Below are 57671 nucleotides of genomic sequence, written 5' to 3'. Positions count from 1 at the left end.
TCGAGTTCGGCCCCGACCTTGAACACCCCGACCACGTTCAAACGCTGCATGCGCGGGGTGATGCCGCCCGGCGCAGAGCTGATTTCCGGCACGATCAGGGTCAGCTTGTCGCCGACATTCAGGCGGAAGCGGCGTGCCGTGATCTCACCGATCACCACCCCGAACTCGCCCGGTTTCAAGGCATCCAGACGGCCCTGCACGATGTGCTGGGCAACGATGGAGACCTTGCCTTCCTGGGCCGGGTCGATGCCGCTGATCTGAATCGGCTGCATCGAGCCCTTGTAGGAGAGCATGCCCTCCATCTCGGTGAACGGCACCGCGGCCGTCACCTCGGGATTTTTCATCGCCGCGGCGGCCACCGGCTGCCAGTCGTCGATCGGCTTGACGCCGACGATGGTGGCGTGGGGCACCATGCCGAGGATGCGCGAGCTCATTTCGCGCTGGAAACCGTTCATCACCGACAACACCACGATCATCGCCAGCACGCCCAGGGCGAGGCCGATCATCGAGGTCATGGAGATGAAGGAAACAAAGCGATTGCGGCGCTTGGCGCGGGTATAGCGCGTGCCGATAAAGATCGATAACGGTCTGAACATTCGCTGGGGCACCGTATGGAAATTAAAGACCCGGCGCCTGTTTCAGGCGCCGGGTTGCAGCCAGTCAGATGGGTGTCAGGAAACCTTCCTGCAGGTGCAGGACGCGATCCATCTGGCGAGCCAGGTTCATGTCGTGGGTCACCACCAGGAACGCGGTACGCATCGAGGTACTGAGTTCCAGCATCAAATCCTGAATGCCTTGCGCGGTGTGGGAATCGAGGTTGCCGGTCGGCTCGTCGAGCATCACCAGCCCTGGCTTGTTGACCAGGGCGCGAGCGATGGCCACACGCTGGCGTTCGCCACCGGACAGCTCGGCCGGCTTGTGCTCCAGGCGATGGGCCAGCCCGACCCGCTCCAGCAAGGCCGTGGCCCGCTGACGGGCTTCCGGGATCGCGGTCTTGCCGATCAGCAGCGGCATGCAGACGTTTTCCAGGGCGGTGAATTCCGGCAGCAAATGGTGGAACTGGTAGACGAAACCGAGGGAGCGGTTGCGCAACAGGCCGCGGCCCTTCTCGCTCAGTGCCGAAAGCTCTTCACCGTCGAGCCAGACGCTGCCCTTGGTTGGCGTGTCGAGGCCGCCCAGCAGGTTGAGCAAGGTACTTTTGCCCGAACCGGAGGTACCGACGATCGCCACCCGTTCGCCCGGGTGCAACTCCAGTTGCAGGCCGGACAACACCACCACCGACTCCGGACCTTCCTCGTAGGACTTGCCCAGGTCGCGGCAGCTCAGAATTGCTTTTTCACTCATGCCCAACTCACTCATAACGTAGCGCCTCCGCAGGCTGGGTGCGCGCGGCACGCCAGGCTGGATACAGGGTGGCGAGGAAACTCAGGACCAGTGCCGCACCGCAGACCATCAACACGTCTTCGGCCATCAGTTGCGATGGCAGGTAGTCGATGAAGTACACGTCGGCATTGAGGAATTTGTGCCCGATCAGGCCTTCGAGGGCCGAGATCGCCGCGCTGACGTTCAACGCCGCGAACATCCCGACCACGGCGCCGATCAAAGTACCGATCACACCGATCACCGTGCCCTGGACCATGAAGGTCGCCATGATGCTGGCCGGCGTCGCCCCCAGGGTGCGCAGGATCGCGATATCGCCCTTCTTGTCGTTCACTACCATCACCAGGGTGGAAATGATGTTGAAGGCGGCAACAGCGACGATCAGCAGCAACAGCAGGCCGATCATGGCTTTTTCCATGCGGATGGCCTGGTACAGGTTGCCGTGGGTACGGGTCCAGTCACGGGCGTAGTACTGGTTCTCGCCCAGATGCTCGGCAATTTCCCAGGCGGTGCGTGGCGCCTGGAACAGGTCGTCGAACTTCAGGCGCAGGCCCTGGACCTGATCCGGCTTCCAGCGGTGCAGGCGGCCCAGGTCGTCGAGGTTGGTCAGGCCCAGATAGCCGTCCAGCTCACCGGCGCCAACATGGAAGATGCCGACCACGGTAAAACGCTTCATGCGCGGGAACATCCCGGCCGGGGTCACCGTGACCTCGGGCGCGACGAAGGTCAGTTTGTCGCCCAGGCCAACCCCCAGCTTGGTCGCCGCCTTGTCGCCGATCACGATGCCGAATCTGCCGGGCGCCAGGTCGTCCAGCTTGCCCTGCTTCATGAAGTTATCGATGATCGAAACCTGGCGTTCCTTGGCCGGATCGATGGCGTTGAGCAGGACTTTCTGCACCTGGCCGTTATTGGTCAGCAACCCCTGCATCTGGGTGAAGGGCGCAACCGCCAGCACCTTGGGGTTCTGCTTGACCTTGTCGGCCAGGCCTTGCCAGTCGCTGATCGGCTCACCGGACTCAATGGTCGCGTGGGGCACCATGCCCAGCACGCGGGTGCGCATCTCATGGTCGAAGCCATTCATCACCGACAGCACGACGATCATCACGACCACGCCCAGGGCGAGTCCGATCATCGAGGTCAGGGAAATGAATGACACGAAATGATTGCGACGCTTTGCACGGGTATAACGCGTGCCAATAAATACGAAGAGAGGTCTGAACATGTCGGGGCTTGTTCGGAGGAAAAGAAGACGTCCTTGTGGCGGGTCCAGGTAAGCAGCTTTACACTCAGACCACCGCCGCTACCATGGGTTCGCCATGTCGACATTAGATGAAGAAGATCGCCGCGAATACTACCGTATCGAGGACACGATCGCACTGGAAATTAGCCCCTTGTCCGCCCACGAAGCGGCGAGCAAGGAAGTGTTGCAGGATGCGTCGCCGCTGTTCAACCTGCTCAGCGAGTTGCATCTGAGCGAATTCGAATCGCAGCACCTGCTGCGCCAGGTCAGCGAGCGCGACCGGACCCTGGCCAACTACCTCAAGACCATGAACAAGCGCATCGACCTGCTCAGCCAGGTGGTGGCGCAGACCGTGCTCGGCAAGTTCGGCGAACCGCAGCGGGTGATTCTCTCCGAAGGCGGCATCGAGTTCGAACATCACCTGTCCTACCCGGCCGGCACCCACCTGGCGGTCAAGCTGCTGCTGATGCCCCAGGCCTTGGGCCTGTTGTTGCGGGCCAAGGTCACCCACTGTGAAACCCGCAGTTTCGGCACGTTCGAAATCGGTACCGAGTTCGAATCATTGACCGACGCCCAACGCCAGTTGCTGGCGCGCTATATCCTGCAGAAGCAAGCCCAGGAACGTCGCCAGGCCCGAGAGCAGAACGACCCGGCCGCCGACTGACCTGTGGCCCCATCGCGCAGCACTGACCATCTAATGGAAAAATTTCCGTGAAGGAGCAATCGTGACCCTGATTTATGGCCACCGCGGCGCTAAAGGCGAAGCACCGGAAAACACCCTGACCAGCTTCCAGCAGTGCCTCAAGCATGGCGTACGCCGTTGCGAACTGGACCTGCACCTGTCCATGGACGGCGAGCTGATGGTGATCCACGACCCCACCCTCAAGCGCACCACCGACCGCCGCGGCAAGGTGGTCGAACACAGCGCCGAAGAACTGGTGACCTACGACGCCCGCAAGGGTGGCCCGGGCTGGGTCACGCCCTGCCCGATCCCGCGCCTGGAAGAACTGTTCGAAAAGTGCGACTTCGAGCACTGGCAGCTGGAGGTCAAGAGCGCCTCGCGCACCCGTGCCGCCACCACGGTGTTGGCGATTCGCGAAATGGCCCAGCGTTTCGGCCTGCTGGACAAGGTCACCGTCACCTCCAGTTCACGGGAAGTGCTCAAGGCGGCTGTCGAATTGACCCCGGATCTGTCGCGCGGGCTGGTCGCCGAATACGCCTGGCTCGACCCGTTGAAGGTCGCGCAAAGCTACGGCTGCGAGATGCTGGCGTTGAACTGGACACTCTGCACCCCGGAGCGGCTGCAACGGGCGCAGCGTCAGGGTTTGCATGTGTCGGTGTGGACAGTCAACGAGCCTGCACTGATGCGCAGGCTCGCCGACTTCGGCGTAGACAGCCTGATTACAGACTTTCCCGGTTTGGCCAGCGCCACGCTCGAGAGTTACTGAAATCGGTCTCCCCGGCCGGCTCAGGCCACCGGCCGGAGTCGCTCAAAAAAGCCGGTTGAGGCCGTCGTAAGCTGCGACCCGATAGGCTTCGGCCATGGTCGGGTAGTTGAACGTGGTGTTGACGAAGTACTTCAGGGTATTGAGCTCGCCCGGCTGGTTCATGATCGCCTGGCCGATGTGCACGATCTCCGAAGCCTGGTAGCCGAAGCAGTGCACGCCCAGGACTTCCAGGGTTTCGCGGTGGAACAGGATCTTCAGCATGCCTTGCGGCTCACCGGCGATCTGCGCGCGGGCCATGCTCTTGAAGAAGGCCTTGCCCACTTCGTACGGCACCTTGGCCTGGGTCAGTTCCTGCTCGTTCTTGCCGATCGAGCTGATCTCCGGAATGGTGTAGATCCCGGTCGGTACATCGTTGACGAAGCGCCAGCTGCCGTTGTCGACGATGCTGCCGGCGGCCGAACGACCCTGGTCATGGGCGGCACTGGCCAGGCTCGGCCAGCCGATCACGTCACCGGCGCCGTAGATGTTCGGCACGCAGGTGCGGTAGTTCTCGTCCACTTCGATCTGGCCACGGCTGTTGACCTTGACCCCGATGTTTTCCATGCCCAGCCGGTCGGTGTTGCCGGTCCGGCCATTGCACCAGAGCAAGGCGTCGGCCTTGATCTTCTTACCCGACTTGAGGTGCAGGATCACGCCGTTGTCGAGGCCTTCGACGCGGTCGTATTCCTCGTTGTGGCGCACGGTGATGTTGTTGTTGCTGAAGTGGTAGCTCAGCGCCTGGGAGATCTCGGAGTCCAGGAAGCTCAGCAACTGGCCGCGGTTGTCCACCAGCTCGACCAGTACCCCCAGGCCACTGAAGATCGACGCATATTCACAACCGATCACACCGGCGCCGTAAACGATGAGTTTGCGCGGGGTGTGGCCGAGGCTGAGGATGGTGTCGCTATCGTAGATACGCGGGTGGTGGAAATCGATATCGGCCGGGCGATACGGGCGCGAGCCGGTGGCGATGATGATGTGCTTGGCCACCAGCTTCTCGACCACACCGTTGGCGCAGACCACTTCGATGGTCTGCTCGTCGGCGAAGCTGCCGGTGCCGAAGAACACGTCGACCCGGTTACGCGCGTAGTAGCCGGTGCGCGAGGCGACCTGCTTGGAGATGACCTTCTCGGCGCTTTTCAGTACGTCGGGGAACGAGAACCAGCGCGGCTCGCCAATGGCCCGGAACATCGGGTTGGTGTTGAACTGCATGATCTGCCGGACCGAGTGACGCAAGGCCTTGGACGGGATGGTGCCCAGGTGGGTGCAGTTACCGCCGACCTGGCGACGGCTATCGACCATCGCTACCTTGCGTCCTGCTTTCGCGGCGTTCATTGCCGCACCTTCTCCAGCGGGGCCTGAACCCAGCACCACTACGTCGTAGTTGTAGACAGCCATGCGTACTCCTCAGAACAGGCCGCGGCACCCGATGTGGCGCCTGCGGCTAAATCATGTCGCGGCCAGCGGCATGAAGGATCAATTTGGCTCGGTTACGAACCCGGGCACAGTCTATAGAAGCGTCAACGCCGCGCACATTAACCCTTGGTCGCGTCGCCGGCTACTTTTGCCTGCGACATCGCGCCGCGGCGCTGCGCAAGATTACTGCTTTTGTCCGGCAAACAGGCGATCAAACGCGCGGTTGCTGCGTGTGACGAAGCCTGTATCGGCGCGAATCACAAAAAATGCGGCGATATCGTGTTTTTCTGCGTAATCCCAGCCGCGCTCGGGACCGAGGATCAGCAACAGGGTCGATAACCCATCGGCCATCACGGCCGCGGGATGGATCACCGTGACCGAGGCCAGCCCATGCTCGACAGGTCTGCCGGTGCGGGCGTCGAAGGTGTGGGAGTAACGCTGCCCGTCGCGCTGGAAATAATTGCGGTAGTCGCCGGAAGTCGAAACCCCATAACCATCGACGGCTATGACCCGCTCGGCCACCTGTCGATCGTCCCGAGGTTCCTCCAAAGCAATGCGCCACGCCGAACCGTCGGGTTTCCTGCCGACCGCCTTGAGTTCGCCCGTGGCTTCGACCAGGTAACTGTCGATGCCCATTTCCGCGAGCCTGGCGGCAATCCGGTCCACCGCATAACCGGCGGCGATGCTGTTGAAATCCACCTCGACCGCGGCGTCCTTGCACAGCCGGTCGCCCTCGATACGCAGATGGGTATAGCCGACCCGCTGCCGCGCTTGCGCCAGCGCCTCATCACTGGGCACCGCCTCTCCGCGCCCCTGCGGGCCGAAGCCCCAGAGGTTGAGCAACGGCTCGACCGTCAGATCGAAGGAGCCCTGGCTGTCCCGCGATAACTGCTGGCCCACCTCGACCAAGCGCAGGACCGCCGCCGGCATCGCCTGGCAGCTGTTGGCCGGCAGATCGTTGAAGCGTTCGATGTCCGAGTCGCTGCGATAGGTCGACATCTGCCGGTCGACCTGCGCGAGTATCTGCTCGACCTGGGCCTGCACCTCATTCGGCGCGGCCAGGCCTGCCCGCCTCACGTACTTGATCGAGTAGGTACTGCCCATGGTCGGGCCGCCGAAGCTTTCCAGCGAATCGCCCCGATCACATCCAGCCAGGGCCATGACCAAAACGACAGGAAGCCATCCTCGCACCCAAGATCCAACCAACAAGACTTCGCCTCCCGACACTCGATTTCCCTCTCGGCAGTCGCCGATCAGGGCGGGCCATTATGCGGCAGCCAGCGCGGATTTGATCCAGGCCGAACCCAGCTCATCGCAAGCTCGCTCCTGCGGGTTTATTCAGCGAGTTGGCTGGCAATAAATCCCAAGCCTTCCATCTACTTAGCAAGCAAGCTAAGAGTTTTTGTTGCCTCGGCAGACTCATACACATATTGTTACAAACTGTCTGGCCTGCGGCTTAGCCGCCCCAGACCGTGCAACCAGGACGGGTAACGACCAGGGATCGCTAACAAAATAGCCAAAGTGAGTGAATAAAATGTCCACGACCACGGGCAAAGGCAAGGCGATCTTTCGCGTTGTCAGCGGCAACTTTCTGGAGATGTTCGACTTCATGGTCTACGGCTTCTACGCCACGGCCATCGCCAAGACCTTCTTCCCTGCCGACAGTGCTTTCGCGTCACTGATGCTGTCGCTGGCGACCTTCGGCGCCGGCTTCCTGATGCGCCCGCTGGGCGCGATCTTTCTCGGTGCCTATATCGACCGCCATGGCCGCCGCCGGGGCCTGATCATCACCCTGCTGCTCATGGCCGCGGGCACAGTACTGATCGCCTGCGTCCCGGGTTATGCCACCCTCGGCGTCGCTGCGCCGTTGCTGGTGCTGCTCGGCCGCTTGCTGCAGGGTTTCTCTGCCGGGGTGGAGCTGGGTGGCGTCTCGGTTTACCTGGCGGAAATCTCCACCCCGGGTCGCAAGGGCTTCTTCGTCAGCTGGCAATCGGCGAGCCAACAGGCCGCCGTGGTATTCGCCGGCCTGCTGGGTGTGGGCCTGAATCACTGGCTGAGCCCGGAGCAAATGGGCGACTGGGGCTGGCGCGTACCGTTCCTGGTGGGCTGCATGATAGTGCCGGCGATCTTCATGATCCGTCGCTCGCTGGAAGAAACCCCGGAGTTCCAGGCACGCAAGCACCGCCCTACCCTGCAGGAAATCATCCGCTCCATTGGCCAGAACTTCGGCATCGTCCTGGCCGGCATGGCGCTGGTGGTGATGACCACCGTGTCCTTCTACCTAATCACCGCCTACACCCCGACCTTCGGCAAGGCCGAGCTGCAGCTGTCGGACCTGGACGCGCTGCTGGTCACCGTGTGCATCGGCCTGTCGAACTTCTTCTGGCTGCCGGTGATGGGCGCCGTCTCGGACAAGGTCGGGCGCAAGCCGCTGCTGCTGGCGGCGACCGTCCTGGCAATCCTGACGGCGTACCCGGCACTGTCCTGGCTGGTGGCCAACCCGAGTTTCAGCCACCTGCTGATCGTCGAGTTGTGGCTGTCCTTCCTCTATGGCTCGTACAACGGCGCCATGGTGGTAGCCCTCACCGAGATCATGCCGGTTGAAGTACGCACCACCGGCTTCTCCCTGGCCTACAGCCTGGCGACCGCCACCTTTGGCGGCTTCACGCCGGCAGCCTGCACCTACCTGATCCATGTGCTGGACAACAAGGCGGCGCCGGGTATCTGGCTCAGCGGCGCAGCGGTGCTGGGCCTGATCGCGACCCTGGTGCTGTTCCGCGGCAATCGCCACGAACTGCGCAGCGCACAGGCAGCGATAGCCGATGGCGCCTGACAGGACGTTATCGCGAGCGCGCCCAACGCTTCTGTAGGAGCGAGGCTTGCCCGCGATAACGCCCGAGCAGATACAAGCGCATCGCAAGCAAACGCCACAAACAAAAACGCCCCGACAAGTCGGGGCGTTTTCATGTGCGGCTAAGGTTTAGCGCGGGAACGCAGGCGGGTTCACACCAGCCATGTCTTCCATCACACGAACCACCTGGCAGCTGTAGCCGAATTCGTTGTCGTACCAGACGTACAGCACAACGCGGTTGTCCTGGGTGATGGTCGCTTCAGCGTCCACCACACCGGCGTGGCGCGAGCCAACGAAGTCGGTGGAAACCACTTCCTGGGAATTGACGAAGTCGATTTGCTTGTGCAGATCGGAGTGCAGCGCCATGTAGCGCAGGTACTCGTTCATCTCTTCACGGGTAGCGGCTTTCTCGAGGTTCAGGTTGAGAATGGCCATCGACACGTTTGGCGTCGGAACGCGGATCGCGTTACCGGTCAGCTTGCCGGCCAGCTCAGGCAGGGCCTTGGCAGCAGCGGTGGCAGCACCGGTCTCGGTGATCACCATGTTCAACGCGGCGCTACGGCCACGACGATCGCCCTTGTGGAAGTTGTCGATCAGGTTCTGGTCGTTGGTGTACGAGTGAACGGTTTCGACGTGCCCGTTGACGATGCCGAACTTGTCGTTCACGGCCTTGAGCACCGGCACGATGGCGTTGGTGGTGCAGGAAGCGGCGGAAACAATCTTGTCGTCAGCGGTGATGTCGGTGTGGTTGATACCGTGAACGATGTTCTTCAGCTTGCCTTTGCCAGGCGCGGTCAGAACGACGCGGTCGATACCCGGGCAGGCCAGGTGCTGGCCCAGGCCATCGGCGTCACGCCATACACCGGTGTTGTCCACCAGCAGCGCGTCTTTGATGCCGTACTGGGTGTAGTCCACCTCGGTCGGGTTCTTCGCGTAGATAACCTGGATCAGGTTGCCGTTGGCGGTGATGGTGTTGTTGGCTTCGTCGATGGTGATGGTGCCGTTGAACGAACCGTGTACCGAGTCGCGACGCAGCAGGCTGGCGCGCTTGGTCAGGTCGTTTTCGGCGCCTTTGCGCACCACGATGGCGCGCAGGCGCAGGCCGTCGCCACCACCGGTTTTCTCGATCAGGATGCGCGCCAGCAGACGGCCGATACGACCGAAGCCGTACAGGACCACGTCGGTGCCTTTGCGGGGCGAAGCGTTTTGCTGGCCAACCACGTCAGCCAGCTCTTCGCGAACGAATTGCTCGGCGGTGCGGCCATTGCCTTCGTTGCGGAATTTGAACGCCAACTTGCCCAGGTCCACCGAGGCAGCGCCGAGCTTGAGCTCGCTCATGGCCTTGAGCAGTGGGAATGTTTCGTGGACGGAGAGTTCGCTATCGTCGGAAGAACGATGGCGAGCAAAGCGGTGAGCTTTGAGAATCGCGATGACAGACTGGTTGATCAGGCTGCGGCCATAGATCGAACTCACCACATTGTTATTGCGGTAGAGCTGACCGATAAGCGGAATCATCGCTTCTGCGAGCGCTTCACGGTCGATCCATTCACCAAGACACTGGTCGGGCTTCTGAGTCACGGGAACCTTCCACATGTAGGGGCTGAAAAAAGGGGCTACATTATGCAGCCGAGTCCCCTGCGTAGCAATGCGCGCCTGTCGCGCAGAACGTAACAAAACCTCATCCGGAAAAATCACGCCCCGCTCCAGCCCAGTAAATACGCGGGTTTCAGAAAGGCCTCATTTTGCGCGGTAACCCAGCGTTGTCTGTAACCCTCCGTAACACCGCCCCAATTCGGCACTACATTTCCTGCCAAAAAACGCGTTTTTTTGTCATAACCACTACATTTTCCGCAACCGCGTAATAGACACATCAGCAACTGACAGCCGGTATGCCGGACCGCTACAATTACCGACTTTGTCGCAACGCTGGAGCTCAACCTTCCGTGCCCGTTCTGCGTCTACCGCAACTCCCTGCCGCCGCCGGCAAACAGCACTGGGGCAATCTGCCCGGTGCCGCCCTCAGCCTGGCCATTGCCGAGGCTGCCAGCGCCGCCAAGCGCTTCACCCTGCTGCTGACCGCCGATAGCCAAAGTGCCGAACGGCTGGAGCAGGAGCTGAGTTTCTTCGCCCCGGATTTGCCCGTGCTGCATTTCCCGGACTGGGAAACCCTGCCCTACGACCTGTTCTCGCCGCACCAGGACATCATCTCCCAGCGAATCGCCAGCCTGTACCGGCTACCGGAGCTGGAGCACGGTGTGCTGGTGGTGCCGATCACCACGGCCTTGCATCGCCTGGCGCCGACCAAGTTCCTGCTCGGCAGCAGCCTGGTGCTGGACATCGGCCAGAAGCTGGATGTCGAACAGATGCGTACCCGCCTGGAAGCCAGCGGCTATCGCTGTGTCGATACGGTGTACGAGCACGGCGAGTTCGCGGTGCGCGGCGCCTTGATCGACCTGTTCCCGATGGGCAGCAAACTGCCTTATCGCATCGACCTGTTCGACGATGAAATCGAGACCCTGCGCACCTTCGATCCGGAAAACCAGCGCTCCATCGACAAGGTCGATTCGGTACGCCTGCTGCCGGCGAAGGAATTCCCGCTGCAGAAAGAAGCCGTCACCCGCTTCAAGGCCCGTTTCCGCGAGCGCTTCGACGTCGACTTCCGCCGCTGCCCGATCTTCCAGGACCTGAGCAGCGGAATCACCCCGGCCGGCATCGAGTATTACCTGCCACTGTTCTTCGAAGACACCTCGACCCTGTTCGACTACCTGCCCCAGGACACCCAGGTGTTCTCCCTGCCAGGCATCGAACAGGCGGCCGAGAACTTCTGGAACGACGTGCGCAACCGTTACGAAGAACGCCGCGTCGATCCGTCCCGTCCTTTATTGCCGCCCGCCGAATTGTTCCTACCGGTGGAAGACTGCTTCGCCCGCCTGAAAAGCTGGCCGCGGGTAGTCGCCAGCCAGCAGGACATCGAGGCCGGTGGCGGCCGCGAGCGCTTCCCGGCGCAGACCCTGCCCAACCTCGCCATCGAAGCCAAGGCCAACCAGCCGCTGGCGGCCCTGGCGAACTTCCTCGACGAGTTCTCCGGACGCGTGCTGTTCACCGCCGAATCCGCCGGGCGCCGCGAGGTACTGCTGGAGTTGCTGGAGCGCCTGAAGCTGCGGCCAAAGACCGTCGACAGCTGGCCGGACTTCGTTGCCGGCAAGGACCGCCTGGCGATCACCATCGCGCCGCTGGACGAAGGCTTGCTGCTGGACGATCCAGCCCTGGCGCTGGTGGCCGAAAGCCCGCTGTTCGGCCAGCGCGTGATGCAGCGCCGGCGCCGGGAAAAACGCGCCGATGCCAACAACGATGCAGTGATCAAGAACCTCACCGAGCTGCGCGAAGGCGCGCCGGTGGTGCATATCGATCATGGCGTGGGCCGCTACCTGGGCCTGGCCACCCTGGAAATCGACAACCAGGCCGCCGAATTCCTCACCCTGGAATACGCCGAGGGCGCCAAGCTCTATGTGCCGGTGGCCAACCTGCACCTGATCGCCCGCTACACCGGTAGCGATGACGCCCTGGCGCCGCTGCACCGCCTGGGTTCGGAAACCTGGCAGAAGGCCAAGCGCAAGGCCGCCGAGCAGGTGCGCGATGTCGCCGCCGAGCTGCTGGACATCTACGCTCGCCGCGCGGCCCGCGAAGGTTATGCCTTCGCCGACCCGAAAGCCGACTACGCCACTTTCAGCGCCGGCTTCCCGTTCGAAGAAACCCCCGACCAGCAAACCACCATCGAAGCGGTGCGCGAGGACATGCTCGCGGCCAAGCCGATGGATCGCCTGGTCTGCGGCGACGTTGGCTTCGGCAAGACCGAAGTGGCGATGCGCGCGGCCTTCATCGCCGTGCACGGTGGCAAGCAAGTGGCGATCCTGGTGCCCACCACCCTGCTCGCCCAGCAGCACTACAACAGCTTCCGCGATCGCTTCGCCGACTGGCCGGTGACCGTGGAAGTGATGAGCCGCTTCAAGTCCGCCAAGGAAGTGAATGCCGCGGTGGCCGACCTGGCCGAAGGCAAGATCGACATCGTCATCGGCACCCACAAGCTGTTGCAGGACGATGTGAAGATCAAGAACCTCGGGCTGGTGATCATCGACGAAGAACACCGTTTCGGCGTGCGCCAGAAAGAGCAGCTCAAGGCCCTGCGCAGCGAAGTCGACATCCTGACCCTGACCGCCACGCCGATTCCGCGCACGCTGAACATGGCGGTCTCGGGCATGCGCGACCTGTCGATCATCGCCACGCCGCCAGCCCGACGCCTGTCGGTGCGCACTTTCGTCATGGAGCAGAACAAGAGCACGGTCAAAGAGGCCCTGCTGCGCGAGCTGCTGCGCGGCGGCCAGGTCTACTACCTGCACAACGATGTGAAGACCATCGAGAAATGCGCCGCCGACCTCGCCGAACTGGTGCCGGAAGCGCGCATCGGCATCGGCCACGGGCAGATGCGCGAACGCGAACTCGAACAGGTGATGAGCGACTTCTACCACAAGCGCTTCAACGTGCTGATCGCCTCGACCATCATCGAGACCGGCATCGACGTACCGAGCGCCAACACCATCATCATCGAGCGCGCCGACAAGTTCGGCCTGGCCCAGCTGCACCAGTTGCGCGGCCGGGTCGGTCGCAGCCACCACCAGGCCTACGCCTACCTGCTGACGCCAGCGCGCCAGCAGATCACCCCGGACGCGGAAAAGCGCCTGGAGGCGATCGCCAATACCCAGGACCTGGGGGCCGGCTTCGTGCTCGCCACCAACGACCTGGAAATCCGCGGCGCCGGCGAACTGCTGGGCGATGGCCAAAGCGGCCAGATCCAGGCGGTAGGCTTCACCCTTTATATGGAAATGCTCGAGCGCGCGGTGAAAGCCATCCGCAAGGGCGAGCAGCCGAACCTCGACCAGCCGCTGGGCGGCGGTCCGGAAATCAACCTGCGCCTGCCGGCGCTGATTCCCGAAGACTACCTGCCGGATGTGCACGCGCGGCTGATCCTCTACAAGCGCATTGCCTCGGCCACCGACGAGGACGGCCTGAAAGACCTGCAAGTGGAGATGATCGACCGCTTCGGCCTGTTGCCGGAACCGACCAAGAACCTGGTGCGCCTGACCCTGCTGAAACTGCAGGCCGAGCAACTGGGCATCAAGAAGGTCGACGGCGGCCCGCAAGGCGGTCGTCTCGAGTTCGCCGCCGATACCCCGGTGGATCCGCTGGCATTGATCAAACTCATCCAGGGCCAACCCAATCGCTACAAATTTGAAGGCGCCACGCTGTTCAAATTCATGGTGCCGATGGAACGCCCGGAAGAACGCTTCAACACATTGGAGGCGCTGTTCGAGCGCCTCACCCCGAAAACTGCTTGAAGGACGCCCCATGCGCCTGTTTCGCTCACTGACCTTGCTCCTGACCCTGGTCGCTCCCTCGGCGTTTGCCGACATGTATCAGGTCGAAATGATTCTGGTCCGGCAGAACGCGGTTCCCGCCATCGTCAGCCGCGCCGCCCCCGAAGACTGGGCCGCTGGCGCCCAACACCTGGGCGCCGACAGCCAGCGCACCCCGGCGCTGGGCAGCGTGGTCGAGAAACTCACCGCCAGCGGCGACTACAGCGTGCTGATGCACAAGGCCTGGCAGCAGGCGCTGGACGAAAACCCGGTGAAAATCGCCGTCAGCGAGGGCCAGGAACAGTTCGGCCAGTTCCCGATCGAGGGCACCCTGACCCTCAAGCTCGGGCGCTTCACCGATGTGGATGCGCAGTTCTGGGTCAACCAGATCGACAGCAATGGCCTGGTGACCGCCAGCGAACGCCTGAAGCAGGAAAGCCACACCAAGAACGGCCAGCTCAACTACCTCGACAACGGTCACCTGGCCCTGCTGATCAAGATCACCTCGCTGTCGGCCCCCGCGCCGCGCGAGGCGCCTCCTGAAATCGTGGACTGACAGAAGTCCCTATGCCCCCGACCCTGACCAAACCCCTGGCGCCTTCCTGGGTCAGCCGATTCAAGGAACAAGCCCTGGAGCGTGGCCGCCGCTACGCCCTGGAGAACCGCGTCAGGATCGTCCAGGCCGGCGACAGCGTCATCACCGCCAGTTGCGAAGGTTCGGGGGGCAACGTCTATCGACAGACCATCAGCCTGCGCGAGTCGGCCAAGAACACCTTGCTGATGGTCGAAGCCTCCTGCACCTGCCCGGTGCGCAGCAATTGCAAACACATCGCCGCGGTGCTGCTGAAAATCGAGGAAACCCTGGCCTACCCGGCAGCAGCGAAAGACGCCGAGCTGCTGGAAAAACTCCAGGCCGTGCTGGAAAACCGCAGCCCCGCCCCGCTGCCGCAACAGATCGTCGACAACGTGCAGCCAATACCCCGGCTGTGGCTGGCCAGCATCGAGTTCAGCGCCTTCGAACCGCGCAACGGCAAGATGCAGCGCTACATCCAGCACCGTGCCGCGCTGTCGTTCAGCTACCTGGAGGAATACGTCAGCGGGCAGAAAAACGCCGACGTGCTGATTCGCCAGGAACACCAGACCCTGCGCATCAAGCGCCAGCCGGAAGTCGAACAACGCTATCGCGAACAGTTGCGGGCCTTGGGTTTCAAGATCGCCACCCGGCAGAGCAAGGCCCTGCCGGAAAGCGCTGGCGAGCTGTATGAAATGGTCAACGACAGCGCCTGGCTGACCTTCACCCTCAACGAATTGCCCAAGCTGCGCACCCAGGGCTGGGAGCTGCAGATCGACGACGACTTCGGCTTCGACCTGACCGCCGTGGACGACTGGTACGCCACGGTGGACGAAGCGCCGGGGCGCGACTGGTTCGACCTGGAACTGGGCATCATCGTCAACGGCGAGCGCCTGAGCCTGCTGCCGATCCTGCTCAACCTGATGCGCTCCCACACCGAGATCCTCAACCCGGAACGCCTGGCCAAACGCCGGGATGACGAACTGATCCTGGTAAATATTCCCGGGCGTCCCAACTCGCCCAACGGTCCCCTGCAAGTGGCGCTGCCCTATGGCCGGCTGAAGCCGGTGCTGGCCACCCTGGGTGAGTTCTATCTGCAGGAGCCCGGAGAAACCACGCTACGCCTGAGCAGTGCCGACGCGACCCGCCTCAATCCGTTGGAAGACCTGCCCCTGCTCTGGGAGGGCGGCGAACATATCCGCTCCTTCGCCCAACGGCTGCGGGATATCAAGGATTACTCGGCCCCCGCGCCAGAAGGCCTGAACGCCACCCTGCGCCCCTATCAACTCGAAGGCCTGAGCTGGATGCAGTCCCTGCGCCAGCTGGAAGTCGGCGGCATCCTGGCCGACGACATGGGCCTGGGCAAAACCCTGCAGACCCTGGCCCACGTGCTCAGCGAAAAAAACGCCGGGCGCCTGGACCGGCCGTGCATGGTGGTGATGCCCACCAGCCTGATCCCCAACTGGCTCGACGAGGCGGCGCACTTCACGCCGCAGCTCAGGGTCCTGGCCCTGTATGGCGCTGGCCGCAAGAAGCACTTCGCCCGACTGGCCGACTACGACCTGATCCTCACCACCTACGCGCTGCTGCCCAAGGATGTCGAGCAGCTCGCCGCCCTGCCCCTGCATGTCCTGGTGCTGGATGAGGCGCAATACATCAAGAACCCGTCGAGCAAGGCGGCCCAGGCCGCGCGCGCGCTCAACGCCCGGCAGCGCCTGTGCCTGAGCGGCACGCCCCTGGAGAATCACCTGGGCGAGCTGTGGTCGCTGTTCCACTTCCTGCTGCCCGGCTGGCTGGGAGACGTGAAGAGCTTCAATCGCGACTACCGCGTGCCGATCGAAAAGCACGCCAGCGAAGTGCGCCTGCAGCACCTCAACGGGCGGATCAAGCCCTTCCTGCTGCGCCGCACCAAGGAACAGGTGGCCACCGAGCTGCCGCCCAAGACCGAGATCATCCACTGGGTGGAGCTCAATGAAGCCCAGCGCGATGTGTACGAAACCATGCGCCTGGCCATGGACAAGAAAGTCCGCGACGAGATCACCCGCAAGGGCGTGGCCCGCAGCCAGATCATCATTCTTGAGGCGCTACTGAAACTGCGCCAGGTGTGTTGCGACCTGCGCCTGGTCAACGAAGACGCGGTGCCGACGCGAGGCAGCTCCTCCGGCAAGCTCGACAGCCTGATGGAGATGCTCGAGGAGCTGTTCGACGAGGGCCGGCGCATCCTGCTGTTCTCGCAATTCACCTCGATGCTGAGCCTGATCGAGGCCGAGCTGAAGCGGCGCAACGTCGCCTATGCCCTGCTGACCGGGCAGACCCGCGACCGCCGCACGCCAGTCAGGGACTTCCAGAGCGGCAAGCTGCAGATCTTCCTGATCAGCCTGAAAGCCGGCGGCGTCGGCCTCAACCTGACCGAAGCCGATACCGTGATCCACTACGACCCCTGGTGGAACCCGGCCACGGAAAACCAGGCCACCGACCGCGCCTATCGGATCGGCCAGGAGAAGCCGGTGTTCGTCTACAAGTTGATTGCCCGCGGCACGGTGGAAGAGAAAATCCAGCACCTGCAACAGGAGAAGTCCGACCTGGCGGCGGGCGTGCTGGATGGGCGCAAGGCCGGCGACTGGAAGCTGCAGAGCGAAGACATCGAAGCCCTCCTCGCCCCGCTGCCCGACAAGAAAGGCGGACGCTGATCTGTAGCCGCTGGCGCAGCCTGTGATCGGCTGCGCAGCAGGCGTGAATACGCGGATTCAGGTTTTGCGAGCGCTACGCGCTCGATCGCAGCCTTTACCAGCGGCTACAGGTTTGCCGCGAGGACCCGCGCCAGCGTCGACTTCACCTTGCCCATGCCGTCCTGCAACGCCTGTTCGATCTCGGCCATGGTAATCACCGCAGCGGACTTGCCCGCCGCCGGGTTCACCACCAGCGCCAGGCAGGCGTAGTCCAGCTCCAGCTCACGGGCCAGCGCCGCTTCCGGCATGCCGGTCATGCCGACGATGTCGCAGCCGTCACGCTCCAGGCGGGCGATCTCCGCCACGGTCTCCAGGCGCGGGCCCTGGGTGCAGGCGTACACACCCTGGCTGCTGAATTCACAGCCTTCGGCCTCCAGCGCGACAATCAACTGCTGGCGCAGCGACTCGCTGTAGGGATAGCTGAAGTCGATGTGGGTGACCTGCTCCAGGTCGTCGGCAAAGTAGGTGTGCTCGCGACCGCTGGTGTAGTCGATCAGTTGATGCGGCACGCAGAAATGCCCGGAGCCCATCGCCGGATGAATGCCACCCACCGCGTTGACCGCCAGGACCGCCTCGGCGCCAGCCTGCTTCAACGCCCAGAGGTTGGCCCGATAGTTCACCTGATGCGGCGGCAAGCGATGCGGATGACCGTGGCGCGCCAGAAACAACACCTCGCGCCCGGCGTATTCACCCTTCTGGATATCCGCCGACGGAGCGCCATAAGGCGTGTCCAGGGGCAAGGATTGGTGAATGCTCAAGCCTTCGAGCCGGGTCAGGCCGGTACCGCCGATAATCGCGTAAACCGTCATCGCAAAAGTCCTTAATCGATCAGCTGGGCATCCTTGAGTGCGCCGAGCGCCGCCAGCCAGCGCGGATCCTGGCGATAGTCGGTGCAAGCGAACGCCTGGCCGCGCATCCGCGCAATACGCGCCGACGGTGTCACTTTCAGGCGCTGGGCCGTGCTCAAGGCCAGCTCGGCCGCCGCCCGGTCGTTACACACCAGGCCCATGTCGCAACCGGCCGACAGCGCCGCTTCGATCCGGCTCGCGGCATCGCCAACCACGTGCGCACCGGCCATCGACAGGTCGTCACTGAAGATGACGCCGTCGAATTGCAATTCACCGCGCAGGATCTCTTGCAGCCAACGGCGGGAGAACCCGGCCGGCTGGGCATCGACCTGAGGGTAGATAACGTGGGCCGGCATCACCGCCGCCAATTGCTTGCTCAGGCGCGCGAAAGGCACCAGGTCCTTGGCACGAATCTCGTCGAGGCTGCGCTCGTCGTTGGGGATCGCCACGTGGGAGTCCGCCTCGGCCCAGCCGTGCCCGGGGAAATGCTTGCCCGTGGCCGCCATGCCGGCACTGTTCATGCCACGGATAAAGGCACCCGCCAGCAACGCGGCGCGCTCGGGGTCGCCCTCGAAGGAACGAGTACCCACCACAGCGCTGCGCTGATGATCGAGGTCCAGCACCGGCGCGAAGCTCAGGTCCAGGCCGACGGCCAGCACTTCGGTGGCCATGATCCAGCCGCACTGCTCGGCCAGGTATTCGGCATTCGGGTTGTCGGCGATGGCACGCATGGCCGGCAGCCGCACGAAGCCCTGGCGCAGGCGCTGCACGCGGCCGCCTTCCTGGTCCACCGCCAGCAGCAGGTCCGGGCGAATCGCCCGAATGGACGCGCTCAGCTCACGCACCTGCCGCGGATGCTCGATATTGCGGGCAAAGATGATCAACCCACCCACTTCGGGCTGGCGCAGGAGCTGGCGATCTTCAGCTGTCAGCCAGGTACCGGCGACATCCACCATCAAGGAGCCTTGCAGGCCTGTGGTCATAGCAATTCCTTAGTAACGAAGTGCGCGCACGGCATCGCAAAGGGTGCTGGCGTGGCGCGGACGCACGAGTCCATTGCCGGCGGCAAAGCCCGGCAAGCGACGATCGGCGAAAGATGTGAAAGGAGGTAGGAAACGAGAGTCGACATGGGCGGCTAGCTTAGCGGATGTAAGCTGCCGCGCCCACCCGGACGGTCAGGCCTTGGCGACCGCCGGAGTCGATTTGCTGCGCGGCTTGAGTTGCGCCGCAGCCATGGCATCGTCGGTGACGCCGGTTTCAGCGCGCATGCCGGCCGCGAGGAATGGCACCATCAGGCGCATTACCTGCTCGATCGAGGTATTGACCCCGAAGTCGGTCTCGGCAATCGCCCGCAACGCCTTGATCCCCGACATGCTGAACGCCGCCGCTCCGAGCATGAAGTGCACACGCCAGAACAGTTCGATCGGAGGGATGCGCGGCGCAGCTTCGTTGACCAGCAGCATGTAGCGGCGGAATACCTTGCCGTACATATCTTCCAGATAACGCCGCAGGTGCCCCTGGCTCTGGCTGAAGGCCAGGCCCAGAAGACGCATGAAGATGGACAGATCGTTGCCGCTGCGAGGCTGGACCACCAGGGCCTGCTCGACGAGGATTTCCAGCAGCTCTTCGAGGCTTGGCTTGCTGTCCGGCTTGGCCGAACGCCGCTCCAGCTCACGGTCGAGGCTGATGCAGAACGGCCCGAGGAAGCGCGAGAACACTGCCTGGATCAGGGCCTTCTTGGAACCGAAATGATAATTCACCGCCGCCAGGTTGACCCCGGCCTTGCTGGTGATCAGCCGCAATGAGGTTTCGGCAAAACCTTTTTCCGCGAACAACTGCTCGGCAGCATCGAGAATGCGTTCAACGGTTTCCGACTGGGCCATGGCTACTCCGCCTGACAAACACTTGTTTGAAACATACGTTTCAGCCCCAGTCTTGTCAAGCCTGCCTGTCCGTTTTGCGGCCGGTCAGTCAGCTATTTAACCATACCTGCCGCGTCCTGTAGCCAGCCACGCGACACCAGGCATGCGCAGCGGCGACCCGACCGTCCAGCGGCGACTGGAAAAAGGAGGATTGCCAAGCGCCATTCACTGTATATAATTCCAGTCACTGTATAAAAAGACAGAGCGATCGATATGCTAAAACTGACGCCACGCCAAGCTGAGATTCTGGCTTTTATCAAACGTTGCCTCGAAGACAACGGCTACCCACCGACCCGCGCGGAAATCGCCCAGGAACTGGGTTTCAAGTCGCCCAACGCCGCCGAAGAACACCTCAAGGCGCTGGCCCGCAAGGGTGCGATCGAAATGACTCCAGGCGCCTCTCGCGGCATTCGCATCCCGGGGTTCGAAGCCAAGCCCGACGACTCCAGCCTGCCCATCATCGGCCGGGTTGCCGCCGGCGCGCCGATCCTCGCCGAGCAGCACATCGAAGAGTCCTGCAATATCAACCCGGCCTTCTTCCATCCACGCGCGGACTACCTGCTGCGGGTTCACGGCATGAGCATGAAGGACATCGGCATCTTCGATGGCGACCTGCTGGCCGTGCACACCACTCGCGAGGCCCGCAATGGCCAGGTCGTCGTCGCCCGCATTGGCGACGAAGTCACCGTGAAACGCTTCAAGCGCGAAGGCAGCAAAGTCTGGCTGATTGCCGAAAACCCTGAGTTCGCCCCTATCGAAGTCAACCTGAAAGATCAGGACCTGGTGATCGAAGGCTTGAGTGTCGGCGTCATTCGCCGCTAAAGGAGGCTCTATGCAGTTCCCTCACACACCACAGCATGCACAACTGCCGCTGTTCGAAGCCTTCATGGCCCAGCCTCTGGCGCCTATCCTCAAAGAGGTAGTCGAATCGCCCTGGAGCAACGAACCGGAAGCCTTCAGTGAACTGTCGTTACGCGGTGCCGCCGGGAACTGCCTGAGCCTGCTGGCGCCTATTCTCAGGGAACTGAGCCAGGACCAGGATGCACGCTGGCTGACATTGATTGCCCCGCCGGCAAGCCTGACCCAGGCCTGGTTGCGAGATGCCGGCCTGAACCGCGAACGGATCCTGCTGCTGCACCCGCGCGGCGCCCAAAGCGCGCAACAGCTGGCTTGCGAGGCTCTGCGCCTGGGACGCAGCCACACCGTCGTCAGCTGGCTCAATCCATTGAACAGCAGCGCCCGTCAGCAACTTATCAGCGCAGCCCGCACGGGCGACGCACAAAGCCTGAATATTCGTCTGGGCTGACCGCTAGAAGCGTCGATGGACACGCTTGAATGACACAAGGCTTCTCCAGGATTGAGAAGCCGAAAGGAGGCGACGAACGACAGCAAAAAAACCGACAAACGGACTCAGTGAAGAATCCGTGGTCCCTCTTCTTTCTCCAATTCGCCTTCAACCAGGCGACCCGCCATCTGCACACCCACGCTCAACATGGCCTTGGCCACCTCGACATGCTGGCCTTGCAAGAAGGCTTTGGCATCCTCTGAAAAGTCCAGAGTGACCAGAGAACCCTCGTCCTCAGCCCTGCGCAGCTCGATACGACCGTCTGGCAATTCGACAATTTCTAGAAAGGACGTTGGCATAAAGGTCTGTTCTCCACGAAAGGCCGGGATTATATCAGTCATCACCCCGACCTCGCGCGGGCCCAAGCGGTTTTCTTTATTTGCCCGGGGTTACGAGCAGGCATTTGTCACAGAAATTCGATTTGCAATCAGAACTGGCAACGGCTTCCTAAGCGGAAAAACCGCGTAATGACCTGTTTCTTGTTAATGGCGCGCTGACCATCGAGCTTGGGAGCATCTGGACGCCGTTGTTGAACACCTACTCATCCTTGAATGATGGGTCGTACCAGCAACTCAACACTCATTCAGACCGTCACGGAAGCGTATAGCCAAAGCCTTGAGGTTCTGACGCCATTGCTCCAGCTCTTCCCGGCTCAGCTCCGGCGCCTGCTCTTCTTCATCGAGGTTCACTGCGACGATCAGCGGCTGGGTGACATCGCCCTTGGGTTTATGCGGTACCCGCGGTGGCTGGAACATCGCCGAATGGGCAGCCAGCAGCTTCGCCAGCCAGGTTTCCGGGTTATGGGCCAGCTCCACCAACTCGGCCAGCTCGGGGATGGCGATGCTTTCCAGCACCTCGCGGGTCAGCAGCAGCTCCGCGCGAGGCGCATTGGCCTGCGGGAGGCGATAGAAGCCAGCAATCTCGTGACACAAGCCAAGCAGCGCGCCGTACAGATGAAACAACACCGACTCTCGCCCTGCCTGTACCAGCGCCTGAGCATTCATTGCCCCGCCCGCTTCGGCTCGCGCCAAGGCTTCCAGCGACAGGCCGGCGAAGTAAATTTTCTGGTTGGTACGGGTATAGAGTTCGTGGGCCATGACGGCAATCTCCACAACGAATAGATAACAGCGGGCTGGCCGTACAGTGTCGTGGAACACTCCAGCCCACCGCAAGCCCAAAAGAAAGGCCGCGTACCCTTAGAAGTTTACGCGGCCTGTCAGAAGCGTCCGATGCGGACCTTAACGCTTGTCTTCGACTTTCCAGCTACCACCGTCGTAGAACGCACGCCAACCGGTCGGCTTGCCGTCGACTTCGGTCTGCACGTACTGCTCCTTGGTCTTGCGGCTGTAGCGAATCACCGCCGGACGACCCTCCGGGTCCTTCTTCGGCGCTTCGCAGAGGAAGTGATACTTCGGATCGATCTCGTCCTTGTGCGGGATCAGCTCGAGCACCAGCGGTGCGCGGGTCTCACGGTTTTTCGGGAACTGGCTGGCTGCCAGGAACAGACCCGAAGCCCCGTCGCGCAGGATATAGGTGTCGTTGACCTTCTCGCATTTCAGCTCGGGCATCTTCACCGGATCCATCTTCGGCGGCGCCGCGTCACCGCTCTTGAGCAGCTTGCGGGTGTTCTTGCAGGTTGGGTTGGTGCAGCCGAAGAACTTGCCGAAACGACCGGTCTTGAGCTGCATCTCGCTGCCGCACTTGTCGCACTCCAGGCTCGGACCTTCGTAGCCCTTGATGCGGTAGCTGCCCTCTTCGATCTCGTAGCCCGCGCAATCCGGGTTGTTACCGCAGATGTGCAGCTTGCGTTTCTCGTCCAGCAGATAGGCGTCCATCGCCGTGCTGCAGATCGGGCAACGGTGCTTGCCGCGCAGTACCAGCGACTCGGATTCACCCTCGTCGTCTGCGGCGATCTCGTCGCCCGGCACCAGGTTGACCGTCGCCTTGCAGCGTTCTTTCGGTGGCAGGCTGTAACCCGAACAACCGAGGAACACACCGGTGGACGCCGTACGAATCTGCATCGGACGACCACAGGTGAGGCACGGGATATCGGTCATCACCGGCTGGTTGGCGCGCATGCCGCTGTCGCTGCCTTCGGCCACTTCGAGCTTCTTCTTGAAGTCGCCGTAGAACTCGTCGAGGACGTTTTTCCAGTCGCGCTCGCCCTGGGCCACGTCATCGAGGTGCTCTTCCATGCCGGCAGTGAAGCCGTAGTCCATCAGGTTGGAGAAACTCTCGGACAGACGCTCGGTGACGATGTCGCCCATCTTTTCCGAATAGAAACGACGGTTGTGCAGCGCCACGTAGCCACGGTCCTGGATGGTGGAAATGATCGCCGCGTAGGTCGAAGGACGACCGATGCCACGCTTTTCCATTTCCTTGACCAGGCTGGCTTCGGAGTAACGCGCCGGCGGCTTGGTGAAGTGCTGGCTCGGGTCGAGCTTGATCAGCTTCAGCACATCGCCCTGCGCCATGTCCGGCAGGACATCGTCGTCGCCCGGCTTGCTCATCTGCGGCATGACCCGGGTGTAACCGTCGAACTTGAGGATACGGCCCTTGGCACGCAGCTCGAAGCCACCAGCGGCGACGCTGACGGTGGTCGACAGGTATTGCGCCGGCAGCATCTGGCAGGCCACGAACTGGCGCCAGATCAGCTCGTAGAGGCGCTCGGCGTCACGTTCCATGCCCGACAGCTTGCTTGGGTGGGTATTCACATCGGACGGCCGAATCGCTTCGTGCGCCTCCTGGGCCCCTTCCTTGCTGCTGTAGAAGTTCGGCGAGGACGGCAGGTACTTGTTGCCGAACTCTTCTTCGATATAGGTCCGCGCCATCGTCAGGGCATCAGCCGAGAGGTTGGTCGAGTCGGTACGCATATAAGTGATGTAGCCGGCTTCATACAGACGCTGGGCCATCATCATGGTTTTCTTCACCCCGAAGCCCAGGCGGTTGCTCGCGGCCTGCTGCAGGGTAGAAGTAATGAACGGGGCCGACGGCTTGCTGCTGGTCGGTTTGTCTTCGCGCTTGGCGATGGTGTAGGTCGAAGCCTTGAGCTTCTCCAGCGCCGCCATGGCCTGGGCTTCGTTCAGCGGCTTGAAGGCCTCGCCGTTTTCACGGGCCACTTCGAAGCGCACATTGGCGCCCTTGGCGGTGCCGAGGTCGGCATGAACTTCCCAGTACTCTTCAGGGATGAAGGCACGGATTTCGCGCTCGCGCTCCACCACCAGCTTCACCGCCACCGATTGCACACGACCGGCAGACAGGCCACGGGCAATTTTGGCCCACAGCAGCGGCGAAACCATGTAACCCACCACGCGATCGAGGAAGCGACGCGCCTGCTGGGCGTTGACCCGATCGATATCCAGCTCGCCCGGCTGGGAGAAGGCTTCCTGGATCGCCTTCTTGGTGATTTCGTTGAACACCACGCGCTTGTAGCGGCTGTCATCCCCACCAATGGCTTCCCGCAGGTGCCAGGCAATGGCCTCCCCTTCGCGGTCCAAGTCCGTTGCGAGATAGATGGTGTCGGCATCCTTGGCGAGCCGGCGCAGCTCTTCGATGACTTTTTCCTTGCCTGGAAGGATCTCGTACTTGGCTTTCCAGCCGTGGTCCGGATCGACTCCCATGCGCGAGACCAGTTGCTTGCGCGCCTTCTCCTTGGCCGACAGCGCCGGTGCTTCACCAGCAGCCGCCTTGCCACGCTTGGCGGCAGGCTCTTTGGCGGCGCTCGCCGAACCACTGGTGGGCAGGTCTCGGATATGGCCGATACTCGACTTCACCACGTATTGGTTACCCAAGTACTTGTTGATGGTCTTGGCCTTAGCCGGGGATTCCACAATGACCAGCGATTTGCCCATGGATCGGAAAATTCCTGAATTCGAGAAGTGAGAGGCGGTTGGCGCCTGACGCGGCACCGCTATATATAGTGGCAACAAGGTGAGGTCAAGCGCAGGGTTCTGCGCGACCTCGGCTCATGGCCGTGAAAAAAGACTGGGTTCGGCCTGCACCAAAGCAAAGCGTGGCACCTGCTCGCCGTCAACTTCGACCGACTCCAGGAACATGCTCAAGGGGCGCACCCAAAAGCCGTAATCGCCATACAGGGCTTGATAGAACACCACTTCCTCTTCCGTCTCGGAATGCCGCGCCACGCTGAAAACGCGGTACTGCGGTCCCTTGTAATGCTGATAGAGCCCGGGTTGTAATTGCATGTTCTGGCCCTCGCGCAAAATAAAAAATAATAAATCTTCAGAAAAACAAAAACCGGGGCACTGGGCCCCGGCTTCCATCAACGCAACGCTTAAACGCGTTCGAAGACGGTGGCAATACCCTGACCGAGGCCAATGCACATGGTGGACACGCCAAAGGTGCCGCCATTCTGCTTCATGACATTGAGCAAGGTGCCGGAGATACGCGCACCGGAACAACCGAACGGATGACCCAGGGCGATCGCGCCGCCGTGCAGGTTAACCTTCTCGTCCATCTTGTCGAGCACTTTCAAATCTTTCAGCACTGGCAGAGCCTGCGCCGCGAAAGCTTCGTTGAGCTCGAAGAAGTCGATATCGGCAATTCCCAGGCCCGCGCGCTTCAGTGCTTTCTGCGTGGCCGGTACTGGACCATAGCCCATGATCGCCGGATCCACACCCGCCACCGCCATCGAGCGGATCACCGCCAGCGGCTGGATGCCCAGGTCCTGGGCACGCTGCGCCGACATCACGATCATGCACGAAGCACCGTCGGTGATCTGCGACGAAGTACCGGCAGTCACGGTACCGCCCTTCGGATTGAAGGCCGGCTTGAGGGCCGCCAGGCTTTCCAGGGTGGTCTCGGGGCGAATGGTTTCGTCGTAGTCGAACAGCTTCAGGAAACCGTTCTCGTCGTAACCCTGCATCGGGATGATTTCGTCCTTGAACTTGCCTTCCACCGTTGCCTTGTGGGCGAGCTGGTGGGAACGCACACCAAAGGCGTCCTGCTGTTCACGAGTGATGCCGTGCATCTTGCCGAGCATCTCGGCGGTCAGGCCCATCATGCCCGAGGCTTTCGCCGCGTACAGGGACATGTGCGGGTTCGGGTCGACACCATGCATCATGCTCACGTGGCCCATATGCTCGACGCCGCCAACCACGAATACGTCACCGTTGCCGGTCATGATTGCCTGGGCGGCGGTGTGCAGCGCGCTCATCGACGAGCCACACAGGCGGCTGACGGTCTGGCCGGCCGAGGTGTGCGGGATCTGGGTCATCAGCGACGCCATGCGCGCGATGTTCCAGCCCTGCTCCAGGGTCTGGTTCACACAGCCCCAGATCACGTCCTCGACTTCCGCCGGATCGACCTTGGAGTTGCGTTCCAGCAATTTGCTGATCAGGTGCGCCGACATGTCTTCGGCGCGGGTGTTGCGGTGCATGCCGCCCTTGGAGCGGCCCATCGGAGTACGACCGAAGTCGACAATCACGACGTCTCTAGGATTCAAGCTCATATATTCACTCTCGCTCTAGTAGGGGGCGCTTAACCGAAGAAGCTCTGGCCGTTCTTGGCCATCTCGCGCAGCTTCGCGGTCGGGTGGTACAGCGCGCCCAGATCGGCGTACTGGTCGGCCAGGGCAACGAACTCGGCAACACCGATCGAATCGATGTAGCGCAGCGCACCGCCACGGAATGGAGGGAAACCAATACCGTACACCAGGCCCATATCGGCTTCGGCCGCGGTCTCGACGATGCCGTCTTCCAGGCAACGAACGGTTTCCAGGCACAGCGGGATCATCATCCAGTTGACGATGTCCTCGTCAGTGACTTCACGCTGCTCGTACACGATAGGCTTGAGCACTTCCAGCACCGACGGGTCGGCCACTTTCTTCTGCTTGCCTTTCTTGTCGGCCTCGTAGGCGTAGAAACCCTTGCCGTTCTTCTGGCCCAGACGCTTGGCTTCGTAGAGCACATCGATAGCCGAACGGCGATCGTCTTTCATGCGATCCGGGAAACCTTCGGCCATCACGTCACGACCGTGGTGGCCGGTGTCGATGCCGACCACGTCCATCAGGTAGGCCGGGCCCATCGGCCAGCCGAATTTTTCCATGACCTTGTCGATGCGCACGAAGTCCACACCGGCGCTGACCAGCTTGGCGAAACCGCCGAAGTACGGGAACAGCACGCGGTTGACCAGGAAGCCCGGGCAGTCGTTGACCACGATCGGGTTCTTTCCCATTTTCTTGGCGTAGGCAACGGTGGTGGCCACGGCCAGCTCGCTGGACTTCTCGCCACGGATGACTTCGACCAGCGGCATCATGTGCACCGGGTTGAAGAAGTGCATGCCGACGAAGTTTTCCGGACGCTTGAGGGCCTTGGCCAGCAGGCTGATGGAAATGGTCGAGGTGTTCGAAGCGAGGATGGTGTCCTCTTTGACCTGGTCTTCGACTTCGGCCAGAACCGCTTGCTTGACCTTAGGGTTCTCGACGACCGCTTCGACCACCAGGTCGACGTGGCCGAAGTCACCGTAGGACAGCGTAGGACGAATGCCGTTGAGCACCTCGGCCATCTTCGCCGCGGTCATGCGACCTTTATCGACACGGCCGACCAGCAGCTTGGCGGCTTCCGCCAGGCCTTGCTCGATACCGTGTTCGTTGATGTCTTTCATCAGGATCGGCGTGCCTTTGGACGCCGACTGATAGGCGATACCGCCACCCATGATGCCGGCACCCAGTACGGCGGCCTGCTTCACATCGTGGGCGATTTCGTCATAGGCCTTGGCCTTTTTCTTCAGCTCCTGATCATTCAGGAACAGACCGATCAGGCTCTGCGCAGCAGAGGTCTTGGCCAGTTTGACGAAGCCTGCGGCCTCGACTTCCAGCGCCTTGTCACGACCGAAGTTGGCGGCTTTCTGAATGGTCTTGATGGCTTCGACCGGCGCCGGGTAGTTCGGGCCAGCCTGGCCGGCGACAAAACCCTTGGCGGTTTCGAAGGACATCATCTGTTCGATGGCGTTGAGCTTGAGCTTTTCTAGCTTCGGCTGACGCTTGGCCTTGTAGTCGAACTCGCCGGAGATGGCGCGCTTGACGGTGGCCAGAGCCGCTTCATGCAGTTTTTCCGGGGCAACGACAGCGTCGACGGCGCCGACTTTCAGTGCGTCCTCGGCACGGTTTTCCTTGCCGGCGGCAATCCATTCGATGGCGTTGTCGGCACCGATGATGCGCGGCAGGCGAACGGTACCGCCGAAGCCCGGGTAGATACCCAGCTTGACTTCCGGCAGGCCGATCTTGGCGCTGGAGGACATGACGCGATAGTCAGCTGCCAGGCACATTTCCAGACCGCCGCCCAGCGCGATGCCATTGATCGCGGCAACGGTCGGAACGTTGAGGTCTTCGAAATCGCTGAAAATCTTGTTGGCTTCGAGGTTGCCTGCGACAAGCTCTGCATCCGGCAGCTTGAAGTTGTCGACAAATTCGGTGATGTCGGCGCCGACGATGAAGACGTCCTTGCCACTGCTGACGATCACACCCTTGACCGACGCATCTGCCTTGATGGCGTCTACGGCCGAACGCAATTCGTTCAGGGTAAGACGGTTGAACTTGTTGACGGACTCACCCTTGAGGTCGAAATTCAATTCGACGATGCCACTTTCAAGAGCCTTAACCGTGATGGCTTTACCTTCGTAAATCATCAACTGATCTCCACGATATGGAAGCTGAACAGTACACGTCGGACGCTAACTTCTGACTCGGCAACGACGTTTCCATCGATGCTACGCCAATCCGCCAGGCACACCCGCCAACGCGATAGTCGGGATTCTGGAAGAGCCGTCTGGTAATACAAACGCTCAATTCATACGCCCGTTTGATTTGGGTACGCCACATTCAGGCAAAATCCGACAATTGTCAATCGCCCAAAAGGTTGTTTAAAACGCGACTTCTTAGTCATTCCAGACGGGCACGCACCATCAACAAGCTTGCTCATCTCAGGACATTCATAGAATCAATCTTTAGAAAAGTCGCCCTAATACGTGGCCCCCGTAACCGATTCGCGGCTACGCTGGCACAATCCTGGAGCAAAAATATGGATGCCTGGCCGAAAACCAGGCGTAAGATCGGCGACAACTCTATCCCCGCCGGTCAGAACCAGGGGATCAGAAAGGATTTACCGGCCTGCCTGGCCAACCCCGCCCGACCCTGTCGGGCTTTTTATTGCCTGTTTTTCAACAACCTGGCCATTGCAGCGCAGGTCATGCTTCACGCCAGCGCCTTGAGTACCGCGGCAATGTCTTGCAAAACACTGGCTTCGCCACGTTCGCCCCAATACAAGACGATCATCTGCCGGTCGGCCTCGACCTTGAACACATTGGCCGGCAGCGTGCGAAAGTGCTCGAGCAAGGCCGGGTCCGCACAGGCTTCCCGCCATTGGTTGACCCACATGCCCGGCGCACTTTGCCAGTAGGCCCAGCAGGCCGGCTGTGTACCGCGCCGCGGCCGATGGTATTGCGCACAGGGGCTTGGAGGCTGCGGATCCATCCAGTGCGGCCATTCCTGAGGCGCCAGTTGCATGCCCAGCCCCATGCGTCGCGCCTCCATGCGCAGGGCGATCTGCCCGCTCTGGCGGCGCGACGGGCGCAACCAGGCCAGCGGACTCAAGACCACCGCGAGGATTGACACCACTATCCAGACCGTCATATCTGTACTCCCGATTCTTGATGAGCCGATTGATCCAGGTCGGAACCAATCCGCTTGAAACCAGCCATACTTGAAGCTATTGCAATCCTCAGGAGGAGCACCTCATGCCCTACCACCATATTCTGGTCGCCGTAGATCTAACCGAAGAGTGCGATCCTGTTATCCACCGGGCCCGCGAGCTGTCGGTCAGCAACAGCGCCAAATTGTCCCTGGTGCATATTGTCGAGCCGATGGCCATGGCGTTCGGCGGCGACGTGCCGATGGACCTGTCCCAATTGCAACAGCAGCAGTTCGACCAGGCCAAGGAACGCCTCGATCGCCTCATCACCAAATACCCTGAGCTGTCCAAGGAATACAGCCACCTGACCTATGGCCAGCCACGCCAGGAAATCCACCATCTGGCCAAGGAACAGGAATGCGACCTGATCGTGGTCGGCAGCCATGGCCGCCACGGCCTGGCCCTGCTATTGGGCTCGACCGCCAACGACGTGCTGCACGGCGCCCCTTGCGACGTGCTGGCCGTGCACCTGGTCAAACGCTGAGCCCGCCGCAGGCAGAATTCTCCGCCCGCACCGGCCCTGCAAAAAGCCCGACATGAATGTCGGGCTTTTTTATTGACGCCAGGTCACTCAGGCATCCAGCTCGGCCCAGCGCTCGACCATCACGTCCAGTTCAGCGTTGAGCTGTTCCAACTGGGCGATGACTGCCGTGGTCTCGGCCGCAGGACGCTGATAGAAGCCGGCGTCGGCCATCTCCGCTTCCACGCTGGCGATCTGCTGCTCCATGGCTTCGATCTGGCCAGGCAACGCTTCGAGCTCCCGCTGCAACTTGTAGCTGAGCTTCTTCTTGGCCGCAGGCGCTTCCTGTGCTGCAGCAGGTGCCGCCGCGACGGGCGCAACCACCGCCGAGTTCAGCTCGGCCTTGCCGGACTTGTTCTCGGTCACACCCAGCAGGCGTGGCGAACCGCCCTGGCGCAGCCAGTCCTGATAACCGCCGACGTATTCGCGGACCTTGCCTTCACCTTCGAACACCAGGGTGCTGGTCACCACGTTATCGAGGAATGCCCGGTCGTGGCTGACCATCAGCACGGTGCCCTGGAAGGTCAGCAACACCTCTTCCAGCAGCTCGAGGGTTTCCACGTCCAGGTCGTTGGTCGGTTCGTCGAGCACCAGCAGGTTGGCCGGCTTGCTGAACAGCTTGGCCAGCAGCAGGCGGGCACGCTCGCCACCGGACAGCGCCTTGACCGGTGTGCGGGCACGCTGCGGGCTGAACAGGAAATCGCCGAGGTAGCTGAGCACGTGACGGCTCTGGCCATCGATATCGATAAAGTCGCGACCTTCGGCGACGTTGTCGATCACGGTCTTTTCCAGGTCCAGCTGGTGACGCAACTGGTCGAAGTACGCCACGTCGATACGCGTGCCCTCCTCGACCTTGCCGCTGCTCGGCACCAGGCCGCCCAGCATCAATTTGAGCAGCGTGGTCTTGCCGGTACCGTTGGCGCCGAGCAGGCCGATACGGTCGCCACGCTGCAGGACCATGGAGAAATTCTTGACCAGGAATGGCCCGCCCGGATGAGCGAAGCTCACGTCTTCGAGCACCATGACCTGCTTGCCGGACTTGTCGGCGGTTTCCAGCTGGATATTGGCCTTGCCGGTGCGCTCGCGACGTTCGCTGCGCTCGACACGCAGGGCCTTGAGGGCGCGCACGCGGCCTTCGTTACGGGTACGACGGGCCTTGATGCCTTGGCGAATCCAGACTTCTTCCTGGGCCAGGCGCTTGTCGAACAGCGCGTTGGCTGTCTCTTCAGCCGCCAACACTGCTTCCTTGTGCACCAGGAAGCTGGCGTAGTCGCCGTTCCAGTCGATCAGCCCACCACGGTCCAGCTCAAGAATCCGGGTCGCCAGGTTCTGCAGGAAGGAACGGTCGTGGGTAATAAAGAGCACGGCGCCCTGGAAGTCCTTCAGGGCTTCTTCCAGCCAGGCGATGGCGCCGATATCCAGGTGGTTGGTCGGTTCGTCGAGCAGCAGCAGGTCCGGTTCGGACACCAGGGCCTGGGCCAGCAGGACGCGACGACGCCAGCCACCGGACAACTCGGCGAGGGTCTTGTCGGCCGGCAGCTGCAGGCGGCTCAGGGTGCTGTCCACCAGCGTCTGCAAGCGCCAGCCATCACGGGCTTCGAGGTCATGCTGGACGTGCATGAGCTTTTCCAGATCGGCATCGGTGACGATGTTCTGGCTCAGGTGGTGGTACTGCGCCAGCAGCTCGCCAACGCCATCGAGGCCCTGGGCGACGACGTCGAACACCGTCCGCTCGTCGGCCACTGGCAATTCCTGCGGCAATTCGCCGATTTTCAGACCGGGCGCGCGCCATACGGAACCGTCGTCGGGCTTCTGATCGCCCTTGACCAGCTTCAGCATGCTGGATTTGCCAGTGCCGTTACGGCCGATGATGCACACCCGCTCACCACGGGCGATCTGCCAGGACACCTTGTCCAACAACGGCATAGCGCCGAACGCAAGGGACACATCGCTGAATTTGAGCAGGGTCATGAGCTTCTCCAAAAACCGGGCGCGCATTCTACCTGAGTTGAGGCCTCAGAAGGCCGGCATTTTCAATCCTGAAGCACCCTGAACAACATTTGCAGCGAACTGGCGACAAGAGGCCGGCAAAGCTTTCACCCGTTGCTGGCAAAAGGCTAAGCTAGGGAATAATCAGTGTTGGCATTGTCGGCACTTGTCATGATTTCTCTGCCCGGATGTCTCATGCGCAGTCGCCTTTTTAGTCTTTTGTCCTGCCTGCTTCTTTCTGCCTCTGCCGTGCACACCGCTCAGGCCGCGGACCTCTCACTCCAGCGTCAATATTACGATGAAGCCAAACGCGCCCTGGCCAAGGGCGACACCGGCCCGTATTTCCGCTACCGCCAGGTCCTGGCCGACTACCCGCTCGAGCCCTACCTGGCCTACGACGAACTGACCGCCCGGCTAAAGACCGCCAGCAACGCCGAGATCGAAAAGTTTCTCCGTGAACACGGCGACCTGCCCCAGGCCAACTGGATGAGACTGCGCTGGTTGCGCTGGCTGGCCGAACGTGGCGACTGGGCCACCTTCGTCAAGTATTACGACCCCAAGCTCAACTTCACCGAGCTGGACTGCCTGAACGCGCAATACCAGCTGGGCCACAACCTCAAGGCCGAAGGGTACGCCGCCACCGACAAGCTCTGGCTCAGCGGCAAATCCTTGCCGGCCACCTGCGACGCGCTGTTCGCCCAGTGGGCCGCCGAAGGCCAGTTGACCGAACAGAAGCGCTGGCAGCGCGCCAAACTGGCCGCCGAAGCCCGCAACTATCCGTTGGCCAATAGCCTGGTCAAAAGCATGACCACCCTCGCCCCTCAGGGCCGACTGTTGGTGGATGTTGCCCAGAAGCCCGAGCTGCTCAGCCAGCCGTCGCGCTTCACTCCGGCCAGCGAAGCCATGTCCGATGTGGTCGGCCTGGGTCTGCGCCGCCTGGCCCGCCAGGATCCGGACAGGGCCATGGCCCTGCTCGACGGTTATGCCAGCAGCATGCACTTCTCCCGTGACGAAAAAGTGGCGATTGCCCGGGAAATCGGCCTGACCCTGGCGCGACGCTTCGACAGCCGTGGCCTGGAGGTGATGACCAAATACGATCCCGAGCTGCGCGACAACACGGTTTCCGAATGGCGCCTGCGCCTGCTGCTGCGCCTGGCGCGCTGGGAAGATGCCTACCAGTTGACCCGCAAGCTGCCCCAGGACCTGGCGACCACCAACCGCTGGCGCTACTGGCAGGCGCGCAGCCTGGAACTGGCCGAGCCACAAAACCCTCAGGCCCAGACCCTCTACAAGGGCCTGGCCAACGAACGCGACTTCTATGGTTTCCTCGCGGCCGACCGCACCCAACTGCCTTATCAGCTGAACAACAAACCGCTGGTGCTCAGCCAGCAGGTGATCAACAAGGTACGCAATACGCCGGGCGTACGGCGCGCCCTGGAGTTCCATGCCCGCGGCCAGATCGTCGATGGCCGGCGTGAGTGGTACCACGTCAGCCGTCATTTCAGCCGTGACGAAATGGTCGCCCAGGCCAAGCTGGCCTACGACCTGAAATGGTACTTCCCGGCTATCCGCACCATCAGCCAGGCGAAATACTGGGACGACCTGGACATCCGTTTCCCGATGGCCCACCGCGACACCCTGGTGCGCGAAGCCAAGGTCCGTGGCCTGCACTCGAGCTGGATCTTCGCGATCACCCGCCAGGAAAGCGCGTTCATGGACGACGCTCGCTCGGGCGTCGGCGCGGCCGGCCTGATGCAGCTGATGCCCGGCACCGCGAAGGAAACCGCGCGCAAGTTCAGCATCCCGCTGGCCTCGCCGCAGCAAGTGCTGAACCCGGACAAGAACATCCAGCTCGGCGCCGCCTACCTGAGCCAGGTGCACAGCCAGTTCAACGGCAACCGGGTGCTCGCGTCCGCCGCCTACAACGCCGGCCCCGGCCGCGTGCGCCAATGGCTCAGGGGCGCCGACCACCTGAGCTTCGACGTCTGGGTCGAGAGCATTCCGTTCGATGAAACCCGCCAGTACGTGCAGAACGTGCTGTCCTACTCGGTGATCTACGGCCAGAAACTCAATTCGCCACAGCCACTGGTGGATTGGCATGAGCGGTATTTCGACGATCAGTAAGCGATAACGCCCAATAAAAATGCCCGCAGCGATGCGGGCATTTTTGTTTCCAGCGCGGGCTCAGGAGGCTGCCTGGCCATCGCTGAACTGCAACGCCGCCAGGCGTGCATACAGCGGATTGCTGGCGATCAACTCCTGGTGGGTACCCACCGCCACCAGCCGCCCCTGATCCATCACCGCGATGCGGTCGGCGTTTTTCACCGTGGCCAGGCGATGGGCGATCACCAGGGTGGTGCGATTCTTCATCAGGCTCGGCAAGGCCTGCTGGATCAAATGCTCGCTCTGGGCATCCAGGGCGCTGGTGGCTTCATCCAGCAACAGGATCGGCGCATCCACCAGCAGCGCCCGGGCAATCGCCAGGCGCTGGCGCTGGCCGCCGGAAAGTCCCAGCCCCGCATCGCCGAGATGGGTCTGGTAACCCTCGGGCATTTTCTCGATGAAGTCGTGGGCGTAGGCGATCCTTGCCGCCTCCCTGACCTGCTCCGGGGTGGCCGAGGGTTTGCCATAACGAATGTTCTCCTCGATGCTGCCGAAGAACAGCGCCGGGCTTTGCGACACCAGGGCAAAACAGCGTCGCACATCCTGCGGGTCGAGCCGGGTCAAGGGCACGCCATCGAGCAGGATGCGCCCCTGCTCCGGGTCATAGAAACGCAGCAGCAGATCATAGATGGTCGACTTGCCCGCCCCCGACGGCCCGACCAGCGCCAGGGTTTCCCCCTCGCGAACCGTCAGGCTCAAGCCATCGACGGCATAACTGTCCGGACGCGATGGATAAGAGAAGCGCAGGTTCTCCAGCACCAGCTCGCCCCGCACCCGCTCGGGCAAGGTGACCAGGCCTTCATTCGGCGGCTGGATCAGGTTTTCCGAACGCAGCAACTCGGCAATCCGCTCCGCCGCGCCCGCGGCCCGTTGCAACTCGCCGATTACTTCGCTCAGGGTGCCGAAGGCGCTGCCGACGATCAGGCTGTAGAAGACAAAGGCCGCCAGCTCGCCACTGGAAATGCGCCCGGCGATCACATCCATGCCGCCGACCCAGAGCATCACCCCGACCGCGCCCAGCACCAGCACGATCACCAGGGTGATCAGCCAGGCACGCTGGACGATACGCCGGCGTGCGGTGTTGAACGCCTCCTCCACCGTCAGGGCGAAACGCCGCTCATCCTGGGGCTGGTGGTTATAGGCCTGGACGGTCTTGATCTGGCCCAGGGTTTCCGCCACGTAACTGCCGACATCGGCGATACGGTCCTGGCTCAAGCGTGACAGGCTACGCACCCGGCGGCCGAAAATCAGGATCGGCACCAACACCAGGGGCAAGGCGATCACCACGATGCTGGTGAGCTTGGGGTTGGTGACGAATAGCAGCACGATGCCGCCGATGACCATCAGCGCATTGCGCAAAAACAGCGAGAGCGACGAGCCGATCACCGATTGCAGCAAGGTGGTGTCGGCGGTCAGCCGCGACTGGATCTCCGAGCTGCGATTGTTCTCATAGAAGCCCGGGTGCAGGTAGATCAGATGGTTGAACACCTGCCGACGGATGTCCGCCACGCAGCGCTCGCCAATCCACGACACCAGGTAGAAACGCACGAACGTCCCCACCGCCAGCCCCAGCACCAGCAGCAGAAACAGGCCGATGGACTGGTTGAGCAGGTCCGGTGATCCGGTCATGAAGCCCTGGTCCACCAACAGGCGGATGCCCTGCCCCATGGACAGGGTGATGCCCGCGGTCACCACCAGCGCCAGCAACGCCCCCAGGGCCTGCCAGCGATAAGGCGCGATGAAACGACTGGCCAGGCGAATCGCCCGGCGTTGACGCGAAGAAAGCATGAAGTTCATCCGGAAGCACACCTGGGAACGGCCCCGCCCCATCCACCGTTGCCTGATCCAGCAGCGCGATGAGGCGAAGCCCTGTTTGTCGGAACCGATTTCCTGGAGCCTGTTTTTCTGGAACCTTCTTTTCCTGGAACCTTCTTTTCCTGGAACCTTCTTTTCCTGGAACTTAGGTAAATCACAATGAGTCAGGTTAATTATGTCCGCTGACACTAGAGCCTAGATGCTATTGGTCTAAGGTCCGAGTGGAAGTCCACAGGCATTTCTGTTGGACTGAGGACTCCCCGGATAGAAAACGCCGTAGTGGGACCTTGCAGGGAGTTGTCACAGCTTGGTCACCTGGCGGTTTTAAAGTAAGCGCACAACCTGATGAGGAGACAGGCCATGTCCTTGCAAAACAGCAGCAATGACAAGATTGAAGTGATTCGTACCCACCCCGACCAGTCTCTGGGATGCGCCATCATCGACGCTCAGGGTCGCGAAGTACCGATCACCGAAGACATGATCCAGAACGCTTGCCGCGAACTGGAAAAGCGACTGGTCAAGCCTGCGCAGCAAGATTGACACATAGCCTCACGTCCTCTTGACCCGGCCCTGAAGCCGGGTTTTTTATGCCTGCCGGAAACGACCCGGCTCAAGACCCGATCAGCGAACCGACACCGATCCCAGGGCCGATACGATCTGCTGCAAGCCTGGCGCTTCACCCTGGATACGCACGGCCAGCCCATCGATTTCACGTCGTGGCGGATAACCCTTGCGCAACGCATCGAAGGCCGCGCGCTGCTCGGCCACGCTGCCCACCAGGCTGCGGCGGAAATCCGCATCGTCGCGCCGCGGGTCGTAGACCGCCCGACAGATCATCGCCAGGGACCAGGCCGGGTCGCTATTGGCATCGAGACTCACCTCCGACAGCCATGGCCGAGGCAGCAGGTCGCGTAAATGAATCGCTTGCGGCTGCCCAAGGTAATCGCACAGCGCCTGATAGATCTGCGCCGTCCCGCGCTGCCGGCCATCGAGGCTGTAACCGGCGATATGCGGCGTGGCCAGCACACAGAGGTCAGCCAGGGCCACGTCGACCTGGGGTTCGCCTTCCCAGACATCCAGCACCGCCTGCAAGTCTTCACGCTCGAGCAACACCTCGCGCAGGGCGCTGTTATCCACCACCGCGCCACGGCTGGCGTTGATCAGCCAGGCGCCGGGGCGCAGCTGGAGCAGGCGCTGCTTGTCCAGCAAGTGCCAGGTCGGCAGCTCGCCGGCCTTGGTCAAGGGAGTGTGCAGGCTGATGACATCGCACTGGGCGAGGATCTGTTCCAGGCTGACATAGTCGCCACCTTCCGCCACCTGCCGTGGCGGGTCGCAGACCAGGACTTTCCAGCCCAGGCCGCGCAACACCTCGATCAGCCGTCCACCGACCTCGCCCGCACCCACCACACCGTACGTGCGTTGCGTCAGGTCGGCGCCTTCGATTTCCGCCAGGGTCAGCAGGCTGCCCAGCACATAGTCGACCACCCCGCGCGCATTGCAGCCCGGCGCGCTGGACCAGCGAATGCCCGCCTCGTGGAAATACTCGAGGTCCAGGTGATCGGTACCAATGGTGCAGGTCCCGACAAACCGTACCTGGCTATCCTCGAGCAAGGCGCGACTGACCTGGGTCACCGAACGCACCAGCAGCACATCGGCGCCCTCGATGGCGGCGCGGTCGATGGCCCGCCCCGGGAAACGGCGGATCTCGCCGAAGCCGGCAAAAAAGGCATCGAGCAGGGGAATATTTTCGTCGGCAACAATCAGCATGGCAGGCTCCTTTCGCGGAGCCGCAGTTTAGGCGTAGAAGGCCATTTTCGGCCAGCGAGCAATCCATCCCGCCGGGCGCCGCCAGCACTTACAAATCGACAACAGAGGTTTTTTCCTGACTCATCCGTCAATGCGTAGAATACGCCGCCCTGCGCATCAACCCTGTGGACGCTTCGCCTGTGAATTCCGTGACCGATACCCCTGCCACCTCCCTCAACCGCCCGGCCCGGGTGCGCCTTGAACTGCGCAGCCTGCTGGCCCTGTCCTTGCCGATCATGATCGCGCAGCTGGCGACCACGGCCATGGGCTTCGTCGATGCGGTGATGGCCGGCCGGTACAGCCCACGGGACCTGGCGGCGGTGGCGCTGGGCAACTCGATCTGGATCCCGGTGTTCCTGTTGATGACCGGCACCCTGCTGGCCACCACGCCCAAGGTGGCCCAGCGGGTCGGCGCCGGCACCTATGGCGAGATCGGCCCGATCGTGCGCCAGGCGCTGTGGCTGGCCCTGGCGGTCGGCCTGAGCGCCAGCCTGATCCTGGTCAATGCCGAGCCGGTGCTACACCTGATGAAGGTCGACCCGACGCTGATCGGCCCCTGCATGGAATACCTGCACGGCATCGCCAGCGGCCTGCCGGCGGTGGCGCTGTATTACGTATTGCGTTGCTGCAGCGACGCCCTGGGGCGCACCCGGCCGAGCATGGTCATCGGCCTGTTCGGCCTGGCCCTGAACATCCCCATCAACTACGTGTTCATCTATGGCCACTTCGGCGTACCGGCCATGGGCGGCGTCGGTTGCGGCTGGGCCACGGCTATCGTGATGTGGGCAATGATGCTGGCCATGGCGGGCTGGACCCGCTGGGCCCCGGCCTACCAGAGCAGCCAGCTGTTCAAGCGTTTCGACTGGCCGCAGTGGGCGGTGATCAAGCGCCTGCTGAGCGTCGGCTTGCCGATCGGCATCGCGGTGTTTGCCGAATCGAGCATCTTCGCGGTGATCGCCCTGCTGATCGGCAGCCTCGGCGCTACGGTGGTGGCCGGGCACCAGATCGCCCTGAACATCAGCTCCCTGCTGTTCATGATTCCGTATTCTCTGGGGATGGCGGTCACGGTGCGGGTCGGCCAGGCCCTGGGCGCCGGCAATCCATACCAGGCGCGCTTCGCCGCCGGCGTCGGCCTGGGCGCGGCGCTGGCCTTCGCCCTGTTCTCCGCGAGCCTGATCCTGCTGCTGCGTGAGTCCATCGCTTCGATCTACACCCCGGACACCGCGGTGATCCAGGTGGCGGCGATGCTGATCGTGTACGCCGCGCTCTACCAGTTCTCCGACGCGATCCAGGTGATCTGCGCAGGCGCGCTGCGCGGCTACCAGGACACCCGGGTGACCATGGTCCTGACGCTGCTCGCCTACTGGGGCATCGGTTTGCCGGTGGGTTATGTACTGGGGCTGACCGACTGGTTCGGCCCCGCCAGCGGCCCGAGCGGGCTGTGGGAAGGTTTGATTGCCGGCCTGAGCTGCGCGGCGCTGATGCTGTCGATCCGCCTGGCGCGCAGCGCGCGCAAGCGAATCCGCATCAGCCGGGCGGCGGGTTAACCGGACTTCTTGCGAATCCAATACAGATAGGTGCCGGCCTCTTCCTGCTGGGCGACCAGCTCATGGTCGAGGAACACGCAGAACTTGGGGATGTCGCGGCGGGTCGAGGGATCGGTGGCGATCACCTTGAGCAGGCCGCCGGGCTGCAGGTCACGAATATGCTGGTGCAGCATCATGACCGGCTCCGGGCAATTGAGCCCGGTGGCATCCAGCGTGCCGTCGACCGGCGTATCGATGATTTGACTCATAACTCACTCCTGGAACTGGCCGGCATTGTCGCGCAATGCCGGCATCGACGCTATCTGTGACATTGCGCCGCAACTGCGCTCAACGTGCCTTGGGCTTCTTTTCATCCAGCCGGCGCAGGTGGCAGGTCACTTCTTCACGGTCGTGGTACAGCTGCTTGCAGCCGATCGCCACGCGAATGCCACGGGCCTTGAAACCGTCTTCGATCCGTTCGAGCAAACGCTTCACTTCCGCGTAACGCTGCTTCATCGGCAGCTTCAGGTTGACCACCGCTTCGCGGCAGTGCCCCTCGCCGATCCAGGTTTCCAGCAAGGCAGCGTTGCGCGCCGGCTTCTCGACGATGTCGCAGACCATCCAGTCCACCGGCTGCTTGGGCTTGAAGGTGAAACCGTCGGCCATCAGGTGCTGCACCAGGCCGGTGTCCATCAGGCTTTCGGCCATCGGCCCGTTGTCGACAGCGGTGACCAGCATGCCGCGGTTGACCAGTTGCCAGGTCCAGCCACCCGGGGCGGCACCGAGGTCGACGCCGGTCATGTCGCCGTGCAGGCGCTCGTCCCACTGATCGCGAGGAATGAAGTGGTGCCAGGCCTCCTCCAGCTTCAGCGTCGAGCGGCTGGGTGCTTCACGGGGGAACTTCAAGCGCGGAATGCCCATCGGCCACATGGCCGAATTGCCGGCATCGGCCAGGCCGACAAACACCTCGCGGCCGCTTTTGAAGGTCAGCAGCAAGCGTGGCTTGCCGGCATCGTCCACCAGCTTGCCGGCCGCCGTCAGCGCCTTGCGCAGTGGCGCTTCGAATTTCTTGCAGAAGTTCGACAGTTCTTTGCCGTCATTGGTATCCAGCACTTCCAGCCACAGGCTGCCGCAGGTCGGGAAGCTCGCCAGATGGGCCAGGATCACGCTGATGCGGTCGGTTTCCGGCAGATCGACGAAGACGCCCCGCGCCCACTGTCGCGGAAAGATCAGCTCGGCAAAACGCAGCTCGCGCATCAGGCGCTCGGCGCCGTCTTCTTCGCTGCACACAAACTCGGCACAGGCGGTGCTCGGCTTGGCCTTGGCGTACCCGGCCACGTTCAGGCGCGCGGCATGGTCGGCGATCTCGGAGCAGACTTCGCCTTCGAAGCCCGGCCGGCAGTGCATAAAGAGGGTGTTCATCGAATCTCCTGGGCAATTGGCAATGAATCATGCGCAAACCCGCTGTAGCAAAGCCTGTCACGAAAACCGGCGCATGATAGCCGAGTTCGGAACCTTGGACTTGTCCATAGAGTCCAGTTATTAGCCAGCTACTGAAAACAGGGCTAGCTTAAGAGCTCTGCCCTTCCCGTCAGGTCCGTAGCCGTGCGGACCAAAAGGAGTGATTCAATGCCGTCCCTCGATAGCCTGAAAACCCTTAAAACATTAAAAGTCGACGACAAGACCTACCACTACTTCAGCCTGCCAGAAGCCGCCAAGCGCCTTGGCGATCTCGACAAGTTGCCGATGTCGTTGAAAGTCCTGCTGGAAAACCTGCTGCGCTGGGAAGACGAAAAGACCGTCACCGGCGCCGACCTCAAGGCCCTCGCCGCCTGGCTCAAGGAGCGTCGCTCGGATCGCGAGATCCAGTACCGCCCGGCGCGGGTGCTGATGCAGGACTTCACCGGCGTGCCGGCGGTGGTCGACCTGGCGGCCATGCGCGCGGCCATGGCCAAGGCCGGCGGCGACCCGCAACGCATCAACCCGCTGTCGCCGGTGGACCTGGTGATCGACCACTCGGTGATGGTCGACAAGTTCGGCAGCAACACCGCCTTCGAACAGAACGTCGACATTGAAATGCAGCGCAATGGCGAACGTTATGCCTTCCTGCGCTGGGGCCAGAGCGCCTTCGACAACTTCAGCGTAGTGCCGCCCGGCACCGGCATCTGCCACCAGGTCAACCTGGAATACCTGGGCCGCACGGTCTGGACCAAGGACGAAGACGGCCGCACCTACGCCTTCCCCGACACCCTGGTCGGCACCGACTCCCACACCACCATGATCAACGGCCTCGGCGTGCTCGGCTGGGGCGTGGGCGGCATCGAGGCCGAGGCGGCGATGCTCGGCCAGCCGGTGTCGATGCTGATCCCGGAAGTCATAGGTTTCAAACTGACCGGCAAGCTCAAGGAAGGCATCACCGCCACCGACCTGGTGCTGACCGTCACCCAGATGCTGCGCAAGAAAGGCGTGGTCGGCAAATTCGTCGAGTTCTATGGCGACGGCCTGGCCGACCTGCCGCTGGCCGACCGCGCCACCATCGCCAACATGGCCCCGGAATACGGCGCCACTTGCGGCTTCTTCCCGGTGGATGACGTCACCCTAGAATACCTGCGCCTGTCCGGCCGCCCGGACGCCGTGGTGAAGCTGGTGGAGGCCTACAGCAAGATCCAGGGCCTGTGGCGCCTGCCGGGCAAGGAGCCGGTGTTCACCGACAGCCTGGCGCTGGACATGGGTACGGTGGAAGCCAGCCTCGCCGGGCCGAAGCGGCCGCAGGACCGGGTCTCGCTGCCGAACGTCGGCCAGGCCTTCACTGACTTTCTCGATCTGCAGTTCAAGCCCACCAGCAAGGAAGAAGGCCGCCTGGAAAGCGAAGGCGGTGGTGGCGTGGCCGTGGGCAGCGCCGACCTGATAGGCGAAGTCGATTACGCCCACAATGGCCAGACCTATCGCCTGAAAAACGGCGCGGTAGTGATCGCCGCTATTACCTCCTGCACCAACACCTCCAACCCCAGCGTGATGATGGCCGCCGGCCTGGTGGCGAAAAAGGCCGTGGAAAAAGGCTTGAAGCGCAAGCCCTGGGTGAAGAGTTCGCTGGCCCCGGGCTCGAAAGTGGTCACCGACTACTACAAGGCCGCCGGGTTGACCCAATACCTCGACGCCCTGGGTTTCGACCTGGTGGGTTACGGCTGCACCACCTGCATCGGCAACTCCGGCCCCTTGCCGGAGCCGATCGAGAAAGCCATCCAGAAAGCCGACCTGACCGTCGCCTCGGTGCTGTCCGGCAACCGCAACTTCGAAGGCCGCGTGCACCCACTGGTGAAAACCAACTGGCTGGCCTCGCCGCCACTGGTGGTCGCCTATGCCCTGGCCGGCAGCGTGCGCATCGATATCAGCCGCGAGCCGCTGGGCGAAGGCAAGGACGGCAAGCCGGTCTACCTGCGCGACATCTGGCCGAGCAGCCAGGAAATCGCCGAGGCCGTCACCCAGGTCAACACCCGGATGTTCCACAAGGAATACGCCGAGGTATTCGCCGGCGACGCCCAGTGGCAAGCCATCGAAGTACCGCAGGCCGCGACCTATGTGTGGCAGGCGGACTCCACCTATATCCAGCACCCACCCTACTTCGATGACATCTCCGGCCCTCTGCCGGTGATCAAGGATGTGACGGGCGCGCGGATCCTGGCGCTGCTGGGCGACTCGGTGACCACCGACCACATCTCCCCGGCCGGCAACATCAAGGCCGACAGCCCAGCCGGCCGCTACCTGCGCGAGCAAGGCGTGGAACCGCGGGACTTCAACTCCTACGGCTCGCGTCGCGGCAACCACCAGGTGATGATGCGCGGCACCTTCGCCAACATCCGCATCCGCAACGAAATGCTCGGCGGCGAGGAAGGCGGCAACACTCTGTACATCCCCACCGGCGAGAAACTGGCGATCTATGACGCGGCCATGCGTTACCAGCAAGCGGGCACGCCGCTGGTGGTGATCGCCGGCCAGGAATACGGCACCGGCTCCAGCCGCGACTGGGCGGCCAAGGGCACCAACCTGCTGGGGGTCAAGGCAGTGATCGCCGAGAGCTTCGAGCGCATCCACCGCTCCAACCTGGTGGGCATGGGTGTGCTGCCGCTGCAGTTCAAGCTCGACCAGAACCGCAAGAGCCTGAACCTGACTGGCAAGGAAACCTTGGATATCCAGGGCCTGACCGGCGTCGAACTGACGCCGCGGATGAACCTGACCCTGGTGATCACCCGCGAGGATGGCAGCCAGGAAAAGGTCGAGGTGCTGTGCCGCATCGACACCCTGAACGAAGTGGAATACTTCAAGTCCGGCGGGATCCTGCACTACGTCCTGCGACAGCTGATCGCCACATAACGCCTTGCCGCAAAACCAACACCGCCTCCGGGCGGTGTTTTTGTTTCACTTATTCATCGCCCATGCCTCGTTATACTGGCCCCCCGTTCGTTCTATCCAGTAACCGCTGACGCAGGTGGCGCGAGCGGCTGATTCCATTCTTTTCGCAACAAGGATTTCACATGACTGTTCTGCCATGGATGTACCTGGCACTTCTCTCCATTGGTTACGCCCTGGCCCTGAGCTACGGCCAACTGGGCCTGCTGGCGGCGGTTTCCGTCGCCTTGCTGCTGTGCGCGGGCTTTGCCGTGCGCCAGCAGAAAAGCCCTTACGCGCGTTACCTGGGGCACGGCCTGTTCGTGGTGCTGGCCCTGGCGCTGGCCATGCACTGGCTGCCCGGTTTCTACAATGGTCGGGCGATCGGCCCGGAACGCTTCACCGCCGACGCCGTGCCGTTTTCCATGTACCTGAACCAGGACAAGCCGCTGATCGGCTTCTGGCTGTTGCTGGTCTGCCCCTGGATCATCGGCCGCCGCTCGTTGCGCCTGTCCCTCTACACCACCGCCCTGGCCTTGACCCTGACCGCACTGGCGGCCCTGGGCGGCGCGGTGTTGCTGGGCATCATCGACTGGGCGCCGAAATGGCCGGATCAGGCCTGGCTGTGGGTGTTGAACAACCTGCTGCTGGTCACCCTGGTGGAAGAAGCGCTGTTTCGTGGCTACATTCAGGGCGGCCTGAGCCGTCGCTTCAAGCATCTGCCCTATGGCGAAAACCTGGCGCTGATGTGCGCGGCCCTGCTGTTCGGCCTGGTGCATGTGGGCGCCGGCTGGCAATGGTGGCTGCTGGCGAGCATCGCCGGGGTCGGTTACGGCCTGGCCTACCGCTTTGGCGGCCTGGGTGCCGCGGTGGCCACCCATTTCGGTCTGAACCTGCTGCACTTCGGGCTGTTCACCTACCCGATGCTCGCGGGTTGATCCTGGCCAAGCCGGGGCGCCTTGAACGGGCCTCGGCTTCGCCGCCCCCTCGCGCCACCTTGCAGAATCAGCTCTCTGTCAATGAGGCACTTCTCAAATTCCAGAAAAAAACTTCAACAATTGGCGAAGACCGCCGACAACCTATCAAAGCCTTGCGGATAGAAAAACCATGCGTAACAACCAGCCCGTCACCCAGCGCGAACGTACCTTTCCGGCTCAGCAACGGTTGATCTCCACCACCGATGCCAAAGGCGTGATCACCTACTGCAACGATGCCTTCGTTGAAATCAGCGGGTTTTCTCGTGAGGAACTGGTCCGCGCACCGCACAACCTGGTCCGTCACCCCGACGTTCCGGCCGCGGTGTTCGCGCATATGTGGGCCACCCTGAAACAAGGCTTGCCATGGATGGGCATTGTCAAGAATCGCTGCAAGACCGGTGACCACTACTGGGTCAACGCCTACGTGACACCGGTCTTCGAAGGTCAGCAAGTGGTCGGCTACGAGTCGGTGCGGGTCAAGCCCACCGCCGAGCAGATCCGTCGGGCCGAAGCGCTTTACCAACGCATCAACCAGGGCAAGTCGGCGATTCCGAAACGCGACAAATGGCTGCCGGTGCTCCAGGACTGGCTGCCGTTCATCCTGGTCAGCCAGCTGAGCTTCCTGATTGGCGTCTGGCTCAACTCTTCCTGGGGCTTTGCCCTCGCCGCCGGCCTTTCCGTGCCGCTCGGCCTGCTCGGGCTGAGCTGGCAACAGCGCGGCCTCAAGCGCTTGCTGCGCCTGGCCGAACAGACCACCTCCGACCCGCTGATCGCCCAGATGTACACCGACAGCCGTGGCGCCCAGGCGCGCCTGGAGATGTCGATCCTCAGCCAGGAAGCCCGCCTGAAAACCTGCCTGACTCGTCTGCAGGACACCGCCGAGCACCTCAACGAGCAGGCGCGGCAGTCCGACACCCTGGCGCACAACAGCTCCAGCGGCCTGGAACGCCAGCGTGTGGAAACCGAACAGGTGGCCACCGCGGTCAACCAGATGGCCGCCACCACCCAGGAAGTGGCCAGCCACGTGCAGCGCACCGCCGACGCCACCCAGGAGGCCAACCGCCTCACCGGGCGTGGGCGCGACATCGCCGGGGAAACCCGCGAAGCGATCCAGCGCCTGTCGGTGGTAGTGGGCGAAACCGGCCTGACTGTGACCCAGCTGGCCAAGGACAGCGACGAAATCGGCGGCGTGGTCGATGTGATCAAGGGCATCGCCGACCAGACCAACCTGCTGGCGTTGAACGCGGCCATCGAAGCGGCGCGTGCCGGGGAAATGGGCCGCGGCTTCGCGGTGGTGGCCGACGAGGTTCGCCAACTGGCGCAACGCACCAGCGAGTCCACCGGCCAGATCCACAACCTGATCGCCAAGCTCCAGCAAACCGCCAGCACGGCGGTGCAGACCATGGACGCCGGGCATCGTCAGGCCGAGGAAGGCGTGGCCCGGGTGCTGGAAGCCGACCAGGCACTGGTGGGGATCAGCGAAGCGGTGGCCAACATCACCGACATGACCACCCAGATCGCCGCCGCCACCGAAGAACAAAGCGCGGTGGCCGAAGAGATCAGCCGCAACATCAGCACCATTGCCCAACTGGCCGACCAGACCTCGGAACAGGCCCAGCATTCGGCGCAACTCAGCGAAGAGCTGACCCGCACCGCCAACACGCAGTACTCGTTGGTCGAACGCTTCAACCGCTAAGCCGCAAAACAAAAAACCCGGAAGGTTTGCCTTCCGGGTTTTTTATTGCCTTTTTCCAGCCCCGCGCACCCTGTAGGAGCGAAGCTTGCTCGCGATGCGGCCTGGCAGTCGCCACCGTTGTCGCCTTGAAAAACAATCGCGAGCAATCGAACGTCGACCGGCTGCTCCTACAGAAGAGTCGTTCAGCCAGTCAGACCGCGCAAAACCTCGGCAACCTTCCGCGCGGCCGCCTCCAGGTGCTGCTCATGGGTGAAGCCGGAGGCCTTGAGTGGTTTCAGGTCATGGTCGGCGGCCGCCAGCCAGAACAGTTCGATAGCCGGCGCCAGCGCATAGGCTTCGACCGCCTCGCGGTTACCCAGGGCGTCGCGCTCGCCCTGGACGATCAGGGTCCTGGTGCGCAATTCGGCCAGGTGGGCGACCCGCGGTTTCTCCGACTTGCCGGCGGCATAAAACGGATACCCCAGGCACACCAGCGCATCGGCGCCCAGCTCGTCGGCCAGCAAACTGGCCATGCGCCCGCCCATGGACTTGCCGCCAATGGCCAGCCGCCCAGCGACATGAGGTCGCACCTGGGCATATACCTCGCGCCAGCACTCCAGCAGCTTCGGCGCCGGGTTAGGCGGCCGTTTGCCACCATCGAGGCGACGCTGGGCCATGTAGGGAAACTCGAAGCGCAGGACGTTGACCCCATGCGCCGCAAGGCGTGCGGCCATGTCGTTCATGAAAGCACTGTCCATCGGCGCGCCGGCGCCATGGGCCAGGATCAGGGTCAGCGGTTCGCCGGCCAGCGGCTCCTGCGCGACATCCCAGAGCCAGCCACGTTCCCGCACGCACTGCGCCCATTGATCCCCGTCAATAACAGCCCCTTGCCGTTTGCCCATGCTTACCTCGCTTTTAGTCTGCCTATAACTCCAGAAGAAGTGAGCGCGCCTTGCCGTGCGCAGTCGCTTTCACTTCAGCTGAACCGTGGATGGGGAACCATGAACACTTCTATCAGTACCGCCTACAACTACAAGGTGGTCCGCCAATTCGCCATTATGACGGTGGTGTGGGGCATCGTCGGCATGGGGCTCGGGGTTTTTCTCGCTGCCCAGTTGGTCTGGCCCGAACTCAACTTCAACCTGCCCTGGACCAGTTTCGGTCGCCTGCGCCCGCTGCACACCAACGCGGTGATCTTCGCCTTCGGTGGCTGCGCACTGTTCGCCAGCTCCTTCTACTCGGTGCAACGCACCTGCCAGACCCAGCTGTTCGCGCCGAAAATCGCCGCGTTCTGCTTCTGGGGCTGGCAGCTTGTCATCCTCCTGGCGGCCATCAGCCTGCCGCTGGGCTACACCAGTTCCAAGGAATACGCCGAGCTGGAATGGCCGATCGACATCCTCATCACCATCGTCTGGGTGGCCTACGCCATCGTGTTCTTCGGCACGGTGATGAAGCGCAACACCAAGCACATCTACGTCGGCAACTGGTTCTTCGGCGGTTTCATCATCACCGTGGCCATCCTGCACATCGTCAACAACCTGGAGCTGCCAGTCAGCCTGACCAAGTCCTACTCGCTGTATGCCGGTGCGACCGACGCCATGGTCCAGTGGTGGTACGGCCACAACGCGGTGGGTTTCTTCCTGACCGCGGGCTTCCTGGGGATGATGTACTACTTCGTGCCCAAGCAGGCCGAACGTCCGGTGTATTCCTATCGCCTGTCCATCGTGCACTTCTGGGCACTGATCACCCTGTACATCTGGGCCGGCCCGCACCACCTGCACTACACCGCGCTGCCGGACTGGGCGCAATCGCTGGGCATGGTGATGTCGCTGATCCTGCTGGCGCCCAGCTGGGGCGGCATGATCAACGGCATGATGACCCTCTCGGGGGCCTGGCATAAGTTGCGCACCGATCCGATCCTGCGCTTTTTGGTGGTGTCCCTGGCGTTCTACGGCATGTCGACCTTCGAAGGTCCGATGATGGCGATCAAGACCGTCAACGCCCTCTCCCACTACACCGACTGGACCATCGGCCACGTCCACGCCGGCGCCCTGGGCTGGGTAGCGATGATCTCCATCGGCGCGCTGTACCACATGATCCCGAAAGTCTTCGGTCGTGAGCAGATGCACAGCATCGGCCTGATCAACGCGCACTTCTGGCTGGCCACTATCGGCACCGTGCTCTACATCGCTTCGATGTGGGTCAACGGCATCGCCCAGGGCCTGATGTGGCGCGCGGTCAACGAAGACGGGACGCTGACCTACTCCTTCGTCGAAACCCTGGTGGCCAGCCATCCGGGCTTTATCGTGCGCTTCGCCGGTGGCGCGATCTTCCTCTTCGGCATGTTGCTGATGGCCTACAACACCTGGCGCACCGTACGCGCAGCCCAGCCTGCCGAAATCACCGCCGCTGCGCAGATGGCCTGAGGAGTCCGCCATGAAACACGAAGTCATCGAGAAAAACGTCGGCCTGCTGATGCTGCTGATGGTGTTTGCCGTGAGCATCGGCGGTCTGACCCAGATCGTCCCGCTGTTCTTCCAGGACGTCACCAACAAGCCGGTGGAAGGCATGAAGCCCTACACCGCCCTGCAGCTGGAAGGCCGCGATATCTACATCCGCGAAGGCTGCGTCGGCTGCCACTCGCAGATGATCCGTCCGTTCCGTGCCGAAACCGAACGCTACGGCCACTACTCGGTCGCCGGCGAAAGCGTCTGGGACCACCCGTTCCTGTGGGGCTCCAAGCGTACCGGTCCGGACCTGGCCCGGGTCGGCGCCCGCTACTCCGACGACTGGCACCGCGCGCACCTGTACAACCCGCGCAACGTGGTGCCCGAGTCGAAGATGCCGGCCTACCCATGGCTGGTCACCCAGGCGGTCGACAGCAGCCACACCGAAACCAAGCTGCGCGCCATGCGCACCCTCGGCGTGCCGTACAACGACGACGATATCGCCGGTGCCGTCGCTTCCCTCAAGGGCAAGACCGAGATGGACGCCCTGGTCGCCTACCTGCAAGTGCTTGGCACTGCGATCAAGAGCAAGAGGTGAGCCATGGGTCTTGAACTCGATACCGGCATGATCCGCGGGCTCGGCACGCTGGTGGTGATGATTGCCTTCATCGGCCTGTCGATCTGGGTCTTCAACGCCAAGCGCAACCCGGAGTTCGCCCAGGCGCGCCTGCTGCCCTTCGCCGACGAACCTTCGCCGGAAGTGCCCGGCAATCCATCTGATGACGCTCAATCCGAAGAGCATGCGACAAGGAGCATTCGGCCATGACCACCTTCTGGAGTACGTACATCTGCGTACTGACCATAGGCAGCCTGATCGGCCTGACCTGGCTGTTGATCGGCACGCGCAAGGGCGAAACCAAGGGCAGCGTCGACCAGACCATGGGGCACGCGTTCGATGGCATCGAGGAGTACGACAACCCCCTGCCGCAATGGTGGTTCCTGCTGTTCGCCGGCACCCTGGTGTTTTCCGTCGGCTACCTGATCCTCTACCCGGGCCTGGGCAACTGGAAAGGTATCCTGCCGGGCTATGAGGACGGCTGGACCCAGACCAAGGAATGGGAAAAGGAAATGGACAAGGCAGACGCCAAGTTCGGCCCGATCTTCGCCAAGTTCGCCGCCATGCCCGTGGAAGAAGTGGCCAAGGACCCGCAGGCGCTGAAAATGGGCGGACGCCTGTTCGCCTCCAACTGCTCGGTGTGCCACGGCTCGGATGCCAAGGGCGCGTTCGGCTTCCCTAACCTCGCCGACAACAACTGGCGCTGGGGCGGTAACGCCGACACCATCAAGGCCACCATCATGGGTGGCCGCATGGCGGCCATGCCAGCCTGGGGTGAAGTGCTGGGCGAGGACGGGGTGAAGAACGTCGCGGCCTATGTGCGTCACGAGCTCGCCGGCCTGCCGTTGCCCGCCGACAGCAGCGCCGACCTCGGCGCCGGCAAGCAAGCCTTCAGCACCACCTGCGTCGCCTGTCATGGCGCCAACGGCCAGGGCACTGAAATCATGGGGGCGCCGAACCTGACGCAACCGGCAGGCTTCATCTACGGCACCAGCCTGACCCAGCTGCAACAGACCATTCGCCACGGTCGCCAGGGCCACATGCCGGCGCAGAACGAACTGCTCGGCAACGACAAGGTCCAGCTGCTCGCGGCCTACGTCTACAGCCTCTCCCACAGCAGCAAGCCAGAAGCTGCAAGCGATAAGTAAAAGATCAACGGCAAGCTGTGAGTTTTTGACTTGCAGCTTGCCGCTTGAAGCTTAGCCCTCCTCCTTTGCGACCAAGTGTCGCACCCTCTCTACTCCCTGCCTTTCCACTCTCCGGATTCGGGTCTAAGCTGCTTCGCAGTGGACTGGCACTGGCCGGTCACAGACCAGAAGTAGCCGCTCCATTCGAAGCCGTTGTTCGAGGACAGGCCGCAAAGGCTGGTTTATACCGGCTGTCGCGCCACTTACCGTCTGTCGCTCGTTCAAGGGCTTTCCACACACCCGGTTACAACTGACCTGTACCCCTCGCCTTTTTCATCCGCTGCGACATTTTGTCCGGGGCCGATTTTGTCCTTACTCCGCGCATGGAAAGGCCGCAGAATCAGCTTTTGAAAGCATTGACCCAGGTCATGGCGCGTTGCAATGACCCCCCGCTTTCTCCATACTTGCGGCCGATTTTTACTCCTAATAAAACACCCAAACCGTGGAACCTTAGAATGAGCACAGCAATCAGTCCGACTGCTTATAACTATAAGGTAGTCCGCCAGTTCGCCATCATGACGGTGGTCTGGGGGATCCTTGGCATGGGGCTCGGTGTCTTCATCGCCTCGCAACTGGTCTGGCCGGAGTTGAACTTCGGTCTGCCATGGACGACCTTTGGACGCCTGCGCCCGCTGCACACCAACCTGGTGATTTTCGCCTTCGGTGGATGTGCGTTGTTTGCCACTTCTTACTACGTCGTGCAGCGAACCTGCCAAACGCGACTGATTTCCGACAGCCTGGCGGCCTTCACCTTCTGGGGTTGGCAAGCCGTGATCGTCGGCGCGATCGTTACCTTGCCGCTGGGTTACACCACCACCAAGGAATACGCGGAACTGGAATGGCCCCTGGCTATCCTGCTGGCCATCGTCTGGGTCACCTACGGTCTGGTGTTCTTCGGCACCATCGTCAAGCGCAAGACCAAGCACATCTATGTGGGTAACTGGTTCTACGGTGCCTTCATCGTGGTCACCGCGATGCTGCACATCGTCAACCACGCTTCCCTGCCGGTCAGCTTCTTCAAGTCCTACTCGGCCTACTCGGGCGCGACCGACGCCATGATCCAGTGGTGGTACGGCCACAACGCCGTGGGCTTCTTCCTGACCACCGGCTTCCTGGGGATGATGTACTACTTCGTGCCGAAACAGGCCGAGCGTCCGATCTACTCCTATCGCCTGTCCATCGTGCACTTCTGGGCGCTGATCACCCTGTACATCTGGGCCGGTCCGCACCACCTGCACTACACCGCCCTGCCGGACTGGGCGCAGTCCCTGGGCATGGCCATGTCGATCATCCTGCTGGCACCAAGCTGGGGCGGCATGATCAACGGCATGATGACCCTCTCGGGCGCCTGGCATAAGCTGCGCACCGACCCGATCCTGCGCTTCCTCGTGGTGTCCCTGGCGTTCTACGGCATGTCGACCTTCGAAGGTCCGATGATGGCGATCAAGACCGTCAACTCGCTGTCGCACTACACCGACTGGACCATCGGCCACGTACACGCCGGTGCCCTGGGCTGGGTAGCGATGATCTCGATCGGCGCCCTGTACCACATGATCCCGAAAGTCTTCGGTCGCCAGCAGATGCACAGCATCGGCCTGATCAACACCCACTTCTGGCTGGCTACCATCGGTACCGTGCTGTACATCGCCTCGATGTGGGTCAACGGCATCACCCAGGGCCTGATGTGGCGTGCAATCAACGACGACGGCACCCTCACCTACTCCTTCGTCGAAGCCCTGCAGGCCAGCCACCCTGGTTTCATCGTGCGCGCCCTGGGCGGTGCGTTCTTTGCCGCCGGCATGCTGTTCATGGCGTACAACGTGTTCCGTACCGTTCGCGCCTCGAACCCGGCTGAAGCTGAAGCCGCCGCTCAGATCGCTGTAGTTGGAGCTCACTGATGAAGCATGAAGCAGTAGAGAAGAATATCGGCCTGCTGGCCTTCTTCATGGTCATCGCCGTCAGCATCGGCGGCCTGACCCAGATCGTTCCGCTGTTCTTCCAGGACGTCACCAACAAGCCGGTCGAAGGCATGAAGCCGCGCACCGCCCTGGAACTGGAAGGCCGCGACGTCTATATCGCCAACGGTTGTGTCGGCTGCCACTCGCAGATGATCCGTCCGTTCCGTGCCGAAACCGAACGCTACGGCCACTACTCGGTCGCCGGTGAAAGCGTCTGGGACCACCCGTTCCTGTGGGGTTCCAAGCGTACCGGTCCGGACCTGGCCCGCGTTGGCGGTCGTTACTCCGATGACTGGCAGCGTGCGCACCTGTACAACCCGCGCAACGTTGTACCTGAGTCGAAAATGCCGGCTTACCCGTTCCTCGTAGAAAACAAGCTCGACGGCAAAGACACCGCGAAAAAAATGGAAGTCTTGCGCACGCTCGGCGTCCCTTACACCGACGAAGACATCGCCGGTGCCAAGGATGCCGTGAAGGGCAAAACCGAAATGGACGCGCTGGTGGCCTATCTGCAAGGCCTGGGCACCATCATCAAAAGCAAACGGTGATCTGGATGGATATCGGGATGATTCGTGGCCTGGGCACCGTAGTGGTGATGGTGGCCTTCATCGGCCTGGCGCTGTGGGTGTTCAGCCCCAAGCGCAAGTCCGAGTTCGAAGACGCCACCTTGCTGCCGTTCGCGGATGATCCCGAAGCCATCAAGCACGTCGAGCAAGCTTCTAGGAGTAACAAAGAATGACTACGTTCTGGAGTCTGTACGTCACAGTCCTCAGTCTGGGTACCATTTTCGCCCTGACCTGGCTGCTGCTGTCGACCCGCAAGGGCCAGCGCGCCGAGCAGACCGACGAGACGGTCGGCCACTCCTTCGACGGGATCGAGGAGTACGACAACCCACTGCCGAAATGGTGGTTCATGTTGTTCGTCGGCACCATCGTCTTCGCCCTGGGTTACCTGGTGCTGTACCCGGGCCTGGGTAACTGGAAAGGCATCCTGCCAGGCTACAACTACCTGGATACCGAAAAACAGACCCCCTTCGCCAACGGCCAGACCGGCTGGACCGGCGTGCACGAGTGGGAAAAGGAAATGGCCAAGTCGGACGCCAAGTTCGGTCCGATCTTCGCCAAGTTCGCCTCCATGCCGATCGAGGAAGTCGCCAAGGACCCGCAAGCCCTGAAGATGGGTGGCCGCCTGTTCGCCTCCAACTGCTCGGTCTGCCACGGTTCCGACGCCAAGGGCGCCTATGGCTTCCCGAACCTGACCGACGCCGACTGGCGCTGGGGCGGCGAGCCGGAAACCATCAAGACCACCATCATGGGCGGTCGTCACGCGGTGATGCCGGCCTGGGCGGAAGTCATCGGCGAGCAAGGCGTCAGCGATGTGGCCGCCTATGTGCTGACCAACCTCGATGGCCGCAAGCTGCCGGAAAGCGCCAAGGCCGATCCGGCCAACGGCCAGAAGATCTTCGCCGCCAACTGCGTGGCGTGCCACGGTCCGGCCGGTAAAGGTACCCCAGCCATGGGCGCACCTGACCTGACCCATCCGGGCGCGTTCATCTACGGCTCGAGCTTCGCCCAACTGCAGCAGACCATCCGTTACGGCCGTCAGGGTCAGATGCCTGCCCAGGAACAGCTGCAAGGCAACGACAAGGTTCACCTGCTGGCCGCTTACGTCTACAGCCTGTCCCACAGTGACAAGCCGGCGGACGCCGAGTAAGGCAGACACCTTCGGGTAACAGAAAAAGGCCCCGCCAATGTCCATTGGCGGGGCCTTTTTATTTCCCTCTCCCTCACGTCCGTCGCTCCACCCCCGGTTGAGATTGCCCCCTTCACGCCAAGAGTAGTAACGTTGCTACATGAAATTTTTGTCGAGAGTATGACGATGCCTATCACCACCATCTCCAGCCGCGAATTCAATCAGGACACAAGTGGTGCCAAAAAAGCCTCCAGAAACGGCCCGGTCATCATCACCGACCGTGGCAGGCCCGCCCATGTGCTGCTAAGCATTGAGGACTACGAAAAACTGAGCGGCCTGAACACCAGCATCGTCGACATGCTGGCCATGCCTGAAGCGCCTGAAATCGATTTCGAAACAGAGCGCGCCACCATCATTCCTCGCGAGATCGATCTGTCCTGATGTTTTTGCTCGATACCAACGTTGTGTCCGAATTACGCAAGCCCAACGCTGATCGCCAGGTAGTGGCCTGGGCTCAGACCGTGGCGCCCACCAGCCTGTTTTTATCAGTCATTACGTTATTGGAACTGGAAACCGGCATCCTGCGGTTGGAACGCCGCGATCGCACCCAAGGGGCCCTGCTGCGTGCCTGGCTGGAACTGCGCGTGATGCCCGCTTTCGACGGACGAATCCTGGCCATTGATCCTGCTGTCGCTATGCGCTGCGCCCGATTGCATGTTCCGGATCGCAGCAATGAATGCGATACCCTGATTGCGGCGACCGCCCTGGAACATGGGCTGACAGTCGTTACCCGCAACATCGCCGACTTCCAGTCCAGCGGTGTGCAGTTGCTCAACCCGTGGAGCGATTGAACGCGGTCGCGGCGAAAAGCGTCCATAATTCACAAGTCAATTGATTCAAGTCATTACACCATCAATTGATTTCCCCCAACGCGACCAAAGGTCGCACCCTTGAGCTAGAGCGACAGGCGTATCATTGCGCCACTGCAACACCCCTATTTGATCGCGGTCGGCACGTACTGACCGGGGCATTTCTCCACTGCCGTGGGATGCAATGATGAGCAACCAGATTCCGGTACATGACGTTACCCCTCCTGCCAAGAATTCGAACAACAGCGTAGATCTCTACGCCTCTCGGGAAAAAATCTACACACGCGCTTTCACCGGCCTCTTCCGCAACCTGCGGATGGTGGGCGGCGCGGCCCTGTTCCTGCTGTATTTCGGTACGGTGTGGCTCAACTGGGGCGGCCACCAGGCTGTCTGGTGGAACCTGCCGGAGCGCAAGTTCTTCATCTTCGGCGCCACCTTCTGGCCCCAGGATTTCATCCTGCTGTCGGGGCTTTTGATCATCTCCGCCTTCGGCCTGTTCTTCATCACCGTGTACGCCGGGCGCGTCTGGTGCGGCTATACCTGCCCGCAAAGCGTCTGGACCTGGATCTTCATGTGGTGCGAGAAGGTCACCGAAGGCGACCGCAACCAGCGCATCAAGCTCGACAAGGCGCCGATGAGCGCCAACAAGTTCCTGCGCAAGTTCAGCAAGCACAGCCTCTGGCTGCTGATCGGCTTCGTCACCGGCATGACCTTCGTCGGCTACTTCTCGCCGATCCGCGAGCTGGTCATCGACTTCTTCACCGGCCAGGCCGATGGCTGGTCGTACTTCTGGGTCGGCTTCTTCACCCTCGCCACCTATGGCAACGCCGGCTGGCTGCGCGAACAGGTGTGCATCTACATGTGCCCCTACGCCCGCTTCCAGAGCGTGATGTTCGACAAGGACACCCTGATCGTCTCCTACGACCCGCGTCGCGGCGAAGGTCGCGGCCCGCGCAAGAAAGGTGTCGACTACAAGGCCATGGGCCTGGGCGACTGCATCGACTGCACCATGTGCGTCCAGGTCTGCCCGACCGGCATCGACATCCGCGACGGCCTGCAGATCGAATGCATCGGCTGCGCCGCCTGCATCGACGCCTGCGACAACATCATGGACAAGATGGACTACCCGCGCGGCCTGATCAGCTACACCACCGAGCACAACCTGTCCGGGCAGAAAACCCATAAACTGCGTCCACGCCTGATCGGTTATGCGCTGGTGCTGCTGACGATGATCAGCCTGCTGGTCACCGCGTTCTTCATGCGCTCGCTGGTGGGCTTCGATGTCAGCAAGGACCGCGTGCTCTATCGCGAGAACGCCGAAGGCCGGATCGAGAACGTCTACAGCCTGAAGATCATGAACAAGGATCAGCGCGACCATACCTACGTACTGGACGCCGCCGGCCTGCCGGACCTCAAGCTGCAAGGCCGACGCGAGATCAAGGTGGCGGCCGGCGATATCGTCAGCATGCCGGTCGAGCTGTCGAGCTCGCCCGAGCAACTGCCGTCGAGCACCAACGAGGTGAAATTCATCCTCAAGGACGCCGACGACGAAAGCGTCCACGTTGAAGCCAAGAGCCGGTTCATCGGCCCACAAATTCGTTAAGAGAAGTCATCATGCCCGCAGCGACCGCCACAAGCCCCTGGTACAAGCACCTCTGGCCCTGGATCATCATCGGCATCCTGGCCTGCTCGGTGGCCCTGACCCTGTCCATGGTGACCATTGCGGTGAACAACCCGGACAACCTGGTCAACGACAACTACTACGAGGCCGGCAAAGGCATCAACCGCTCCCTGGACCGCGAACTGCTGGCCCAGACCCTGCAACTGCGCGCCAGCGTGCACCTGGATGACCTCACCGGCGAAGTCGACCTGCGCCTGAGCGGCAACAGCGCGCCCGCCACCCTGGAGCTGAACCTGATCTCGCCGACCCAGCCGGAAAAAGACCGAAAGATCACCCTCGCCCGCAGCGAAACCGAACAGGGCCGCTACATTGGCCAGTTGAGCGACAAGGTCGATGGCCGCCGTTTTGTCGAACTGCTGGGCGTCGAAGGCGACAAGACCTGGCGCATGTTCGAAGAGGAACAGGTCAGCCACGACAAGGACCTGCTGCTGGGTGACGAACCGCTGCAGGGGGCTGAAG

Annotated in this window: 49 protein-coding genes (1 of these 49 running past the window's edge); 27 read left to right on the top strand and 22 right to left on the bottom strand. The window is 62.3% G+C overall.

The genetic code is table 11. From position 1 onward, the window contains the following. From DK261_RS29375 to DK261_RS29365, 3 genes are all read right to left on the bottom strand, one after another. Window positions 1-596 carry the beginning of a lipoprotein-releasing ABC transporter permease subunit gene (locus DK261_RS29375; protein WP_009047979.1) on the bottom strand. It extends 649 nt beyond the left edge of the window, so only the first 596 of its 1245 coding nucleotides appear in the window; it begins with the start codon at window positions 594-596; its stop codon lies off the left edge, out of view. 64 nt (window positions 597-660) lie between these two features. Then, window positions 661-1344, bottom strand: coding sequence for a lipoprotein-releasing ABC transporter ATP-binding protein LolD (gene lolD, locus DK261_RS29370; RefSeq protein WP_164485326.1), 684 nt, complete (start codon window positions 1342-1344; stop codon window positions 661-663). A 7-nt stretch (window positions 1345-1351) separates the two neighbouring features. Continuing rightward, entirely contained in the window at window positions 1352-2602 is a 1251-nt protein-coding gene (locus DK261_RS29365) for a lipoprotein-releasing ABC transporter permease subunit (RefSeq protein ID WP_039967885.1), read from the bottom strand. Window positions 2603-2696: 94 nt separating this feature from the next. On the opposite strand from DK261_RS29365, the gene DK261_RS29360 reads away from it, so the two are divergent. Both DK261_RS29360 and DK261_RS29355 read left to right on the top strand, forming a co-directional pair. Continuing rightward, the gene (locus DK261_RS29360) at window positions 2697-3284 is read left to right on the top strand and encodes a PilZ domain-containing protein (protein WP_009047976.1); all 588 of its coding nucleotides are present in this window, start codon (window positions 2697-2699) and stop codon (window positions 3282-3284) included. Window positions 3285-3345: 61 nt separating this feature from the next. Next, window positions 3346-4068 (top strand): glycerophosphodiester phosphodiesterase family protein, encoded by a 723-nt coding sequence (locus DK261_RS29355; RefSeq protein ID WP_009047975.1) that lies wholly within the window; start codon window positions 3346-3348, stop codon window positions 4066-4068. Window positions 4069-4110: 42 nt separating this feature from the next. Here DK261_RS29355 and sthA read toward each other — a convergent pair whose 3' ends face one another. Then, entirely contained in the window at window positions 4111-5505 is a 1395-nt protein-coding gene (gene sthA, locus DK261_RS29350) for a Si-specific NAD(P)(+) transhydrogenase (RefSeq protein ID WP_007926939.1), read from the bottom strand. Between the two features lie 201 nt (window positions 5506-5706). Next, window positions 5707-6684, bottom strand: a complete 978-nt coding sequence (locus DK261_RS29345; protein ID WP_009047974.1) for an FAD:protein FMN transferase — start codon at window positions 6682-6684, stop codon at window positions 5707-5709. Between the two features lie 373 nt (window positions 6685-7057). Between DK261_RS29345 and DK261_RS29340 the strand changes: the two genes are divergently transcribed. Next, entirely contained in the window at window positions 7058-8356 is a 1299-nt protein-coding gene (locus DK261_RS29340) for an MFS transporter (RefSeq protein WP_009047973.1), read from the top strand. Between the two features lie 147 nt (window positions 8357-8503). Here DK261_RS29340 and DK261_RS29335 read toward each other — a convergent pair whose 3' ends face one another. Then, the gene (locus tag DK261_RS29335) at window positions 8504-9967 is read right to left on the bottom strand and encodes a glyceraldehyde-3-phosphate dehydrogenase (RefSeq protein ID WP_016704937.1); all 1464 of its coding nucleotides are present in this window, start codon (window positions 9965-9967) and stop codon (window positions 8504-8506) included. A 350-nt stretch (window positions 9968-10317) separates the two neighbouring features. Here DK261_RS29335 and mfd point away from each other — a divergent pair, with 350 nt between their 5' ends. The 3 genes from mfd to DK261_RS29320 are packed head-to-tail and all read left to right on the top strand — an operon-like array spanning window position 10318 to window position 17046. Continuing rightward, window positions 10318-13767, top strand: a complete 3450-nt coding sequence (gene mfd / locus DK261_RS29330; RefSeq protein ID WP_009047971.1) for a transcription-repair coupling factor — start codon at window positions 10318-10320, stop codon at window positions 13765-13767. A gap of 10 nt (window positions 13768-13777) precedes the next feature. Further along, entirely contained in the window at window positions 13778-14341 is a 564-nt protein-coding gene (locus DK261_RS29325; RefSeq protein ID WP_009047970.1) for a CsiV family protein, read from the top strand. Window positions 14342-14352: 11 nt separating this feature from the next. Further along, a complete protein-coding gene (locus tag DK261_RS29320; RefSeq protein WP_110177231.1) occupies window positions 14353-17046 on the top strand; it encodes a DEAD/DEAH box helicase in 2694 nt (897 codons plus the stop codon). Between the two features lie 104 nt (window positions 17047-17150). Here DK261_RS29320 and DK261_RS29315 read toward each other — a convergent pair whose 3' ends face one another. The 3 genes from DK261_RS29315 to DK261_RS29305 all read right to left on the bottom strand — a co-directional run bounded on the left by DK261_RS29315 (window position 17151) and on the right by DK261_RS29305 (window position 19816). Then, complete coding sequence (locus DK261_RS29315; RefSeq protein WP_016704941.1) at window positions 17151-17894, bottom strand: S-methyl-5'-thioinosine phosphorylase; 744 nt, start codon at window positions 17892-17894, stop codon at window positions 17151-17153. A gap of 11 nt (window positions 17895-17905) precedes the next feature. Continuing rightward, window positions 17906-18904 (bottom strand): beta-N-acetylhexosaminidase, encoded by a 999-nt coding sequence (nagZ, locus tag DK261_RS29310; RefSeq protein ID WP_177411742.1) that lies wholly within the window; start codon window positions 18902-18904, stop codon window positions 17906-17908. Window positions 18905-19108: 204 nt separating this feature from the next. Then, window positions 19109-19816 (bottom strand): TetR/AcrR family transcriptional regulator, encoded by a 708-nt coding sequence (locus DK261_RS29305; RefSeq protein WP_009047966.1) that lies wholly within the window; start codon window positions 19814-19816, stop codon window positions 19109-19111. Window positions 19817-20068: 252 nt separating this feature from the next. Here DK261_RS29305 and lexA point away from each other — a divergent pair, with 252 nt between their 5' ends. Further along, window positions 20069-20677, top strand: coding sequence for a transcriptional repressor LexA (lexA, locus tag DK261_RS29300; protein ID WP_007921301.1), 609 nt, complete (start codon window positions 20069-20071; stop codon window positions 20675-20677). Window positions 20678-20687: 10 nt separating this feature from the next. After that, window positions 20688-21161 (top strand): SOS-induced cell division inhibitor SulA, encoded by a 474-nt coding sequence (sulA, locus tag DK261_RS29295; RefSeq protein WP_007921302.1) that lies wholly within the window; start codon window positions 20688-20690, stop codon window positions 21159-21161. Window positions 21162-21265: 104 nt separating this feature from the next. On the opposite strand, the gene DK261_RS29290 is transcribed toward sulA, so the two are convergent. The 7 genes from DK261_RS29290 to DK261_RS29255 form a co-directional block, all read right to left on the bottom strand. Beyond that, entirely contained in the window at window positions 21266-21499 is a 234-nt protein-coding gene (locus tag DK261_RS29290) for a hypothetical protein (RefSeq protein WP_009042980.1), read from the bottom strand. Between the two features lie 273 nt (window positions 21500-21772). Continuing rightward, complete coding sequence (locus tag DK261_RS29285) at window positions 21773-22297, bottom strand: DUF6586 family protein (protein ID WP_009047965.1); 525 nt, start codon at window positions 22295-22297, stop codon at window positions 21773-21775. Between the two features lie 141 nt (window positions 22298-22438). After that, window positions 22439-25051 carry a type I DNA topoisomerase gene (topA, locus tag DK261_RS29280; protein ID WP_009047964.1) on the bottom strand — a complete coding sequence of 871 codons (2613 nt, stop codon included), beginning with the start codon at window positions 25049-25051 and terminating at the stop codon, window positions 22439-22441. Window positions 25052-25165: 114 nt separating this feature from the next. Further along, window positions 25166-25402, bottom strand: a complete 237-nt coding sequence (locus tag DK261_RS29275; RefSeq protein ID WP_023968538.1) for a DUF1653 domain-containing protein — start codon at window positions 25400-25402, stop codon at window positions 25166-25168. Window positions 25403-25491: 89 nt separating this feature from the next. Beyond that, window positions 25492-26667, bottom strand: coding sequence for an acetyl-CoA C-acyltransferase FadA (gene fadA / locus DK261_RS29270; RefSeq protein WP_009047962.1), 1176 nt, complete (start codon window positions 26665-26667; stop codon window positions 25492-25494). Between the two features lie 29 nt (window positions 26668-26696). Then, a complete protein-coding gene (gene fadB / locus DK261_RS29265; protein WP_009047961.1) occupies window positions 26697-28844 on the bottom strand; it encodes a fatty acid oxidation complex subunit alpha FadB in 2148 nt (715 codons plus the stop codon). Between the two features lie 565 nt (window positions 28845-29409). After that, window positions 29410-29847, bottom strand: coding sequence for a hypothetical protein (locus tag DK261_RS29255; RefSeq protein ID WP_009047960.1), 438 nt, complete (start codon window positions 29845-29847; stop codon window positions 29410-29412). Window positions 29848-29951: 104 nt separating this feature from the next. Between DK261_RS29255 and DK261_RS29250 the strand changes: the two genes are divergently transcribed. Beyond that, window positions 29952-30389: a universal stress protein gene (locus DK261_RS29250; protein ID WP_007921319.1), complete on the top strand. Its 438-nt coding sequence runs from the start codon at window positions 29952-29954 to the stop codon at window positions 30387-30389. Between the two features lie 87 nt (window positions 30390-30476). On the opposite strand, the gene DK261_RS29245 is transcribed toward DK261_RS29250, so the two are convergent. Further along, window positions 30477-32396, bottom strand: a complete 1920-nt coding sequence (locus DK261_RS29245) for an ATP-binding cassette domain-containing protein (RefSeq protein WP_016704948.1) — start codon at window positions 32394-32396, stop codon at window positions 30477-30479. Window positions 32397-32609: 213 nt separating this feature from the next. Between DK261_RS29245 and DK261_RS29240 the strand changes: the two genes are divergently transcribed. After that, a complete protein-coding gene (locus tag DK261_RS29240; RefSeq protein WP_009047957.1) occupies window positions 32610-34538 on the top strand; it encodes a transglycosylase SLT domain-containing protein in 1929 nt (642 codons plus the stop codon). A 60-nt stretch (window positions 34539-34598) separates the two neighbouring features. Here the strand turns inward: DK261_RS29240 and DK261_RS29235 are convergent, their stop codons facing one another. Beyond that, a complete protein-coding gene (locus DK261_RS29235) occupies window positions 34599-36374 on the bottom strand; it encodes an ABC transporter transmembrane domain-containing protein (protein WP_177411739.1) in 1776 nt (591 codons plus the stop codon). 378 nt (window positions 36375-36752) lie between these two features. Here DK261_RS29235 and DK261_RS29230 point away from each other — a divergent pair, with 378 nt between their 5' ends. After that, a complete protein-coding gene (locus DK261_RS29230; protein ID WP_007921326.1) occupies window positions 36753-36932 on the top strand; it encodes a PA1571 family protein in 180 nt (59 codons plus the stop codon). An 81-nt stretch (window positions 36933-37013) separates the two neighbouring features. On the opposite strand, the gene pdxB is transcribed toward DK261_RS29230, so the two are convergent. Beyond that, window positions 37014-38159 (bottom strand): 4-phosphoerythronate dehydrogenase PdxB, encoded by a 1146-nt coding sequence (gene pdxB / locus DK261_RS29225; RefSeq protein ID WP_028682994.1) that lies wholly within the window; start codon window positions 38157-38159, stop codon window positions 37014-37016. Window positions 38160-38338: 179 nt separating this feature from the next. Between pdxB and DK261_RS29220 the strand changes: the two genes are divergently transcribed. Continuing rightward, entirely contained in the window at window positions 38339-39745 is a 1407-nt protein-coding gene (locus DK261_RS29220) for an MATE family efflux transporter (protein ID WP_110177229.1), read from the top strand. Here DK261_RS29220 and tusA read toward each other — a convergent pair. After that, window positions 39742-39993 (bottom strand): sulfurtransferase TusA, encoded by a 252-nt coding sequence (gene tusA / locus DK261_RS29215; protein WP_007921329.1) that lies wholly within the window; start codon window positions 39991-39993, stop codon window positions 39742-39744. The two genes, DK261_RS29220 and tusA, sit on opposite strands and share 4 nt — an antisense overlap. A 79-nt stretch (window positions 39994-40072) precedes the next feature. Then, complete coding sequence (gene rlmM / locus DK261_RS29210; protein ID WP_025804232.1) at window positions 40073-41146, bottom strand: 23S rRNA (cytidine(2498)-2'-O)-methyltransferase RlmM; 1074 nt, start codon at window positions 41144-41146, stop codon at window positions 40073-40075. A gap of 207 nt (window positions 41147-41353) precedes the next feature. On the opposite strand from rlmM, the gene acnA reads away from it, so the two are divergent. The 3 genes from acnA (at window position 41354) to DK261_RS29195 (ending at window position 46783) form a co-directional block, all read left to right on the top strand. Further along, window positions 41354-44095: an aconitate hydratase AcnA gene (acnA, locus tag DK261_RS29205; protein WP_110177227.1), complete on the top strand. Its 2742-nt coding sequence runs from the start codon at window positions 41354-41356 to the stop codon at window positions 44093-44095. Window positions 44096-44256: 161 nt separating this feature from the next. Next, window positions 44257-45048 carry a CPBP family intramembrane glutamic endopeptidase gene (locus DK261_RS29200; protein WP_009047951.1) on the top strand — a complete coding sequence of 264 codons (792 nt, stop codon included), beginning with the start codon at window positions 44257-44259 and terminating at the stop codon, window positions 45046-45048. A 169-nt stretch (window positions 45049-45217) separates the two neighbouring features. Further along, complete coding sequence (locus DK261_RS29195; protein WP_009047950.1) at window positions 45218-46783, top strand: PAS domain-containing methyl-accepting chemotaxis protein; 1566 nt, start codon at window positions 45218-45220, stop codon at window positions 46781-46783. A 182-nt stretch (window positions 46784-46965) separates the two neighbouring features. On the opposite strand, the gene DK261_RS29190 is transcribed toward DK261_RS29195, so the two are convergent. After that, window positions 46966-47664 carry an alpha/beta family hydrolase gene (locus DK261_RS29190; RefSeq protein ID WP_041989223.1) on the bottom strand — a complete coding sequence of 233 codons (699 nt, stop codon included), beginning with the start codon at window positions 47662-47664 and terminating at the stop codon, window positions 46966-46968. Between the two features lie 99 nt (window positions 47665-47763). Between DK261_RS29190 and ccoN (DK261_RS29185) the strand changes: the two genes are divergently transcribed. The 12 genes from ccoN (DK261_RS29185) to DK261_RS29130 form a co-directional block, all read left to right on the top strand. Beyond that, on the top strand, window positions 47764-49188 hold the full coding sequence (gene ccoN, locus DK261_RS29185; RefSeq protein WP_009047948.1) for a cytochrome-c oxidase, cbb3-type subunit I: 1425 nt from the start codon (window positions 47764-47766) through the stop codon (window positions 49186-49188). A 10-nt stretch (window positions 49189-49198) separates the two neighbouring features. After that, window positions 49199-49807 (top strand): cytochrome-c oxidase, cbb3-type subunit II, encoded by a 609-nt coding sequence (gene ccoO, locus DK261_RS29180; RefSeq protein WP_009047947.1) that lies wholly within the window; start codon window positions 49199-49201, stop codon window positions 49805-49807. Window positions 49808-49810: 3 nt separating this feature from the next. Further along, window positions 49811-50035 carry a cbb3-type cytochrome c oxidase subunit 3 gene (locus DK261_RS29175; protein WP_009047946.1) on the top strand — a complete coding sequence of 75 codons (225 nt, stop codon included), beginning with the start codon at window positions 49811-49813 and terminating at the stop codon, window positions 50033-50035. Continuing rightward, complete coding sequence (ccoP, locus tag DK261_RS29170; RefSeq protein ID WP_038631221.1) at window positions 50032-50973, top strand: cytochrome-c oxidase, cbb3-type subunit III; 942 nt, start codon at window positions 50032-50034, stop codon at window positions 50971-50973. The genes DK261_RS29175 and ccoP (DK261_RS29170) overlap by 4 nt, the downstream gene beginning before the upstream one ends. A gap of 494 nt (window positions 50974-51467) precedes the next feature. Next, complete coding sequence (ccoN, locus tag DK261_RS29165; RefSeq protein ID WP_009042962.1) at window positions 51468-52910, top strand: cytochrome-c oxidase, cbb3-type subunit I; 1443 nt, start codon at window positions 51468-51470, stop codon at window positions 52908-52910. After that, the gene (gene ccoO, locus DK261_RS29160; RefSeq protein ID WP_009042961.1) at window positions 52910-53518 is read left to right on the top strand and encodes a cytochrome-c oxidase, cbb3-type subunit II; all 609 of its coding nucleotides are present in this window, start codon (window positions 52910-52912) and stop codon (window positions 53516-53518) included. The genes ccoN (DK261_RS29165) and ccoO (DK261_RS29160) overlap by 1 nt, the downstream gene beginning before the upstream one ends. A gap of 5 nt (window positions 53519-53523) precedes the next feature. Next, entirely contained in the window at window positions 53524-53709 is a 186-nt protein-coding gene (locus DK261_RS29155; protein ID WP_003175465.1) for a CcoQ/FixQ family Cbb3-type cytochrome c oxidase assembly chaperone, read from the top strand. After that, entirely contained in the window at window positions 53706-54683 is a 978-nt protein-coding gene (ccoP, locus tag DK261_RS29150) for a cytochrome-c oxidase, cbb3-type subunit III (RefSeq protein WP_009047944.1), read from the top strand. The genes DK261_RS29155 and ccoP (DK261_RS29150) overlap by 4 nt, the downstream gene beginning before the upstream one ends. A gap of 165 nt (window positions 54684-54848) precedes the next feature. Continuing rightward, the gene (locus DK261_RS29145) at window positions 54849-55103 is read left to right on the top strand and encodes a type II toxin-antitoxin system Phd/YefM family antitoxin (RefSeq protein WP_016704960.1); all 255 of its coding nucleotides are present in this window, start codon (window positions 54849-54851) and stop codon (window positions 55101-55103) included. Further along, complete coding sequence (locus DK261_RS29140; protein WP_110177226.1) at window positions 55103-55513, top strand: type II toxin-antitoxin system VapC family toxin; 411 nt, start codon at window positions 55103-55105, stop codon at window positions 55511-55513. Before DK261_RS29145 ends, DK261_RS29140 begins: the two co-directional genes overlap by 1 nt. 205 nt (window positions 55514-55718) lie before the next feature. After that, window positions 55719-57134 (top strand): cytochrome c oxidase accessory protein CcoG, encoded by a 1416-nt coding sequence (gene ccoG, locus DK261_RS29135; protein ID WP_110177224.1) that lies wholly within the window; start codon window positions 55719-55721, stop codon window positions 57132-57134. 11 nt (window positions 57135-57145) lie between these two features. After that, window positions 57146-57671 (top strand): FixH family protein (locus DK261_RS29130; protein WP_110177510.1); only part of this gene is annotated, 526 nt, incomplete at its 3' end.

The sequence above is a fragment of the Pseudomonas sp. RW409 genome (assembly GCF_003184125.1).
Classification (GTDB): domain Bacteria; phylum Pseudomonadota; class Gammaproteobacteria; order Pseudomonadales; family Pseudomonadaceae; genus Aquipseudomonas; species Aquipseudomonas chlororaphis_I.
Note: the sequence above shows the minus strand (reverse complement) of the source record. Positions and strands in the feature narration are given on the sequence as shown.

What these genes read in the sequence shown, in the direction of transcription:
- lolD (WP_164485326.1), bottom strand. Translation starts at nt 1,344, where the DNA reads ATGAGTGAAAAAGCAATTCTGAGCTGCCGCGACCTGGGCAAGTCCTAC.
- DK261_RS29365 (WP_039967885.1), bottom strand. Translation starts at nt 2,602, where the DNA reads ATGTTCAGACCTCTCTTCGTATTTATTGGCACGCGTTATACCCGTGCA.
- DK261_RS29360 (WP_009047976.1), top strand. Translation starts at nt 2,697, where the DNA reads ATGTCGACATTAGATGAAGAAGATCGCCGCGAATACTACCGTATCGAG.
- sthA (WP_007926939.1), bottom strand. Translation starts at nt 5,505, where the DNA reads ATGGCTGTCTACAACTACGACGTAGTGGTGCTGGGTTCAGGCCCCGCT.
- DK261_RS29345 (WP_009047974.1), bottom strand. Translation starts at nt 6,684, where the DNA reads ATGGCCCTGGCTGGATGTGATCGGGGCGATTCGCTGGAAAGCTTCGGC.
- DK261_RS29340 (WP_009047973.1), top strand. Translation starts at nt 7,058, where the DNA reads ATGTCCACGACCACGGGCAAAGGCAAGGCGATCTTTCGCGTTGTCAGC.
- DK261_RS29335 (WP_016704937.1), bottom strand. Translation starts at nt 9,967, where the DNA reads ATGTGGAAGGTTCCCGTGACTCAGAAGCCCGACCAGTGTCTTGGTGAA.
- DK261_RS29325 (WP_009047970.1), top strand. Translation starts at nt 13,778, where the DNA reads ATGCGCCTGTTTCGCTCACTGACCTTGCTCCTGACCCTGGTCGCTCCC.
- DK261_RS29320 (WP_110177231.1), top strand. Translation starts at nt 14,353, where the DNA reads ATGCCCCCGACCCTGACCAAACCCCTGGCGCCTTCCTGGGTCAGCCGA.
- DK261_RS29315 (WP_016704941.1), bottom strand. Translation starts at nt 17,894, where the DNA reads ATGACGGTTTACGCGATTATCGGCGGTACCGGCCTGACCCGGCTCGAA.
- DK261_RS29305 (WP_009047966.1), bottom strand. Translation starts at nt 19,816, where the DNA reads ATGGCCCAGTCGGAAACCGTTGAACGCATTCTCGATGCTGCCGAGCAG.
- lexA (WP_007921301.1), top strand. Translation starts at nt 20,069, where the DNA reads ATGCTAAAACTGACGCCACGCCAAGCTGAGATTCTGGCTTTTATCAAA.
- sulA (WP_007921302.1), top strand. Translation starts at nt 20,688, where the DNA reads ATGCAGTTCCCTCACACACCACAGCATGCACAACTGCCGCTGTTCGAA.
- DK261_RS29290 (WP_009042980.1), bottom strand. Translation starts at nt 21,499, where the DNA reads ATGCCAACGTCCTTTCTAGAAATTGTCGAATTGCCAGACGGTCGTATC.
- DK261_RS29285 (WP_009047965.1), bottom strand. Translation starts at nt 22,297, where the DNA reads ATGGCCCACGAACTCTATACCCGTACCAACCAGAAAATTTACTTCGCC.
- topA (WP_009047964.1), bottom strand. Translation starts at nt 25,051, where the DNA reads ATGGGCAAATCGCTGGTCATTGTGGAATCCCCGGCTAAGGCCAAGACC.
- DK261_RS29275 (WP_023968538.1), bottom strand. Translation starts at nt 25,402, where the DNA reads ATGCAATTACAACCCGGGCTCTATCAGCATTACAAGGGACCGCAGTAC.
- fadA (WP_009047962.1), bottom strand. Translation starts at nt 26,667, where the DNA reads ATGAGCTTGAATCCTAGAGACGTCGTGATTGTCGACTTCGGTCGTACT.
- fadB (WP_009047961.1), bottom strand. Translation starts at nt 28,844, where the DNA reads ATGATTTACGAAGGTAAAGCCATCACGGTTAAGGCTCTTGAAAGTGGC.
- DK261_RS29255 (WP_009047960.1), bottom strand. Translation starts at nt 29,847, where the DNA reads ATGACGGTCTGGATAGTGGTGTCAATCCTCGCGGTGGTCTTGAGTCCG.
- DK261_RS29250 (WP_007921319.1), top strand. Translation starts at nt 29,952, where the DNA reads ATGCCCTACCACCATATTCTGGTCGCCGTAGATCTAACCGAAGAGTGC.
- DK261_RS29245 (WP_016704948.1), bottom strand. Translation starts at nt 32,396, where the DNA reads ATGACCCTGCTCAAATTCAGCGATGTGTCCCTTGCGTTCGGCGCTATG.
- DK261_RS29240 (WP_009047957.1), top strand. Translation starts at nt 32,610, where the DNA reads ATGCGCAGTCGCCTTTTTAGTCTTTTGTCCTGCCTGCTTCTTTCTGCC.
- DK261_RS29235 (WP_177411739.1), bottom strand. Translation starts at nt 36,374, where the DNA reads ATGAACTTCATGCTTTCTTCGCGTCAACGCCGGGCGATTCGCCTGGCC.
- DK261_RS29230 (WP_007921326.1), top strand. Translation starts at nt 36,753, where the DNA reads ATGTCCTTGCAAAACAGCAGCAATGACAAGATTGAAGTGATTCGTACC.
- pdxB (WP_028682994.1), bottom strand. Translation starts at nt 38,159, where the DNA reads ATGCTGATTGTTGCCGACGAAAATATTCCCCTGCTCGATGCCTTTTTT.
- tusA (WP_007921329.1), bottom strand. Translation starts at nt 39,993, where the DNA reads ATGAGTCAAATCATCGATACGCCGGTCGACGGCACGCTGGATGCCACC.
- rlmM (WP_025804232.1), bottom strand. Translation starts at nt 41,146, where the DNA reads ATGAACACCCTCTTTATGCACTGCCGGCCGGGCTTCGAAGGCGAAGTC.
- acnA (WP_110177227.1), top strand. Translation starts at nt 41,354, where the DNA reads ATGCCGTCCCTCGATAGCCTGAAAACCCTTAAAACATTAAAAGTCGAC.
- DK261_RS29200 (WP_009047951.1), top strand. Translation starts at nt 44,257, where the DNA reads ATGACTGTTCTGCCATGGATGTACCTGGCACTTCTCTCCATTGGTTAC.
- DK261_RS29195 (WP_009047950.1), top strand. Translation starts at nt 45,218, where the DNA reads ATGCGTAACAACCAGCCCGTCACCCAGCGCGAACGTACCTTTCCGGCT.
- DK261_RS29190 (WP_041989223.1), bottom strand. Translation starts at nt 47,664, where the DNA reads ATGGGCAAACGGCAAGGGGCTGTTATTGACGGGGATCAATGGGCGCAG.
- ccoN (WP_009047948.1), top strand. Translation starts at nt 47,764, where the DNA reads ATGAACACTTCTATCAGTACCGCCTACAACTACAAGGTGGTCCGCCAA.
- ccoO (WP_009047947.1), top strand. Translation starts at nt 49,199, where the DNA reads ATGAAACACGAAGTCATCGAGAAAAACGTCGGCCTGCTGATGCTGCTG.
- DK261_RS29175 (WP_009047946.1), top strand. Translation starts at nt 49,811, where the DNA reads ATGGGTCTTGAACTCGATACCGGCATGATCCGCGGGCTCGGCACGCTG.
- ccoP (WP_038631221.1), top strand. Translation starts at nt 50,032, where the DNA reads ATGACCACCTTCTGGAGTACGTACATCTGCGTACTGACCATAGGCAGC.
- ccoN (WP_009042962.1), top strand. Translation starts at nt 51,468, where the DNA reads ATGAGCACAGCAATCAGTCCGACTGCTTATAACTATAAGGTAGTCCGC.
- ccoO (WP_009042961.1), top strand. Translation starts at nt 52,910, where the DNA reads ATGAAGCATGAAGCAGTAGAGAAGAATATCGGCCTGCTGGCCTTCTTC.
- DK261_RS29155 (WP_003175465.1), top strand. Translation starts at nt 53,524, where the DNA reads ATGGATATCGGGATGATTCGTGGCCTGGGCACCGTAGTGGTGATGGTG.
- ccoP (WP_009047944.1), top strand. Translation starts at nt 53,706, where the DNA reads ATGACTACGTTCTGGAGTCTGTACGTCACAGTCCTCAGTCTGGGTACC.
- DK261_RS29145 (WP_016704960.1), top strand. Translation starts at nt 54,849, where the DNA reads ATGCCTATCACCACCATCTCCAGCCGCGAATTCAATCAGGACACAAGT.
- DK261_RS29140 (WP_110177226.1), top strand. Translation starts at nt 55,103, where the DNA reads ATGTTTTTGCTCGATACCAACGTTGTGTCCGAATTACGCAAGCCCAAC.
- ccoG (WP_110177224.1), top strand. Translation starts at nt 55,719, where the DNA reads ATGAGCAACCAGATTCCGGTACATGACGTTACCCCTCCTGCCAAGAAT.